We start from the raw sequence: 57305 nt of genomic DNA on the forward strand, positions 1-57305 counted from the left end.
CGCCGAGGACGATGCAATGATTGGCCAGCGGCAGTTGCGTCAGGTCATCGGTCTGGCGCAATTCGCGGATGTAATCGGTGGCGGCCAGCAGCCCCGGCGCCTCCTCATCGGCCAGCCCGAGTTGTTTGCTGGCGTTGAGGCCGAGACCAAGAAACACCGCGTCGAACTGCTGATGCAACTCGCTGAGGGTCAGGTTTTCACCGAGTTTTTGCCCGTGACGGATCTCGATGCCACCGATCTGCAGTAGAAAATCCAGCTCCTTCTGCGCGTAATCGTCCACCAGTTTGTACTTGGCGATTCCGTACTCATTGAGGCCGCCCGCCTTTTCCCGCGCTTCGAAAATCACCACGTCATGGCCGTGCATTGCACTGCGATGGGCGCAGGACAAACCGGCCGGGCCCGCGCCCACCACGGCGATACGTTTACCGGTGGCGGCGGCGCGGGAAAAGGGATGTTCGCTGAAGTGCGCGTTGTCCAAGGCGTAGCGTTGCAACAGACCGATCAGCACCGGCGCGCATTCATGGGCGTTGTTGCGCACACAGGCTTGCTGGCAGAGGATTTCTGTCGGGCAGACCCGGGCGCAACTGCCGCCGAGGATGTTCGCCGAGAGGATCTTCTGCGCCGCGCCCTGGACGTTGTCCTGATGGATATTGCGAATGAACGAGGGAATGTCGATGTCGCTCGGACAGGCATTTACGCACGGCGCGTCGTAGCAATACAGGCAGCGCGAGGCTTCCAGGTGCGCTTGACGTTCGTTGAGTGGCGGCGCCAGATCGGTGAAATGGCCGGCGAGGGCGGCCGCGTTTTCGTAGGGGTGCGGGAGGTGGTTCAAAGTATTGATCACGGTGTTGGCCTCACGGTTATTTGAGGTGCTGCCTCTGGTGGGCAGTGGTTTTTTTGTCGCCTGTGCTAGCCCTATCGCGAGCAAGCTCGCTCCCACAGGTTCTGTGAACGCCGCAGATCCCTGTGGGAGCGAGCTTGCTCGCGATAGGCCGAAGGCCGCTCTCAGCGTTTCACTGCCAGAGGCTTGTTCAACTCCGCCCGCTTGCTGAGCAAATCAAACACCGCCGGATACGCCGGCCGTTCGACATAGCGCCCGGCCCCGCGCTCAGCCCGCAGATCACCATCGGCCCACACCACACGACCCTGGCTGATGGTATGGCTCGGCACCCCGCGCACGGTCTTGCCTTCGAAGATGTTGAAGTCGACTTGCTGGTGATGGGTCTTCGCCGAAATCGTCCGTGTGCCCTCGGGGTCCCACAACACCAGGTCCGCATCCGCGCCCACGCGAATCGCGCCTTTGCGCGGGTAAAGGTTGAAAATCTTCGCGGTGTTAGTGGAGGTCAGCGCCACAAATTGCTGCATCGAAAAACGCCCGGTGTTCACGCCTTCATCCCACAACAGCGCCATGCGATCTTCGATACCGGCGGTGCCATTCGGGATCTTGCTGAAATCGTCCCGCCCCGCAGCTTTTTGCTCGGCGCAGAAACAGCAATGATCGGTCGCGGTGGTGTGCAGGTTGCCCGATTGCAAACCGTGCCAAAGCGCTTCCTGATGGCCACGAGGACGGAAGGGCGGGCTCATCACGTAACCGGCGGCGGTCTGCCAGTCCGGGTGTTGATAGACGCTGTCGTCCAGCAGCAAATGGCCGGCCAACACTTCACCGTAGACCTGTTGGCCCTTGCTGCGCGCATAGGTGATTTCGTCGAGGGCTTCCTTGGTCGACACGTGAACCAGATACAGCGGCGCGCCCAATGTCTCGGCGATCCGGATGGCCCGGCTCGCGGCTTCACCTTCTACCTGCGAGGGGCGTGACAGCGGATGCGCTTCCGGCCCGGTGATGCCCTGGGCCATCAACTTGCGTTGCAGGTGATACACCAGCTCACCGTTTTCCGCATGCACGGTCGGCACCGCACCCAATTCCAGGCAGCGTTCGAAGCTCGCCACCAGCGTGTCATCGGCGGCCATGATCGCGTTCTTGTAGGCCATGAAATGCTTGAAGCTGTTGACCCCGTGGTGGCTGACCAACTCACCCATGTCCTCGCGCACCTGTTCGCTCCACCAGGTAATCGCGACATGAAAACCGTAATCCGACGCCGACTTCTCGGCCCATCCGCGCCACTGATGAAAGGCTTCCATCAACGACTGCTGCGGATTGGGAATCACGAAATCGATGATCGACGTGGTACCACCGGCCAGACCGGCCGCCGTGCCACTGAAAAAGTCTTCACTGGCCACGGTACCCATGAAGGGCAGTTGCATGTGGGTGTGCGGGTCGATGCCGCCGGGCATCAGGTATTGCCCGCTGCCGTCGAGCACTTCGGCGCCCGCTGGAACATCAAGATTGTCGCCGATGGCTTTGATCACGCCGTCGGCGCAATAGACGTCGGCGCGATAACTTTCATCATGGGTCATTACGGTGGCGCCACGGATCAACAGAGACATTCCGAGTTCCTCGCAGGCATTGACCGACTGGTGCCGGTTCTAAATGTTTTATATGAAGCCAGCGCAAAGAGGTGTATTCCTGTCAACGCTGTCAGGAATAGAAGCTAGTATGAGTTATGAGATAGAGCAAGAATATTTTTTATAAGCTTATATCTGGTTTAACTATATGAAATATAAGAATAATAAATTCAAATCAGCACAATTAAGACTCGCCTCAATAATTTGACGCACTTGACAGTTTATAAAAATGGTCAAGGTTTCTTATGTGAAATCAGCCGCTTGAGGATGGTCTATGGTTGTTCCTGATGAGCAAAAAATAATTCAAAGAACAGTGGAGCGGCCATGCACCAGATCAGATCGCAAGTGACCGAGCGCGACGGCTTGTTCGAGCTCGAAGCCGGCAGTGACGTCCTCGACAGTCCCCGATACAACCACGACATGGCGCCGACCAAGGTGCGTGAACGAACCTGGAACAAATGGCACATCACGGCGCTGTGGGTGGGCATGTCGATCTGCGTTCCGACTTACACCCTCGGCGGCGTGCTCACCGCGTATTTCGGCCTGAGCGTCGGCGAAGCGCTGGTCGCGATTCTGTTCGCCAACATCATCGTGTTGATTCCGCTGACGCTGAATGCTTTCCCCGGCACCAAATACGGCATTCCATTCCCGGTGTTGCTGCGCTCATCCTTCGGCATTCTCGGCTCCAACATTCCCTGTTTGATTCGCGCGCTCGTGGCGTGCGGCTGGTTCGGCATCCAGACGATGTTCGGCGGATTGGCGATTCACCTGTTTCTGGGCTCGGTGTTCGAGGGCTGGAAATCCCTCGGTGGCACCGGTGAAGTGATCGGCTTCATGGTGTTCTGGGCCTTGAACCTGTGGGTGGTGATTCGTGGTGCCGAGTCGATCAAATGGCTGGAAACCTTGTCCGCGCCATTGCTGGTGCTGGTCGGCGTGGGCCTGCTGGTCTGGGCCATGCCAAACGTCTCGATGAGCGAATTGCTGGCGATCCCGGCCAAGCGTCCCGAAGGGGCGAGCGTGGTCAGTTACTTTGCCGCCGGGCTGACCGCAATGGTCGGATTCTGGGCCACGTTGTCGCTGAACATTCCCGACTTCAGCCGCTACGCCAAGAGCCAGAAAGACCAGATCGTCGGGCAGATCATCGGCCTGCCACTGACCATGTTTCTGTTCGCCTCGCTGGGCGTGGTGATGACCGCCGCCTCGGTGAAACTGGTGGGCGTGACCGTGTCCGATCCGGTGACCTTGATCGGTCATATCCAGAGCCCGGTGTGGGTGGCGCTGGCCATGGCGTTGATCATCATCGCCACGCTGTCCACTAACACTGCCGCCAACATTGTGTCCCCGACCAACGACTTCCAGAACATCGCGCCGAAGGTGATCAACCGCACCAAAGCGGTGTTGCTCACCGGCCTGGTCGGCCTGGTACTAATGGCCCACGAGCTGCTGAAAAAGCTCGGGTTGATTGTCTCGGACGTCAGCCTGGAAACGGTCTATTCAAACTGGCTGCTGGGGTATTCCAGCCTGCTCGGGCCGATTGCCGGGATCATGGTGGTGGACTATTTCCTGATCAAGAAACAGCGACTGGACCTGGCCGGGCTGTACCGGGATGACGTTTATCCGGCGTGGAACTGGTTTGGATTTATCGCGTTCGGCGTGCCGGTGGTGTTGACGCTGTTGTCGCTGGGCAGCGATGCGTTCAGCTGGTTTTACAGCTATGGCTGGTTTACCGGCTCGGCGCTGGGTGGGGTGATTTATTACGGGTTGTGCTCGATGCGGCCTGATCTGTCTGCCGCTAAATCTGCGGTGTGAATTCTGGCCTCATCGCGGGCAAGCCCGCTCCCACAGTGAATCGGGTGTACACAGCATTTGTGTATAACCTCAATCCCTGTGGGAGCGGGCTTGCCCGCGATGACGGTCTTTCAGATGGCAAAGAAATGCCTGAACAAACCTATAACAAATGCCTGAGGAGATCCCCATGAACGCAGCCACAGACGTTCTGCAATCCACCCATCAGCACATCAACCGCGACCGCCTGTGGCAGTCGCTCATGGAACTCGCCCGACTCGGCGCCACGGTCAAGGGCGGCGTCTGTCGGCTGGCCCTGACCGATCTCGACCGCCAGGCCCGGGACATCTTCGTCAAGTGGTGCGAGGAGGCTGGCTGCACCGTCAGCATCGACGCCGTCGGCAACATATTCGCCCGTCGTCCCGGTCGCAACCCGAACCTGCCGCCAGTGATGACCGGCAGCCACATCGACACCCAACCCACCGGCGGCAAGTTCGACGGCTGCTTCGGCGTACTCGCCGGCGTCGAAGTCCTGCGCACCCTCAACGACCTCGGCGTTGAGACCGAAGCGCCGCTGGAAGTGGTGGTCTGGACCAACGAAGAGGGCTCGCGCTTCGCTCCGTGCATGATGGGCTCTGGCGTGTTCGCGGAAAAATTCACCCTTGAAGAAACCCTGGCCAAAGTCGACGCCGAGGGCATCACCGTCGGCGAAGCCCTGAACGCCATCGGCTACGCCGGACCCCGCCACGTCAGCGGGCACGCTGTAGGTGCCTACTTCGAAGCCCACATCGAACAAGGCCCGATCCTCGAAGACGAACGCAAAACCATCGGCGTCGTCATGGGCGCCCTCGGCCAGAAATGGTTCGATCTGAAACTGCGCGGCGTTGAAGCCCACGCCGGCCCGACGCCAATGCACCTGCGCAAGGACGCACTGGTCGGTGCTGCGGTGATCGTCGGCGCCGTCAACCGCGCCGCCCTCGGTCATCAACCCCACGCCTGCGGCACCGTCGGTTGCCTGCAAGCCTATCCCGGCTCGCGCAACGTCATCCCCGGCGAAGTGCGCATGACCCTGGACTTCCGTCATCTGGAGCCGGCGCGCCTGGATTCGATGATCGCGGAAGTGCGCGAAGTCATCGAAACCACCTGCGAAGAACACGGCCTGACCTTCGAGCTCACGCCCACTGCCGACTTCCCGCCGCTGTACTTTGAAAAAGGTTGCGTAGAGGCCGTGCGAAACGCAGCGCAAGGGCTGGGTTTGTCGCACATGGACATCGTCAGCGGGGCAGGGCACGACGCCATTTTCCTCGCCGAACTCGGCCCCGCCGGAATGATATTCGTACCCTGCGAGGGCGGCATCAGCCACAACGAAATCGAAAACGCCGCCCCGGATGACTTGGCGGCAGGGTGTGCGGTGTTGTTGCGGGCGATGTTGGCGGCGTCGCTGGCGATTGCCGGTCGTCAGCTCGCGGCTTGAAGATCAAAAGATCAAAAGATCGCAGCCTTCGGCAGCTCCTACGCCGGTCCCGTGTAGGAGCTGCCGAAGGCTGCGATCTCTTGATCTTGATTCCTCAAACCCAAATCGCATCCCACAATGGATAATCACCCACCCGCTTAACCAATCCCGCGCGCAATGGGTTCATAACGATGTACCGTGCGGCATCCTTGAGATCTTCCTCACGGCGCAACGCCCGGTCGTAATACCCTCGCTGCCATATCGAGCCTTGGCCCGCACGCACGATATTGATTGAACGACTGCTTCGGGATTTAACCCGGCACATCAAATGCGCCAACGTGCCTTGGTTCAATTCGATCAGCCAATGCATGTGGTCGGGCATAACGACCCAAGCCAGCGAGGTCACAAGGGACGCCTCATCAGCACATCGCAGCTGATCAACCACAAGCCGCCCCAACCGCCAATTGCTGAATATCCGCTCTCGTTCATGAGCGACCGCGGTGAGTAGATAAATACGACCAGCTTCCGAAAACCGCGCCTTTCGCAGGCGACATCCATTGGCAGCTCCGGGCATTCCTTGCCCTCCTTGAACGTGTTGGCAGATGAACGATAGTCGCTAACGCGACAGGAGCGGGATTAACAAATGTCGGAATATTTCGCGGGCAGATCAAAAGATCGCAGCCTGCGGCAGCTCCTACAATGTCCCGGTACATCCGCGTATTCGCGGGCGGCCTTGGTCCCCGTAGGGGCTGCCGAAGGCTGCGATCTTTTGATCTTGTTCTGCTGCACGATCGAACCCGCCCGCGGTCGTAATCTTCACGAAGTGCCGCACGTTTGAAATTGTGGAGATCCAATGAGCCAGGACGTCCTGACCACCGACACCAATCGCCGCCAGTTACAGCAGATCATCGCCGGCCTCTCTGACGGCGTGATCCTGCTTGAGTCCGATCAAACCATTCTCTGGGCCAATGACGCGGCACTGGCGATGCACGGTGTCAGTCAAATCAGCGAACTGGGCGCCAATGCCAAGGAATACGCCAAGCGCTTCACCTTGCGCTATCGCAACAATCATCTGGTCCCGGTGGAGAATTACCCCATCAACCGCGTGGCGCGCGGCGAGGCATTCAGCGATGTGTTGGTGGACGTAACGCCGGCCAACGACGAAGAACGCAGTTGGGTCCACAACGTACGAAGCCTGGTGCTGACCAACTACGGCGGTGAGCCGGAATCGCTGGTCTTGATCATGGATGACGTCACCGAGTGGGCGAGTGCCGAGCAGCGTTTCGAGAAGACCTTCAACGCTAACCCGGCCCCGGCGGTGATCTGTCGGCTCAGTGATTTGCGCTACATCAAGGTCAATGCGGGTTTTCTGGAAATGACCGGCTACACCCGCGATCAGGTCATCGGCGTCTCGACCTATGAACTGGACATTCTCGAAGGCGCCGAAAAGAAGGAGCTGGCCATCGAGCGTTTGCGTGAGCACGCCACCATTCCGCAGATGCAGGCGGTACTGAAAGTGGCGCAGGGCGGTAGCAAACAGGTGATCGTCGCCGGGCAACCGCTTGAACTTAACGATGAAGATTGCATGCTGTTTTCCTTCGTCGACATGGAGCCCCGTTACAAGGTTGAAGTCGCGTTGCGCCAAAGCGAAGAACGTTTCGCCAAGGCTTTTCGCCTGAGCCCGGTGCCCATTCTGGTGTGCGGTGCTGGCGATCAAGTGGTGCTGGACGTTAACGAAGCCTTCCTCGACACCCTCACGTATCCCAGCGAAGAAGTGCTGGGCAAGACCCTCGCCGAAATCGATTTCATCCATGACAAGGGTGCGCGTAATCGTCTGTTCTCGGCGCTGGAAAAAGCCGGCAGCCTGGATCGCATCGATGTGCGGATTCGCAGGAAAGACGGTGAACTGATCGATTGCACGATTTCCGCCGACACCGTGAACATTCAGGACAACCCTTGCTACTTGTTGGTGTTGATGAACATCACCGAGCGCAAGCGCACCGAGCTGGAACTTGTCGCAGCGATAGAAGAGGTGATGAAAGATGCTTCGTGGTTCAGCCGCACGCTGATCGAAAAACTCGCCAATGTGAAAAGTGTCAATTCACCCAAACTGCCCAGCGTGTCCTTCACCGAGCTCACGGGTCGCGAGCGCGATGTGCTGGGTTTGATCTGCGAAGGCCTGGCCGACAAGGAAATCGCCGCGCGCCTGAAACTGGCACCGAATACCGTGCGCAATCACGTCGCAACGGTGTATTCCAAACTCGACGTGCACAGTCGCAGCGAAGCCATTGTGTGGGCGCGAGAACGCGGATTGTTCTCCAGTTCACGCCGATCGAGGGGTCAGCGTTAAGGTGCAAATGCACCAGTTCAGGTAGTGCAAATACGTGTTTTGGTCGGGCGCCATGGTTCCTAGTCTGTAAGGATGCGACACGAGTCTTCGTGTCCCTTCGAAACGAGCCAAGGAATCCTCCATGATCATGTGCGCAGAGCACTGGTTTAACCACCGCCGCCAAGGTGAATCGCAATGATTTCCCTGGCGCAATTACGCCTGCAACTGGAGCGCAGTTTTGCGCCGTTGGCCTGCGAGTGCACGCTCACGGGGGATCACTCGTTGACCGTCAAGCTTTACCACCCGGTATCCGGGCAGGTCGACCTCGTGGTCAGCGGGCTGAGTGTAACCACACTCGGAACGCCCGACGCCTTGCAGGCGCTGGTTGAAGAACTCCGCTACGAACTCGAAAGCAACACGTTGAACCGTCCAGGTGCGGTCCTGTAGGCGCTGCGGGGCGGCAATCCCACTGGCTGGCGATTGCCAATCAATCCTTTCCCATGACCCGGCAGGGTTGGGCGTTTGCTGGCATTGACGCCCGACTGAGCTATAACGAATACGAAGGTAATTCTCTGTGACCGGCCCGCAATCATGGGTTGATATCGTTCATGTCACGGAAACCTCCCACTCCCTTATCGCGGGTCAGCCTATGAACAGTCTTGGGAAACGCGTTTTATTGCCAGTGTCACTCGCTTTCTGCGCAGTCGTCCTTAACGGTTGCGCCAGCCCACCCCCGCCGCCTCCGGTCGCACCGCCACCCCCTGTTGAACGCACTTGCGAGACCGTCGACAAAACCGACGTGATGGGCGACGCGAGGGCCGAGGGGCAGGTGACAAGAGAGACCACACTGACCCGCTGCGTGACTCAGTAATTTTTCTTGCGCTCCAGGCCATTCCCAAACCGGATTGGCCTGGACGCGATTGCTTGTGTAAACGTTCTTTAATCGCGATGAGTTCAGATAGAGCTGTCGGATCTGACAGGAGTTGGTTGAGACACGGCCCTCAGGACAAAAACCCCCCATCCACATTCAACGAAACCCCAGTCGTATAACTCGACGCATCACTCGCCAGATACAAAACTGCCCCGGCCATTTCACTCGGATCCGCCACGCGCTTCAACGGAATCTGCGCCAGCGCGGTCTTCAAAATCGCATCGTTTTTCACCAGCGCCGAGGCAAACTTGGTATCAGTCAACCCCGGCAACAACGCATTGCAACGAATCCCGAATTGCGCACATTCCTTGGCGAACACTTTGGTCATGTTGATCACGGCCGCTTTGGTCACCGAGTAGATACCCTGGAAAATCCCTGGCGAGATGCCGTTGATCGAAGCGACGTTGATGATGCTGCCGCCACCGTTGTCGCGCATCAGCTTGCCGGCTTCGACGGACATGAAGAAGTAGCCGCGGATGTTGACGTCGACGGTTTTCTGGAAGGCGCCGAGGTCGGTGTCGAGGACGTTGCAGAATTGCGGGTTGGTTGCGGCGTTGTTGACCAGGATGTCGAGGCGGCCGAATTGTTCGCGGATGCCGGCGAAGACCTGGCTGATCTGCTCCATTTCGCCGATGTGGCAGGCAACGGCAGTGGCTTTGCCGCCGGCGGCGATGATGGCGTCGGCGACGTGCTGGCAGCCTTCGAGTTTGCGGCTCGAGACGATGACGTGGGCGCCTTGCTGGGCCAGCAGTTTGGCGATGGCTTCACCGATGCCGCGGCTGGCGCCGGAGACGAAAGCGATCTTGCCGTCGAGGTCGAACAACTGAGTCTTGGACATGGGGTTTCCTTATTGTTGGAGGCCAATCAGGGCGCGATCAGAGCGTGGATTTCTGGATGACCTGCAAGCTCATCTGCTCCAGCAGTTTGTTCATGTGGATGAACTGCGCGAAGCGTTTGTCCTGGGTCTGGCCATGGAAAAAGCGGTAGTAGATCTGCTGCACGATACCGGCGAGGCGGAACAGGCCGTAGGTGTAGTAGAAGTCGAAGTTGTCGATCTGGATGCCCGAGCGTTCGGCGTAGTAGTCGACGAATTCGCGGCGGGTGAGCATGCCCGGCGCGTGGCTCGGCTGGCGGCGCATCAATTGCACCGGCGCCGGGTCGTTGGCTTCGATCCAGTAGGCGAGGGTGTTGCCCAGGTCCATCAGCGGGTCGCCGAGGGTGGTGAGTTCCCAGTCGAGCACGCCGATGATTTGCATCGGGTTGTCCGCGTCGAGGATCACGTTGTCGAAGCGGTAGTCGTTGTGCACGATGCTCGATGTCGGGTGATCGGCGGGCATTTTGTCGTTGAGCCAGGCTTTCACGGCTTCCCACTGCGGCGCATCGGGGGTCAGGGCTTTCTCGTAGCGCTCGCTCCAGCCTTTGATCTGCCGCGCGACGTAGCCTTCGGGCTTGCCGAGGTCACCGAGGCCGTAGGCTTGGTAGTCAACCCGGTGCAGCTCAACGAACTTGTCGATAAAGCTTTTGCACAGGGCTTCGGTTTTCTCTGAATCGAGGCCCAGTTCCGCTGGCAGTTCCGAGCGCAGGATGATCCCGTTGACCCGTTCCATCACATAGAACTCGGCGCCGATCACCGACTCGTCGGTGCAATGCACGTAGGCTTTCGGGCAATACGGAAAACCGTCGCGCAATTGATTGAGAATGCGAAATTCACGGCCCATGTCGTGGGCAGACTTGGCCTTGTGACCGAACGGCGGCCGGCGCAGGACGAATTCCTGTTCGGGGTATTCCAGCAGGTAGGTGAGGTTCGACGCACCGCCAGGGAACTGGCTGATCTGCGGTAAGCCACTCAGGCCCGGTATGTGCGCCTTGAGGTAGGGATCGATCAGGCTGGCATCGAGTTCTTCGCCGGAGCGGATACGGGTGGATTGGTCAGTAAGCGCCATGCTTATCCCTTCTACTTATTCTGGAGGCCTGAAACTATTGGCTAATCTAATGCGCGCATCCGGCACCCACAACCGCGATCAGCTCTTATAGGCGTGCGTGTTGCCGGGCAATCATTGCTTTTGATACAGCCGTTTGAATTGTCCTACAGCGCTTTGTCCAGGGAGGCTGGCAGGTTGACCGGGGTGAGCACCGGTTCGCCGGTGAAGAACGCCATCAGGTTGCGACCGACCAGTTCGACGGTGCCTTGGGTCGCTTCCGGCGACAGGCCGGCGACATGCGGTGTGAGAAGGACGTTGCTCAAGGCTTTCAGGCCTTCGGGCACCTGGGGTTCGTGATCGAACACATCCAGCGCCGCGCCGGCAATGCGTCGTTGCTCCAGAGCGCTGATCAGATCAACGGTCGAAACCACGCTGGCCCGGGCGATGTTGACGAGAAATCCATTGGGGCCCAGCGCATCCAGCACCGCTCGGTTGATCAGGCTCCGGGTGCCCAGTCCGCCGGGTGTCGCCACCACCAGGAAATCCGATGTACGCGCGAGTTCGGTCGGTGTCGAGCAGAAGCTGTATGGCACGTCGCTGCGGTGCTGACGGTTGTGGTAGTTGATCGACATGTCGAAGCCGTTGGCCGCGCGTTTGGCGATGGCCATGCCGACGGCACCGAGACCGAGGATGCCCAGGCGTTTGCCGGCGAGGGAAGGGCGCATGATCTTCGGCCACTCGCCGCGGCGGACGGCGGCGTCGCAGCGAGGAATGTCCCGCACCAGCGAGAGCAACATGGCCATGGCGTGGTCGGCGACCGAAGACGCATTGACCCCGGCGCCGTTGGTCACCGTCAGGCCCCGGTCAGCGGCGGCTTGCAGGTCGACGTGTTCATAGCCGGCGCCGATCACGCAAATGATCTTCAGCGCCGGCAGTGCCGCGATTTCGTCAGCGTATAAACCCAGCGGGCCGCGCGTCAGTACCGCGTCGATCCGTGCGCCATGGGTGGCAATGGCCTCGGCGCGCTCGGCCGGGGTGGGGGCCAGAATCAGGTGAAAGCCCTGATGTTCGAGAATCGGAAGGTAATCATTGATGGTTTCAACCAGAACAAGAACAGTTGCGGGCATGCTGAGCTCCTGTGGCACGAATATCCCTAGAGATTGCTGGCTTCAAAACGCGTTGGCGGTTAGCGAAAATAGCAGCGCTGCCAGATGATCATAGCGGAACACTGGGCAGAGGTTATTCAGCTTTCAGAAAGGTTTGCGCGGCCTGAAGAATCTCGTCCGACAGCGGGTCCCCACGGGTGGCGCGTGCCAGTGTCAGAGCGCCGACCATCAGCGAATACTGCACCAGCGCCTGCTGACGGTCGCGGGCCTCATCGCCGGTGTCCATCAGGGGCGCGAGCGTGTCTATCAGGGCACCGAGGCCGTCCATGAAGGTTTGACGCAGGGCGCTGTCGGCGGCTTCGTGGCACATGTCCCCGGCAAACGCCACCACCGGGCAGCTGTCGCCCGGATTGTCGCGGCTGACGGCCGACAGGTAGGGTTCGATCACGGCCAGGCGAGCGGCATTCTTGTCCTCGTTGGCGGCAATCCAGGCGTTCCAGCGCTCTGTCGATTGGGCGAACGCACGACCGCTGGCCTCCCGGGCCAACGCTTCCCTGGACTCGAAATGCCCGTAGAAGCCGCCATGAGTCAGGCCCGCCGCCGCCATGACGTCAATGACGCTGATGCCGTGCAGGCCCCGTTCGCGAAACAGCCGCGTGGCTGCCTCGACGATGATTTCGCGGTTGAGGTCGGCTTGTTTACGCGATACACGGGGCATGGGGCGGCTCACACAGGTAAGGATGGAAAAGTCAGAGGGCGTACTGGGCAATGCCGTGGCCGAACGACCAGTTTTCTTTTTTCACTTCAACGAGGTTGATAAACACATCCTCCAGCCGGATCGCCAGTTCTGCATTCAGGCTCTCGGCGATGGTTGTGTAGAGCAGTTTCTTCTGATCGACGGTTCGGCCTTCGCTAAGGGTGATTTGAATCACCACCAGATTGTCGGTGCGGCTGATCCCGAGGTAGTGCGGGTCAAAGATGAAGTGGTGTTCGTCGTGTTCGGCGAGGATCTGGAAATTATCGTTCTCGGGTACGCCAATGGCGCTGCGCAGGGCGGCGTAGATCAGCTGGCCGACGCGTTTGGCGTGGGTGGGGTCCTGATGCTTTTTGATGTCGATGCGAACCAGTGGCATGGCGAAGTTCTCTCGATGAATGAAGATGACTCCAAAATACATGACGGCAGACCTTTATCAAGCTGAAGCTGCCGTTGGCGATGAAGCGTGTGTACCGCAATTTCAATGAACGCTTATCCCCTGTAGGAGCGAGCTTGCTCGCGATGGTGTGTCAGGCACATTGGTCTCGACTGACACACCATCGCGAGCAAGCTCGCTCCTACAGGGGGGGGCGGGGCTGCTGCCCATCATCTGATCTGCACAACCGCTCCTCAGCTAAGTCTTTGCTTCTGCTCGTTAATCCCGGACAATCGCGCCCCTGTTTCGGCCAGGGCGCTGCCTGTCGGATTTTTCTGACTCGTCCTGGCCGGGTAGCAACTGACCGGAATGCGGAGATCCCACCGGATGAATGATCAGGCCAATAGCGTCGACGAACGCTATGTAGCGGCGACACCAGCGACCCTCGAGCGCTGGAATCGTCATGACACCACCTGGATGCTGGGCCTATTTGGCACGGCCATCGGCGCCGGCACCCTGTTTTTGCCGATCAACGCTGGATTGGGCGGCTTCTGGCCGTTGATGGTTCTGGCGATGCTGGCGTTTCCCATGACGTTTTACGCGCACCGTGGCCTGACCCGCTTCGTGTTGTCTGGCCGTGAAGGCGCGGACATCACCGAAGTGGTGGAAGAACACTTCGGCATCAAGGCCGGTGCGCTGATCACCTTGCTGTACTTCTTCGCGATTTTTCCGATCCTGCTGATTTACAGCGTGGCCCTGACCAACACCGTGGGCAGTTTCCTCGAGCATCAGCTGCACATCATGCCGCCCCCGCGCGCGGTGCTGTCGCTGGTACTGATCCTGGGTCTGCTGGCGGTGGTGCGTTGCGGCGAGCAAGCGATCGTCAAGGCCATGAGCCTGATGGTGTACCCGTTTATCGTGGCATTGCTGTTTTTGGCGGTGTTTCTGATTCCACACTGGAACGGCGGCATCCTCACCACCGCATCGACCCTGCCGGAGCCGTCAGCGCTGCTGCACACCTTGTGGCTGGCGATTCCGGTGATGGTGTTCTCGTTCAACCATTCACCGATCATCTCCGCGTTCGCCGTGGACCAGAAGCGTCGCTACGGTGAACACGCCGAAGAGCGCAGTTCGCAGATCCTGTCGCGCGCTCACGTGTTGATGGTGGTGATGGTGCTGTTCTTCGTGTTCAGCTGCGTGCTGACGCTGTCGCCGGCGCAACTGGCGGAAGCGAAGGCGCAGAACCTGTCGATCCTGTCGTACCTGGCCAACCATTTCAGCAACCCGACCATTGCGTTCGCGGCGCCGTTGATTGCATTCGTGGCGATTTCCAAGTCGTTCCTCGGGCATTACATCGGTGCCAGTGAAGGCTTGAAAGGCTTGATCGTGAAAAGCGGCAAACGTCCGGCGCCGAAGACGCTGGATCGTATGACAGCGGTGTTCATGTTGGTGGTGTGCTGGATTGTGGCGACGCTGAACCCGAGCATTCTGGGGATGATCGAAACCCTCGGCGGCCCGATTATCGCGGCGATCCTGTTTTTGATGCCGATGTATGCGATTCGCAAGGTGCCAGCGATGGCGCGCTTCCGGGGCCAGGCTTCCAACGTGTTTGTGACGGCGGTGGGTCTGGTGGCGATCTCGGCGTTGATTTATTCGTTGAGTGCCTGATACGCGATAATCCCTGTGGGAGCGAGCCTGCTCGCGAAGGCGTCGGCACATCCGGCATTGATGTGTCAGACACACTGCTTTCGCGAGCAGGCTCGCTCCCACATTTGATAGTTGCAAGGCATAAAAAAACGCCGCTCATCTCACGATGGGCGGCGTTTTTTTATAGCTGTGTAACGTTAAGCCTGAACCACCGGGATATTGGCGTTCGCAGCGGCTTCACGGAACTCGGCGATCTGGTCGAAGGACAGGTAGCGGTAAACATCAGCCGCCATGCTGTCGATCTTGCCAGCGTATTCCATGTACTCCTCGACGGTCGGCAGGCGACCCAGGATCGACGCAACGGACGCCAACTCGGCCGAAGCCAGGTAAACGTTCGCGCCGTCACCCAGACGGTTCGGGAAGTTACGGGTCGACGTCGACACCACGGTCGAGTTCGGTTCTACACGTGCCTGGTTACCCATGCACAGCGAGCAGCCCGGCATTTCCATGCGCGCGCCAGCCTTGCCGTAGATGCCGTAGTAGCCTTCCTCGGTCAACTGGTGAGCGTCCATTTTGGTCGGCGGCGACAGCCACAGACGGGTTGGAAGCTGACCCTTGACCTGATCCAGCAATTTACCGGCAGCGCGGAAGTGACCGATGTTGGTCATGCACGAACCGATGAACACTTCGTCGATCTTCTCGCCAGCAACGCTGGACAGCAGACGGGCGTCGTCCGGATCGTTCGGCGCGCAGAGCACAGGCTCCTTGATGTCGGCCAGGTCGATTTCGATGATTTCAGCGTATTCGGCGTCAGCATCGGCAACCATCAGCTCAGGATTGGCGACCCAGGCTTCCATCGCTTGGGCGCGACGTTCCAGCGTACGTGCATCGCCGTAGCCTTCGCCGATCATCCAGCGCAGCAGGGTGATGTTGGAGTTCAGGTACTCGGTGATCGAGTCTTTCGACAGCTTGATGGTGCAACCGGCAGCCGAACGTTCGGCCGAGGCGTCGGACAGCTCGAAAGCCTGCTCGATGCTCAGGTTGTCCAGGCCTTCGATTTCCAGGATGCGACCCGAGAAGGCGTTCTTCTTGCCTTTCTTTTCAACGGTCAACAGGCCAGCCTGAATCGCGAAGTAAGGAATGGCGTGAACCAGGTCACGCAGGGTGACGCCCGGTTGCATTTTGCCTTTGAAGCGCACCAGGATCGATTCCGGCATGTCCAGCGGCATGACGCCGGTGGCTGCGGCGAACGCTACCAGACCGGAACCGGCCGGGAACGAGATGCCCATCGGGAAACGGGTGTGCGAGTCACCACCAGTACCGACGGTGTCAGGCAGCAGCATGCGGTTCAGCCAGCTGTGGATGATGCCGTCGCCCGGACGCAGGGAAACGCCGCCGCGGGTCATGATGAAGTCTGGCAGGGTGTGGTGGGTGGTCACGTCGATCGGCTTTGGATAGGCCGCGGTGTGGCAGAAAGACTGCATCACCAGATCGGTCGAGAAGCCCAGGCACGCCAGGTCTTTCAGTTCGTCACGGGTCATCGGACCGGTGGTGTCCTGAGAGCCGACGGTGGTCATTTTCGGTTCGCAGTAGGTGCCAGGACGCACACCTTTGCCTTCCGGCAGACCGCACGCCTTGCCGACCATTTTCTGTGCCAGGGTGAAGCCCTTGCCGGTGTCGACCGGTGCTTCTGGCAGTTTGAACAGGTCGGTAGGGCCCAGGCCCAGCTCGGCACGCGCCTTCTCGGTCAGGCCGCGACCGATGATCAGCGGGATACGGCCACCGGCACGCACTTCGTCCAACAGGACCGGAGTCTTCATTTCGAAGGTGGTCAGGACTTCGTCAGTGCCGTGTTTGCAGACTTTGCCAGCATGCGGGTACAGGTCGATCACGTCGCCCATGTTCATGTTGGTGACGTCGAATTCGATCGGCAGTGCGCCGGCATCTTCCATGGTGTTGTAGAAGATCGGAGCGATCTTGCTGCCGAAGCAGAAACCGCCAGCACGCTTGTTCGGCACGTAAGGTACGTCGTCGCCGAAGAACCACAGCACCGAGTTGGTGGCGGATTTACGCGAAGAACCGGTACCGACCACGTCGCCGACGTAGGCGATCGGGAAGCCTTGACCGCGCATTTCTTCGATCTGCTTCATCGGGCCAGTGACGCCCTGGACGTCAGGCACGATGCCTTCGCGGGCCATTTTCAGCATGGCGAGGGCGTGCAGCGGGATGTCCGGGCGGGACCAGGCGTCCGGAGCAGGGGACAGGTCGTCGGTGTTGGTTTCGCCGGTGACCTTGAACACGCGCAGGCTGATCTTGTCGGCCAGGACAGGGCGGTTGCGGAACCACTCGCCGTCAGCCCAGGACTGGATCACGCCTTTGGCGTGTTCGTTGCCGTTTTTGGCTTTTTCAGCGACGTCGTGGAACGCATCGAACATCAGCAGGGTGTGCTTGAGCTGAGCGGCAGCGACAGGGGCCAGTTCGGCGCTGTCGAGCAGGTCGACCAGGGTCACGATGTTGTAGCCGCCCTGCATGGTGCCGAGCAGTTCAACAGCGCGTTTCTTGTCGATCAGAGGGGAAGTGGCTTCGCCTTTGGCCAGGGCAGACAGGAAACCGGCCTTTACATAGGCCGCTTCGTCCACGCCAGGCGGAATGCGATTGGTGATCAGGTCAACGAGGAAAGCTTCTTCGCCAGCCGGGGGATTCTTCAGCAGCTCGACCAGGCCTGCAGTTTGTTCGGCGTTAAGCGGCTGGGGAACGATACCCAGTGCTGCACGCTCTTCGATATGTTTGCGGTAGGCTTCAAGCACAGTTATTACCCTCATCAGTGGTCCCAAATGGGTGTCCGGGACGCTCATCCCGAAATTGCCGTACTCATGCGCTGCGTGGCGTTGTGGGCCACTTAGCCAGAATTACCGACAATTCCTTACAGAAGCTGCTTTCAAAGTTTTACGCCTGCAGAACGGGGAGCTGATGAGGGTTGGCGTTGGGCTTTTCCCCGCTGGAAAAACCCTTCGCCAACACCGCTCTGAAGGAACGACTGTGCTCGTGACGCTTTGAAAACAGCTTCTAACGGACATTGGCGCCTTAAAAGGCTGGCTGATTCTACGGCAAAAAAAAATTTAAGGTAAGTTCGCCGCGGAACTTTGAGGGGTGATGAATGTTAGACAAAGGGCTAACATGCCGGCCTGTTCTGCTTTCCCGTGCTGTGTTGACCTATGCCCAATCAGACCATCAAGACCCCCTGCGTCGGCCTTTGCTCCACTGTTTACGGTGATCTGGTCTGCCGTGGCTGCAAGCGTTTCCACCATGAAGTGATCAACTGGAACGGTTACAACGAGGAGGAGAAGCGCGCGGTGTGGCTGCGTCTTGAGCAGTTGCTGTCCCAGGTGATGGCCAGCAAGCTGGAGGTTTTCGATCCGCAGCGCCTGCGTCTGCAACTGGAGCAGCGCAAGATCCGCTTCGTGCCCCATCAGTCGGAATATTGCTGGGCCTATCAGCTGATTGCTCGCGGAGCACGGGTGATCAACAACCTGGAGGCTTACGGGATGGTGCTGATGCCGGAGTTTCGCGACTGGAATTTACCGGAATTGCGCGATGCCATTGATCGGGAGTTCTTTTTGCTGTCCGAGGCGCATTATCAGCGCTATATCGCCCCTGGGTTCCTCAAGGACGCCTTCGGCGGCTAATTTAAAAAGCTTCGCGAGCAGGCTCGCTCCCACAGGGGATTTGTATACGCCACAGATCCAATGTGGGAGCGAGCCTGCTCGCGAAAGCGGTCTGACCGGCACCGAAAATCTCAATGCTGGGTAACGATCTCCTCCAGATGATCCATGATCGTATCCGGCTTCAACACCAGCACATCGCTCTCCACCGCATCCAGCACCACTTCTGCCGTGTTCCCGATCAACGCCCCGGACAACCCCGACCGCGCCACGGTCCCGATCACCGTCACTGCCGCGCCCAGCTTGTGGACCTGATACGGAATCAACACATCCGCCGGGCCTTCGGCGATATGCAGGTGCTCGTCATCAATATCGAATTCCGCCTGAAACGCCTTGCACTGTTCGCGATAGCGCGCCTCGATGGTTTCGCTGAGCTGCAGCGTCGGATCAGCCGCCGACAGCATGGGCGACGGATGGGCGCTGATCACGTGCAAGTGCGCCTTGGCCAGGCTGGCGATGTCATAGCCGTGATCGACAATGGTGGCGTGCAACGTGCGGTGCTCGCCATCGGTATTGCCGACGTCGATGGCCGCCAGAATGACCCCGCCCGTCCAGGGTTTTGAGGTCTTGACCAGCAACACTGGCGTCGGGCAGGAGCGCAACAGCTTCCAGTCCGCGGGGGTCAGCAGGGCTTTTTTCAGCGGGCTGTCGGGGAAATGCTGCTTGATCACCAGCCCGCAGCCTTCCGCTTGCTGCACATCGACGATGGTCTCGTGCAGGCTTTCGTTCCAGGCCTGCTCGGTGGTGACGCTGTAGCCATCTTCCAGCAGCGCGGCCTTGAGCACGCCGAGCATGCCGCTGTGGTCATGCTTGCGGTCACAGACCAACAGGTGCAGATGCGCCTGCGTGACGCCGGCTATCAGCTTGGCCCGTTTCAGCGCCAGGCTTTCCGAATGTTCGGGTTCGATGACCACCAGAATGCTGCGAATGGCTTGCATGAGCGGGATCTCCAGAGCGTAAAAAAGCGTGGCGTTGCACAACTATAGTTGCTGCCCGGCAACCGGGGAGTTGATGCATATCAACGGTCGCGACTGGTGGTCTGGCGGTGGGCCGGTATAATCGGCGCCCTTCGTTTTAACCTATCTGTCCGTGAGCCCCATGATCCTTCCCGAAATTCACGAGTTCCTCGGTTGCCGCACCCCCGATGGCTGGGTCCAGGCTGCGCTGGCCGATCAGGACACTTTGCTGATCGACCACAAGAACTGCGAATTCAAGGCGGCCAGCACGGCATTGAGCCTGATCGCCAAGTACCACTCCCACGTCGACCTGATCAACCTGATGTCGCGCCTGGCCCGGGAAGAGCTGGTGCACCACGAGCAAGTCATGCGCCTGATGAAAAAGCGCAAGATCGAACTGCGGCAGCTGTCCGCCGGGCGCTACGCCTCGGGCCTGCGCAAAGTGGTGCGCAGCCACGAACCGGTGAAACTGGTGGATACGCTGGTGGTCGGCGCGTTCATCGAGGCCCGCAGTTGCGAGCGTTTCGAGGCGCTGGTGCCGCACCTGGACGAAGAACTGGGCAAGTTCTATTTCGGCCTGCTGAAAAGCGAGGCGCGGCATTTCCAGGGTTACCTGAAGCTGGCCTATCAGTATGGGGACGCCAAGGACATTGCCCAGGTGATTGACCGGGTCCGCGCTGCAGAGCAGGAGCTGATCGAGTCGCCGGATGTGGAATTTCGTTTTCACAGCGGCGTGCCAGCGGCGGCGTGAAGATCAAAGGATCGCAGCCTCGTTTCACTCGGCAGCTCCTACGGGTGCACACCGTTCCACTGTAGGAGCTGCCGAAGGCTGCGATCTTTTCCGTCTGAATTGTTAAAAACTCTTAAGAGTATGAAACATCGCTGAAAACCGGCCCAAGTGGCCGGTTTTTGCTGTCTGCGATAGCCGTCCCTTGACCGATTGGCGCCATAATGCCGCCCACTTCACGCAAGGGCTGGCAGACGTTCGTAATGGATAACCTGGGTTTTGGCAAAGTATTGCTGGTGGAAGACGACGAAAAGCTCGCCGGGCTGATCGCGCACTTCCTGTCTCAACATGGTTTTGAGGTGTTGCAGGTGCATCGCGGCGACCTCGCGTTGGCCGCGTTTCTGGATTTCAAACCGAAAGTCGTCGTGCTCGACCTGATGTTGCCGGGTCAGAGCGGCCTGCACGTGTGCCGCGAGATCCGCAGCGTGTCCGACACGCCCATCGTCATTCTCACGGCCAAGGAAGACGACCTCGATCACATCCTCGGCCTGGAATCCGGCGCCGATGACTATGTGATCAAGCCGATCAAGCCGCCAGTGCTGCTCGCTCGCCTGCGCGCCTTGCAACGCCGTCAGGTGCCGGACAGCAGCGTGTGCAGCGCCCTTGAATTCGGCCAGTTGAGCATTGACCGCAGTTGCCGCGAAGTGCGGCTGGCGGGCGAGGGCATTGAGTTGACCACCATGGAGTTTGAATTGCTGTGGTTGCTGGCCAGCGCAGCGGGCAAGATTTTGTCCCGCGACGACATCCTCAACCGCATGCGCGGCATCGCGTTCGACGGGCTCAACCGCAGTGTCGATGTCTACATCAGCAAATTGCGCAGCAAGCTCAACGATAACCCGCGCGAACCGGTGTGCATCAAGACCATCTGGGGCAAGGGTTACCTGTTCAATCCGTTCGCGTGGGAGCTGTAGATGCTGCGGTTATTTCTCGGGCTGTTTCTGATGATGACGGTTGGCCTGGTCTTGGGTCTGCAAACGGTCGAGCGCGCTTTCGATGCGCTTCTCGCCGGTCAGATGCAGAGTTACAACCGCGAGGCGGTGCGCGGGCAGGCGTGGTCGCTGGTGGAGCAGTTGCGCGGCCTGGACGGCGCGGCCCGGGAACGGCAATTGGCCGCCGTGCGTCCCCACTATGGCCTGGGTCTCAGCCTGGTCGAGTCCGATCAACTGTCGCTGACTGATCAGGAGAACGCCGAGTTGGCCCAGGGCCTGCTGGTGCTTCGCGATAAATACACGCAATTCATCTCGCGCATCGACGACGGTTCGCAGTTACTCAGTATCAAACTGCCGGCCGAGCCGAGCCTGATGCCGTTCTACATTGCGGCGGCCTACCTGACGATTGCGTTGATGATGGGGCTGGTATTGATTTTCTGGGTGCGCCCGCACTGGCGGGATCTGGAGAAGCTGCGCCTGGCCGCCGAGCGTTTCGGCGACAACGACCTGTCGTCGCGTATCCAGCTGTCCAAACGCTCGAACATCCGCGACCTGTCCGGGCACTTCAACCTGATGGCCGCGCGCATCGAAGGCCTGATCGCCAATCAGCGCGAGCTGACCAACGCGGTGTCCCATGAATTGCGCACACCGATTGCGCGGCTGTCGTTCGAGCTGGACCAGCTCAAGCAACACCCCGATCCGGCCCAGCGCCGTGAACTGATTGCCGACATGTACGCCGACCTCGGTGAATTGGAGGAGATGGTCTCGGAGTTGTTGACTTACGCCAGCCTCGAACGCGGCGCCACGGTGATCACCCGCGAGAATATTCAGGCCACCAGTTGGCTGGACAGCGTGGTCGGCAGTGTGGCGCTGGAAGCCGAGGCGGCCGGCGTGCAGCTGCTGATTGTCGAGTGCCGGGTTGATGAAGTGCGCATCGAACCGCGATTCATGGCGCGGGCGGTGATCAACCTGCTGCGCAATGCCATCCGTTATGCCGATCAGCGGGTCGAAGTGTCGTTGGTGCGAGCCGGTGATCAGTACGAAGTGCAGGTCAACGACGATGGGCCGGGTGTGCCGGTGGCCGGGCGGGAGAAGATCTTCGAGCCGTTCTCGCGCCTGGACGCCAGCCGCGACCGCCGCACGGGTGGTTTCGGCTTGGGGTTGGCGTTGGTGCGGCGGGTGTCGCAGTCCCATGGCGGGCAAGTCGAAGTCACGGATTCGCCGTGGGGCGGGGCCTCGTTTCGCATGACTTGGGCGCATCAGGATTAGATCGGTGTTGTTCATGTGGACGCCATCGCGGGCAAGCCCGCTCCCACAGGATTCGCGAATACCCTGTGGGAGCGGGCTTGCCCGCGATGGCGCCATGTGCGTCACCGCAGACTAAAAGTTGTAAACCACCTGCCCAGCCACCGACGTCTGCATCCGCTGCTCGACTATCGGGCTGTCCGCCGCTTCTTTGCCCAGGTACTGCACCGCCAGCACCGTCGACACGCTCCAGTGATCATTGATCGGCAACGACCAGGTCAGGTCAGCGCCCCGACTGACCAGCCCACCCTTAGTGTCATAGGCGCGGAACTGACTGCGCGACGCCTGCCCGGCACTGACGCCATACCAGGTGCGCATGTAGTTGCTGTCGCCGAACTGACTGTTGAGGCCGCCGACGACCTTGCCATAGTCACCCTCGTAAAAGGGCGCGCTGATACTCAGCTTCAAGCGATTCCATGCTGAGCCGGTGTCGTGAGCTTCATCGTCCTCTTCCAGTGCGTGTTCATAACTCGCACCGAGAATGATCGGCCCCATGTGATACGTGCCGTCGAGCCCCAGCACCGGCCGCGATTTGATCGAGCCCATGCCGTTCAGGTCGTCCGAGCCTTTGAAACCGGTCTTGCGATCCTTGCGCGTGTCACTTGCGCCGATGTACACGCTGAGGCCGAAGTCGTCCTCGTCGAATGCCCAGCCCAGACCCTTTTCGCTGTCGAGGAAAAAGCCGTAGGGGCTGACGATTTCGCCGTCCAGCAGCGGCGCCACCACGCGCTCATCGCTGCCGCTGTAACGCGGCACACTGGCCGCACCAGCCCGCAGGCTGTAGCGCCAGTCTTCGGCATGCACGGAATCGGAAGGGAGGAACAGACAGCAGGAAGTCAACGACAGACACAGCGAACGAAGCATGAGAGCACCCGAGGGGATAATGGATGCGCCCATGCTAGGCGGGTGGCGGCGGGCAATCTTTGAAAGCTTTGTCGGGAAACTGTCAAAGACTGTGAATGGGGTGGACTGAGCAGTGATTACCCTGCGGCCAGGGATTTTCAGTGGCCAAGGGATTCACAGTGGACAAGGGATTCACAGTGGACAAGGGATTTAATGTGGCCAAGGGATTTAATGTGGTGAGGGGATTTATCCCCGTTGGGCTGCGCAGCAGACCCTTTTTTGGGGGCCGCTGCGCGACCCAACGGGGATAAATCCCCTCACCACAGGCACCCCCTTGCCACAGTAACTCCACTCGCCATAGGCATGTGTCACATCAACTCAAAAATCCCACTTGGTGGTCAGCATCAAGTTGCGCGGTTCGCCGTAGAACGTGGTGCCGAAGTTGCCCAGCCCCGTCAGGTATTTCTTGTCGAAGACGTTGTTGGCGTTGGCGGTGAAGCTCAGGTGTTCGTTGTACTGATAACGGGTCATCAGGTCGACGAGGGTGTAGCCGCCTTGCTTGAGCGAGGTGCTGCCTTCGACCGGGCTGAAGCTCTGGCCGTAGAACGCGCTCTGCCAGCTGACGCCGCCGCCGACGGTGACTTTGTCCAGCGCGCCGGGCAGGCGGTAGGTGGTGAACGTGCGCACGACGTGTTCCGGTTTGGTCGTGGCCAGCGGGAAACCGTAGATCCGCTGCTCGTCCTTGTCGCGAGTGCGCGCATAGGTGTAGCCGGCCGACAGGTTCCAGCCTTCGGACAGTTCACCCGCCAGCTCCAGTTCCACGCCTTTGGTGGTCGCGCCCGGGATGGCGTCGTACACGTCCTGCCCGGTGGCATCGGTGGTCAGGTATTGCGCAACGTTGTCCTGCTCGACGCGGAAGAAGGCCAGGCTGGCGTTGAGTTTGCCGTCCAGGTACGCCGCTTTCAGGCCGGTCTCGTAGCTGTCGCCTTCAACCGGCTTGAGGGTCGAACCCGACGCATCCTTGTAGATCTGTGGCTGGTAGATGTTGGTGTAGCTGGCATACACCGAGTAGGTGTCGTTCAGGTCATACACCACACCGGCGTAAGGGGTGACGACACCGTGTTCCTTGTAACTGGCGTGGGTGTCGCCCAGCCCGGCACCAGGGTAATAACTGTAATCCTCGTTGTACTTGAAGGTGCTCACGCGGGTGCCGAGGATGATCGACAGGTCATCGGTCGGCCGCAGACGCGTGGCCAGATACGCGCCGTTCTGGCTGGTGGTGCGTTCATACTTGCCGTTTTTCGGGAAGTCCTGCTCCGGCAGATCGCCGTTCCAGTCGTAAATGCTGCCCGGCACACCGCCCGCGCCAGGGATCACGCTATCGAACGTCGCCCCGGTCTGGCGTGCATGGGACGTCATGAAACCGGCCACCAGTTCATGCTCGCGACCACCGAGGGAGAACGGCCCGGAGACGTTAACGTCGGCGGTGTTCTGCACGCGATGGCCTTCCCAGCGACCCCAGTAAAGGAACATGCCTTCACCGGTGGCCCGGTCCGGTGCGCCGCCGCTGGCCGAGGCCAGGCGCGTATCGTGATCGGTGGTTTTCTGGTCGAGATTGACCTTGAGTTTCCAGTCATTGGCCAGCGCCTGCTCCAGCGATGTGAAGTAGGTGACCGAGTCGAAATCGCGACGGCTCCAGTCGGCGCCCGGGTTGAAACTGCGCGAGAAATCGGTGCGGCCGCCATCGGCAAAGTACACGGCGTTGCCGGTCCAGGAGCTGCCGCGCGGGGTGGCACTGGACTTGTCGATGCCGAACGTCAGCAACGTGTCGTCGCTCAGGTCGGCTTCGAGGATGCCGTAGAACAGGTCTTTTTTCTGGCTGTAGTGATCGATGTACGAGTTTTTGTCCTGGTACGAGCCCACAAAGCGACCGCGGACGCTGCCGGTGTCATTCAGCGAACCGGAAATGTCGCCGGTGGTGCGGTAGCTGTCCCACGAACCGACGGTGCCGCTGATCGATGCCTTGAATTCCTTGGTCGGTTTCTTGCGGATCAGGTTGACGGTGGCGGAGGGGTCGCCCGAACCGGTCATCAGGCCGGTCGCGCCCTTGATCACCTCGATGCGGTCGAGGCTGGCGGCGTCGTCGCTGTTGTTCGGGTTTTCACCGTAAACACCGTCGTAGGGCTGGTTAACTCCGTCGTACTGGAAGTTGGTAATGGCAAAGCCACGGGCGGAAAACTCGGTACGGTCACTGTCGTACTTTTGCGTCGAGACGCCGGGGGTATTGCGCAACGCATCGCTGACGCTCTGCACGCCCCGATCGTCCATCTGCTGACGCGTCACCACGGTGACCGATTGCGGGGTTTCACGGGGAGACAAGGCCAGGCCGGTGGCCGAAGACGTGGTGCCGGTGGTGTAGGAATGGGTGTCCTCGGTGGTTTCGCCCAAGGCCTGGGTAGAAATGTTGGTCGCATCCAGTTGCAGCACGTCAGTGTTCTTCGAGACGGGTTTGCTGCCGGCCGTTTCAGCGGCCTGGGCGGTGGAGGCAAAACTCAGCAGCGCGGCCGGAAGGGCCAGTGCCAAGGGACGCAGAGCAAAACGGAAACGCGCGGCAAGTGGGTGCGACATGGAGATCCCTTTGTTTCGAATCGTTCGGTAAATGAAAGGCTTCTGAGGGTTAACCGAACGAAAAACGCAAAAGGGAACTGCGTGGTGAAAAAGAAACGATGCCGGTGTTTTTTTGCCATTGAGAGCCGAACAGCCACTGTACCTGTGGGAGCGAGCCTGCTCGCGATGAAGGCGACGCGGTCTACCGGCTGGGCACCCGCCACAAATACCAGGACGCGACGGTCCGATACGGACTCCACGCCAACCCGATCTCCGCCATCTGCCTGCGCGTCGGCTGCACCTCCAACCCCTTCAGTCGCCGATAGCCCTCGCGCACCCCGAAGTCATCGGCCGGCAGAATATCCGGCCGCTCCAGGCTGTAAATCAGCAACATCTCCACGGTCCAGCGACCGACTCCGCGCAAGGTAATCAATCGCTCGATCAACGCCTCATCGTCCATCGCCAGCGCCGTCGCGTAATCCGGGACCACGCCATCCAGCGTCGCCTGGGCAATGCCCTGAAGGGTCGCGATCTTGCTGCCGGAAAAACCGCAGCTGCGCAATTGATCAAACCCGGTTGCCACCATCTGCTCGGGCCGGGGAAACGCCTGCGATGGAAACAACGCCAGCAGCCGCCCGATAATCGCGTCCCCGGCCTTGGCGTGCAGTTGTTGATAGGCAATCGCCCGCACCAGCGACTCATAGGGATCGCGAGCCGCGTGCGGTTGATGCAGGCAGGGGCCGATGGCGGCGATGTGGCGCTGCCAGTCGTCGTCGATGGACGATAGAAATTCGCTGGCAGTGCGGTAGGTGTCGGGCATCGTGTTCAAAAGGGCAGGGGCTCGGTGAGTTGAACCGCGGCTTTTTCCAGTCGGAGCAAAAACGCCTTGCGCGGCTGCCCTCCGCCATAGCCGGTCAACGAACCGTCCGCGCCGATCACCCGATGGCAGGGCACCACGATTGAAATCCGGTTATGCCCGTTGGCCAGCCCCACCGCACGACTGGCGCCGGGCTTGCCCAGCAGGGCGGCAATGGAGCCGTAGGTGCAGGTCTGGCCATAGGGGATTTTCGCCAGCTCGGCCCAGACTTGCCGGGAGAACTCGCTGCCGGGCATATACAGCGGCACGTTGAATTCAGTCAGTTTGCCGGCGAAATACTGCGCCAGCTCTTGTTCAATTTGCCGCAAATGCGCGTTGTGGCCTGGCGCGACCGCATAGCCATGACGGCTCTGCAGGGCTTCAACTTCACGGGTCAGCGCCGGCCGGTCAAGAAACTCCAGCAGCACCAGCCCGCGCCGTTCGGCCATGGCAATCATCGGCCCCAGCGGCGTGGTCAGGCGCGTGAACAGCAAGGGCTCGCTGTTGGCCGCGCGGCCGGGGGTAATGTGGAAGGATTTTTGAAAGGCATCGCGAAAACCGCTGAGGGATTCGTAACCCGAATCGAACGCGGCGTCGTCGATGGAATCGCCCTGCCTGATCCCGCCCAGCGCCATGCCCAGGCGTCGGGTGCGCAGCCACGCGTGGAAGGTCATGCCGAAATGCTGTTTGAACCAGCGTCGCAGTGTCAGCGGTTCGATGCCCGCGGCCAGCAAATCGGCGTCGGTCCAGCGCCGTTCGGGATCGGCGTCGACCGATGTGAGCAGCGTCTGCACCCAGTCCGGCGCGATGGCGGCGGCGTCCAGCGGTTTGCAACGCAGGCAGGCGCGGTATCCGGCCGACATGCATTCATCGGCGTGGGCGAAAAACTCGACGTTCTCCGGTTTCGGCTTGCGCGCCGTGCAACTCGGACGGCAGAAAATGCCGGTAGTCTTGACCGCAGTAAAAAACACCCCCTCGTAGGCGGTGTCGCGTTCGAGCATGGCGCGAACCATCTCGGCGTGGGGCGGAAGCATCGTGTTTTGTAGGTTCATGGCTTGAGCATAGGGCGCGTTGCTTCACGCCTCCACCGAAAAATCGACAGGGAACTCGTAGGAGCTGCCGAAGGCTGCGATCTTTTGACTTTGATCCTTTGGGGCAATCAAGATCAAAAGATCGCAGCCTTCGGCAGCTCCTACGACGATCCGGTCAACGGCGGCATAATCCTCAGGCACGCCGCGCCATCAGTAACACCGACGCCGCCGCCGACAACAACCCCGCGCAGCACCGGTTGAAAATCCGCTTGCCCCGAGGTTGGCTGAACCAGCGGCGCATGTGCAGGCCCATGTAGGCGTAAGCGCCGATGGCGATCCATTCCAGCATCAGGAACAGCGCGCCCAGCACCGCGAACTGTGGCGTCACGGGATGGCCCGGATCAATGAACTGCGGCAGAAACGCGGTGAAAACCAGGATCGCTTTCGGATTGCCGGCAGCTACCAGGAACTCTTGTCGCGCCAGGGTCAGGATCCCCGCGGGCGCGCCAGTCACAGTGCTCTCTGTCCCCGGATCCGCACGCCACAATTGCCACGCGAGGTAGAACAGGTACGCCGCGCCGACAATTTTTATTCCATAGAACAACCACTCCGACGTTTGCAGCACCACCGCCAGCCCTGCCGAGGCGAGGGCGATCATCCCCGCGAACGCCAGCAGCCGACCGATCCCCGCCACGCAGGCGGTGCGATAGCCATAGCGCGTCGAGTTGCTGACCGACAGCAAATTGTTCGGACCGGGGGCCATGTTCAGGGCGAAGCAGGCCGGGAGGAAGAGGCTGAGGGTGGCGAGGTCCATGATCGGCTCCAGTGACGAGAGCGATATTTCTATCACAGGTGCCGTGCGGCTTGACCCGTACAGTCGGCGCCGAATACTGACCCGGTACCGGGCCATGACATTGCTCAACGGTAGGAGCCGGCTTGCTGGCGATGGCGTCCGTTCAGGCTATAACCGATGGACGGACCCACCGCTATCGCCAGCAAGCCGGCTCCTACAGGATTGAGGGAGTGTCGATCTTTTGTAAACACCGCAGATCTGTCATCAACTATTTTGAAAACTTCCTCGCACCCGCCACGCACAGAATCACCGCCACCGTCACCGCCAGCATCCCAAGGCTGACCTGCTCATGCAGCAACCCCGCCGCCAGCGCCAAGCCGAAAAACGGTTGCAGCAGTTGCAGTTGCCCAACCGCTGCAATACCGCCCTGCGCCAGTCCGCGATACCAGAACACAAACCCGATCAACATGCTGAACAGCGAGACATAGCCCAGGCTGAACCACGCCGGTGTGCTGATCCCGGCGAACGAAACGGGTGCGCGCCACGCGCTCAGCAGCGCCATCACCGGCAGAGCTAGCACTAACGCCCAGGAAATCACCTGCCAGCCGCCCAGTGTCCGCGACAGTTTCGCCCCTTCGGCATAACCGAGCCCGCACGCCAGAACGGCCAGCAACATCAGCATGTCGCCTTGCGGCGAAGCCGTCAGGCCCTGGGAAACGGCATAGCCTGACACCAGCAAACTGCCCAGCACCGAGAACAACCAGAACGCCGGGCGCGGACGTTCGCCGCCGCGCACCACGCCGAACACCGCCGTGGCCAGCGGCAGCAGACCGATGAAGACAATGGAATGCGCCGAGGTCACGTACTGCAGGGCCAGCGCCGTCAGCAGCGGGAACCCGACCACCACGCCCATGGCGACGATGATCAGTGGCAGCAGTTGATGGCGCGTCGGGCGTTTTTCCTTGAACAGCACCAGCAAGCACAGCGCCAGCACCCCGGCGATGCTTGCGCGCGCGACGGTCAGGAACACCGGGTCGAATTCCATGACCGCCACCCGCGTGGCCGGCAGCGAGCCGCTGAAGATCAGCACGCCGATCAGCCCGTTGATCCAGCCGCTGGTGGCTTTTTCCCGGGGCTGGCTGTGCAGGTTCGATACGTCTTCCATGCGGGTTACTCGACTGAGGGTTGATGCGGCGGGTTGCCTTGAGCGCATCCTATGACCGACTATTGTGACAATCAAAAAATTGTCATGGATACATCGCCCGATGCCTCGTTTGCGCTACAAAACGCTGGTCGATACCTTCGCCGCCGACATTCGCTCGGGACGTTTAGCGCCCGGTACGCGCCTGCCGACTCATCGTCAGCTCGCCGCTGAGCAGGGGTTGGCGCTGGTCACCGCCAGCCGGGTGTACGCCGAGCTTGAAGCGATGGGCCTGGTCAGTGGCGAAACCGGGCGCGGCACGTTCGTCCGCGAGACGTCGCTGCCACCCGGCCAGGGCGTCAGTCAGCACGTGGTCGCCGTGGGCATGACCGACCTCAACTTCAACTACCCGTCGCTGCCCGGTCAGGCCGATCTGTTGCGAACCGCTTTGCGCCAGCTGGCATTGTCCGGCGACCTCGAATCCCATCTGCGCTACCAGCCCCATGCCGGCCGCCTGCATGAGCGGGCATCGATTGCCAACCATCTGCTTTCACGCGGCTTAAGCGTGCAGGCCGAGCAGCTGTTGATCGTCAGCGGTGCTCAGCATGGCTTGGCGGTGACGATGATGGCCTTGCTGAATCCCGGCGATGTGATCGCGGCGGATGCGCTGACCTACACCGGGTTCAAGGTGCTGGCCGAATCGCTGCACCTGGAAATCGTGCCGATTCCCGTCACGGACACCGGGCCGGATCTCGATGCGTTCGACGCGCTTTGCCGGCGCCGCTCGGTGCGGGCCGTTTACACCATGCCGACCCTGCATAACCCGTTGGGCTGGGTGATGGACGCGCCATGGCGTCAGCGGTTGGTAGCGATTGCGCGCCAGCATGACCTGCTGATCATTGAAGACGCCGCCTACGCGTTCCTCGTTGAAAACGCCCCGGCCCCGTTGGCCGACATGGCGCCGGAACGAACCGTCTACGTGTCGGGGTTCTCCAAGAACATCGCCACGGGACTGCGCGTCGGCTTCGTCGCCGCCCCGGTCGAGAAGGTGCCCGCCCTCGAACGGGCGATTCGCGCCACCACCTGGAACACCCCGGGAATCATGACCGCCATCGCCTGCGCCTGGCTCGACGACGGCACCGTCAGCCAGCTCGAAGCGCAAAAACGCGCCGACGCCCAGGCTCGACAATCCATGGCCGCCGAACTGTTGAAAGGACTGCGCTGCATGACTCACCCTTCTTCGTACTTTTTGTGGCTGCCGCTGGCGGAAGACGCCCGGGCGGACCAGATCGCCATTGCGTTGATGCACGAACAGGTGGCCGTTTCCACTGCCGAACCTTTTGCCACGTCAACCCACGTACCGCACGCGATCCGCTTGGCGCTGGGGTCGGTGGACATGGCTTCGCTGAAAGACGCATTGATCAAAGTGAAGCGGGTGGTCGGCGCGTATTCCTGAGGCAACCACGACCCCTGTAGGAGCGAGCTTGTGGTGAGGGGATTTATCCCCGTTCGATTGCGATGCAGTCGCATTCGATGACCGTGGCTTATAGGTTTAGGGGCCGCTTCGCGACCCAACGGGGATAAATCCCCTCACCACAGGCCCGCTCCCACAGGGGTAAGTGTTTAACAGGGCAGTTTTCTTCAATACGGGGAGCGGACGGCGCCTTAACGTGACCCCTGGTTCAACTGAATTGAAGAAGGTCTGCGATGAGTCTGATTATTTCGATGGCGGCGTTTGCGTTGGTAGCGTCAATCACCCCGGGGCCGGTGAACATTGTGGCGCTGAGTGCTGGCGCGCAGTTCGGCTTTCGCGCCAGTCAGCGGCATGTGGCCGGGGCGACGCTGGGTTTTGTGTTGTTGCTGGTGTTGATGGGGCTGGGCTTGCATGAGGTGTTGCAGGTGTGGCCGGCGCTGACGCGCGTGGTGCAACTGGCCGGGGTGGCGTTTTTGTTGTTCATGGCGTGGAAACTGGCGGCGGATAACGGTCAGCTTGATGCCAGGGATTCAGCACGCGCACCGTCGATGCTTTACGGTGCGGTGATGCAATGGCTCAACCCGAAAGCCTGGCTGGCCTGCGTCGCCGGCATGGGTGCGTTTGTCGCCGATGGCGAGGCGCGGTTGGTCTGGCAGTTTGCGGCGGTGTATCTGGTGATCTGCTACCTGTCGGTTGGCTGCTGGGCGTACGCCGGGACGTTTTTGCGGGGGTATTTGAACAACCCGGCGGGTATGCGATTGTTTAACCGGGTGATGGCGGGGTTGTTGGCGTTGAGCGCGGTTTATTTATTAATGCCTTAACCGCGAATCACACCGCTTTTGTGGTGAGGGGATTTATCCCCGTTGGGCTGCGAAGCGGCCCCCAGCATGTTTCAGGTAAACCGCACACTCAGGTTTTGCGACGGCTTCGCCGCCGAACGGGGATAAATCCCCTCACCACAGTATGTGCAAACCGGCGAGGGGCAGTCGGCCTCAACCCCGATACTGCCCCGGCGTCGCCGCCAGATGCTGTTTAAACGCCCGTTGAAAATGCGCCTGATCGGCAAACCCTGCCTCCAGCGCCACATCAGCGATCAGTTTGCCGCTGCGCAGGCGCTCCCGGGCGAACTGGATGCGCCGGTTGACCAGAAAAGCGTGGGGCGTCATGCCGTAATGCTGTTTGAAGGCGCGGATCAGGTACGACGGCGACAGCTGCGCGGCCTCGCATATGTCTTCCAGTTTGAGCTGTTGCGTGCAGTTGTCGCGGATGTACTCCGCCGCGCGTTCCAGTTTGAAGTTGGGTTCGCGCAGCGGCTGATCGCCGGGGTTGAGCCGTTGTTGCACCTCGGTGAAAAACTCCACCGCCGCGCTGTGTTTACGCAGGACGTCTTGCTCGCCGTCGACGAGTATTTCGTACAACGCCGTCAGCCCGGCGAACAGGCTGGCGTCTTGGTTGTGGGTGACGCAGAACCGCCGAAACGCCAGATCACTGCCAAACCCGAGCTGATGCTGCAGATCAGTCAGCCACGGCGTTTCGACGTACAACATCAGGTACGACCACGGCTGATCATCGATGGGATTGCAGGCATGAACGTCGCCCGGATTCATCAACACCACCGTCCCGGCGCTGACTTCGAATTCTGATTGTTCATGGATATAGGTACTGCGCCCGGCAGTGATCGCACCGATGGAAAAGTGCTCATGCGCGTGCCGGGTGTAGCAGACTTCGCGGCCGTCGGCGATGGCGCGGGCCTCGATGAAGGGCAGGGCGTCGTCGCGCCAGAAGCGCGGGGCCTTGTCCGGGTCTTTGGCAGCGGTGGGCTTCATCGTCGATTCCTCGGCTGGTCAGCGTTGGAGTGTATTAGCTCCGGGGCGAATTGCCGATCAGAAATCCCAGCGCGTGGTCAGTTGCAGGCTGCGCGGTTCGCCGTAGAACCCGGTGCCGAAGTTGCCAAGCCCGGTGTAGTAGGTCTTGTCGAACAGGTTTTTCACGTTGAGCGTGGTGCTCAGGTGATCGTTGAAGCGGTACCGCGCCATGACGTCGATCAGGGCGTAACTGTCCTGGGTGATCTTCGAGTCGTGGCCGAAATTGACCCGGTCATTCGGGTCGGGCTGGAACACGTTGCCGAAGAATTCGCTCTGCCAGTTCACGCCGCCGCCGACGGTGAGTTTTTCCAAGGCTCCAGACAGTCGATAAGTGCTGAACACGCGTACAACCTGTTCCGGCGCCGTCGTTTGCAGGATCGAGCCGTAGACATATTCACCCGCGCCGTCGCGGGTGCGGTTGTAGGTGTAACCGGCGGACAGATTCCAGCCGTCCAGCACTTCGCCGGCCAGTTCGAACTCAAAACCCTGGGTGGTCGCGCCCTGGACGGGGCGGTACACCGACTCGCTCTCGACGCCGCTGACGTACTCGGCGACGTTGTCCTGCTCGATGCGGAACACGGCGACACTGGCGTTCAGGCGTCCACCGAAGTATTCGGCCTTGAGCCCGGCTTCGTAGCTGTCGCCTTGCACCGGGTCGAGCAGTTTGCGTTGGGCGTCCTTGCTCATTTGCGGCTGATAGATGCTGGTGTAACTGGTGTACAGCGACCAGGTGTCGTCGAGGTCGTAGACCACTCCGGCATAGGGCGTGACGACGCCGGTCTGACGGTAGCTGTCGCGCACATCCAAGGTGTTCGGGTCGCTGTAGTCGAGGTCGTCATGGGCCTTGAATTGACTGACCCGGGCACCGAGGATCACCGACAAATCGTCGGTCGGCTTGAATCGTGCGGCCAGGTAGGCACCTGTCTGCCGCTGGGCGATGTCGTTGTCGCCGACCTTGGGAATCTGCGGCTTCGCGAACTCGCCGCGCCAGTCGTAAATACTGCCGTCCAGCGGCGGGTAGATCGAGCCGTGCACCGGGATGTCCTGGCGGGTGTTCATCGCCATGAAGCCCGCGATCAACTCATGCTCGCGTCCCAGCAAGTTGAACGGGCCGCTGAGGTTGACGTCGAGGTTGTCCTGCACCTGATCGCCCTTGAACTGGCCCATGTACATGAACATGCCGTTGCCGGTGATCGGGTCCGGATGGCCGCCGCTGGCCGAGGCGAGAAAGGTGTCGTGCTGGCGGTGCTTGCGGTCATAGCTGATTTTCAGCGCCCAACCATCGGCCAGTTGTTGTTCTACCGCAGCGAAAAGCGTCTGGTTGGTGAAATCCCGCCGGCTCCAGTCGGTGGCCGGGTTGAATGAGCGGGAAAAACGCGTACGAGAACCGTCGTTGTTGTACATCGGGAAACCGGTCCAACTGGCGCCCCGGGAACGGGTGTTTTGCTGGTCGATGCCTACGGTCATTAACGTGTCCGGCGTCAAGTCGGCTTCAAGGATGCCGTAGGCGATGTCGCGGGTGTTGCGGTAGTTGTCCATGACGGCGCTGCGGTCTTGCCAGGCGCCGACAAACCGCCCGCGCACGTTGCCGCTCCCGGTCAGCGGCCCGGCGATGTCGGCCGTGCTGCGATAGTTGTCCCAGGAGCCGACGGCGCCAGTGATGGAGGCTTTGAACGCCGGCGTCGGGCGCTTGCGGATCAGGTTGACGGCGGCCGAAGGGTCGCCCGAGTCGCTCATCAACCCGGTGGCACCCTTGATGATTTCGACGCGGTCGAAGGTCACCATGTCGGTGCTGGTGGTGCCGTAATCGTAGACGCCGTCGTAATCGGTGTTGACGCCGTCGTATTGGAAGTTGGTGATGGGCAGGCCGCGACTGGAAAACTCCCAGCGTTCGCTGTCGTAGTTCTGCACGCTGACACCGGGCACGCGGCGCAGGGCATCGGCGATGCTGGTGGAGCCCTGGTCGTCGAGTTGCTGGCGGGTGATGACGGACACCGATTGCGGCGTTTCGCGTAGTGTCAGCGCAAGGCCGGTGGCCGAAGCCGTTGACCCGGTGGTGTAAGAATGGGTGTCTTCGCTGATCGCGCCCAGTGCCTGGCCGGAAACAGTCGTGGCACCCAGTTCCAGCGGACCTTGCGAGGCAACTTTGAGCACATAACCGCGGTTACCGATGGATTGCGCTTGCAAGCCGCTGCCTTGCAGCAAGCGTTGCAGACCCTGTTGTTCGGTGAACTCGCCATTCAGGCCCGGGCTGCGCTTGTCACTCGCCAGATCGTTGTGGCCGGCGAGGAAAATCCCTGTCTGTTCGGCGAAGCGGTTGAGTGCGCTGACCAGCGAACCGGCGGGGATGGCGTAGGCGCGTGACGCGGCGGTCTCGGCATGGGCGAGCATCGGCGCCAGACTCAGCGCCGCGAACGGCAGGAGACAGGCACAAGCGAACGACGGCATCCCACGTGGGCTCACCCTTTCGGGCCGACGTTGACCCACCACGCCAGGGTTTTTTCGACACGGATCGGCAGCGCGGCTTCCAGCAGGCGCAGGGCCTGGTCGGTGTCCTTGAGCGGGAACGAACCCATGACCGGCAGCCCGGCAATCTTCGGATCGCAGGCCAGATGCCCGGCGCGATAGCGGCTCAATTCTTCGATCAACTGCCCCAGCGGCAGGTTGTCCGCCAGCAGCACACCGCGTCGCCAGGCTTCGCGTCCCGCTGCGGCCTCGGTGGAGGGCGACAGCTGGCTTGAGGTGAACGCGAGCTGGCGGCCGGCCTCGACCACTTCAACCTGGCCCTCGGCAATTTGCACCTCAACCGCGCCTTGGTAGACATTGAGCAAGGTATGTTGCGCTTCCTGGCGCACGCTGAAACGGGTGCCGAGTGCGCGCATCGTGCCTTGGGCGGTCTGCACCCGAAACGGTCGGCTGCGGTCTTTGGCGGTGTCGATCAACACTTCCCCGGCGCTTAGCAGCAACAAGCGCTGGGTGGTGTCGAACCGCACGTTCAGCGCACTCAAGGCGTTGAGCCAGATCCGGCTGCCATCGCTGAGCAGGCTCTCGCGGGTTTCGCCGGTGCCGGTCGCGAGGTCGGCGGTCCACCGGCCAATGGCGTCCGGCAGGGCCGTTTCACGCCAGGCATTCCAGCCCAGCAGACCGCCCGAGGCCAGAATGAGCAGGCTCTTGACGGTCTGACGCCGAGTGATCGGCGCGCGCGCCGTGTTGCGCAGCACCAGGCCGGCGGCGTGCGGATGATCGTCCTGCAACGCCGCGAAGCGTTGGCCCACGCGCTCGACGTAACGCCAGGCGGCCTGATGCTCGCCACTTTGCGCAAGCCATGCTTGCCAGTGCTGACGTTCTTGCTCGCCGACTTGCTGGTCGTTGAGCTGCACGTACCATTGCGCCGCCTGTTCGAGGCTGGCGTGGCTGATGCTGTTGGCGGCGACGGAGGTCATGCGCTTACTCGATCAACAGGCCGTCGAGTTCGGCCTCAAGCAGGGCGCAATGCATCAGCGCTTGCGCCAGGTACTTTTTCACCATCCGTTCGCAGACACCGATTTCTTCGGCGATGGTGCGGTAGGGCAGGCCGTGTAACTGGGCGAGGATGAACGCATCGCGCACCCGCTTGGGCAGGCGCAGCAACATGGCGTCCACTTCGTACAGGGTTTCGACGATGATCGCCCGCTGCTCCGGCGACGGTTGCACGGCCTGCGGGCGTGCGGCGAGGGTCTCTAGCCAGGCCTGTTCGAGTTGGCGACGGCGCCAGTGATCGATGCACAAGCCCCGGGCAATGGTCGCCAGATAGGAGCGCTCACGGGTTTCGCAGTCGAACACTTGCGGGCGCTTGAGCACCCGCATGAAGGTGTCATGGGCCAGGTCGGCGGCATCGAACGCATTGCTCAAGCGCCGGCGCAGCAGCTCATGCAGCCAGCGATGATGCGTGATGTAGAGGTTCTGAACGCTGGAGGAATCGGCGACCATCATCGTGAGCACGTGTCCATGGGCGGCGAGCGCCTTCGGTGCAAATAAGAATTGGTCGCGATTAAAACAAAAGGCTCCGTAGTGTGCAAATGATATTGGTTTGCTTTTGGGAATTGTTCGCTTGTAATGGGTCGATATGACATCGAATAGAGTCATAACGACCATAACCTATGTGAGTCAAATTGACTTGATGTGGCGTAACTAATTGATTTTAAATAAGAATCAATCTGGCACGAAACCTGAAGTAAACAACGCATTACTAGTCTGATTCAGGAGTACGAAAAAATGTTCGCTTACTTCAGCAACCCTCAGAACGTACTGCACTTGTCGAGCAAAGTACTGGGTGTCGGCCTGGCGCTGCTGCTGGCCGGAATCTACGGCGCTTATCTGTACGCCGGACATTTGCCGATCGCCTTGCTGGTGTCGATGCACGCCATGACCATCATCGGCCCGACCCTGATCAAGATCGGCTACGTCATGCGCCTGCTGGCCCAGCACCGGCTGGGCGCCGGTCTGGACCGCGTTGCGGCCTGAGGCGTCGGCGGGCGCCCCTCGCCACAACTGTCATTTGAAGGCCGCCCATTGAGGCGGCCTTTTTGTGACTCTGCATTCCCGAAAACCGGGAGGACCTTGTCCGTTGGCGGGCACTTGACCGGCGGTCCGGTCGTGGGGAGTCATCCGGGGTGTGCATGACTCTAAAGACTATCCCCGCCACTGGAGTGACGAATGCAGATCTCAGGCAAACCGGACAAACACGGCGTCAGCGCAACCCCCGCGCGCTCGCCTCGACAGGCCCGCGAAGTACTGCGTGATCTGGCTCGCCAGGCCGAGCAGGAAGTCATGGGCGTGACCATGGCCAGCATGGACGAGCTGACACTGCTCTCCAATCGCCACGGCTTTACCACCCTGGCCCAATTGGCGCTCGACGCCTGTCAGCGTCTGGAAGTGCCAGCGACGCTGCTGTTTTTCGACCTCGATGACTTCAAACACATCAACTATCTGTACGGCCGCGCCGAGGGCGACAATGCGCTGAAAACCTTTGCCGATGTGTTGCGCATTGCCTTTCGCGAGAGCGATGTGATTGGTCGGCTGGGTGGCGATGAGTTTGTGGCGTTGTTGACGGGCTCGAACGCAGTGGACCTGAACGCGATCAAGGCCCGGCTGTTAGAGATTCTGGATGAGCGCAACGCCACGATGCGGCGGGGGTATGACATTCGGTTCAGTATTGGGCAGATTGAGTTTGATGCTGTGGCACACCGCACCGTGGAGGAATTGCTGGAGAATGCGAAGCTGTAAGGCCAGATCAAGAGATCGCAGCCTTCGGCAGCTCCTACAGCGATCGGCGTAGGAGCTGCCGAAGGCTGCGATCTTTTGATCCACGGTAATCCGGGCACAAAAAAACCCGCCGGGTGAGGCGGGTTTTTTTATGGCTAGTCGAAGATTACTCTTCGAGGCTGCCCATGGCCGTGGTGTTGAAGCCACCGTCCACGTACATGATTTCGCCGCTGATGCCGGACGCCAGGTCCGAGCACAGGAAGGCGCCGGCGTTGCCGACTTCGTCGATGGTGACGTTACGACGCAGCGGGGTTTGCGCTTCGTTGGCGGCCAGCATTTTACGGAAGTTCTTGATGCCGGAAGCCGCGAGGGTACGGATCGGGCCGGCCGATACGCAGTTGACGCGGGTGCCGTCCGGGCCCAGGGAACCGGCCAGGTAACGCACGCCGGCTTCCAGCGAAGCCTTGGCCATGCCCATTACGTTGTAGTTCGGCATGGTGCGCTCGGCGCCCAGGTACGACAGGGTCAGCAGGCTGCCGTTGCGGCCTTTCATCATTTCGCGACCGGCTTTGGCCAGGGCCACGAAGCTGTAGGCGCTGATGTCGTGAGCGATGCGGAAACCTTCACGGGTGGTGGCTTCGGTGAAGTCGCCGTCCAGTTGGTCGCCCGGAGCGAAGCCGACGGAGTGCACGATGCAGTCCAGGCCGTCCCACTTCTTGCCCAGTTCAACGAAAACCTTGGCGATTTCTTCATCGCTGGCCACGTCGCACGGGAAGCACAGGTCCGGGTTGGAACCCCAGCTCTGTGCGAACTCTTCGACACGACCCTTGAGTTTGTCGTTCTGATAAGTGAAGGCAAGCTCAGCGCCCTCGCGATGCATGGCGGCAGCGATGCCGGATGCGATGGACAGCTTGCTGGCGACACCGACGATCAGTACGCGCTTACCGGCGAGAAAACCCATGTGTTGCTCCTCTCTTTCAGGTTATTGCGCAGTGGCTGGTGCCAGAAAAGCGGCTTCCAGCAACTGCTGTGTATACGGATGTTGGGGGGCGGCAAAAATACTTTGCGCGTCTCCCTGTTCGACCACTTGGCCATGCTTGACCACCATCAGCTGGTGGCTCAGCGCTTTGACGACAGCCAGGTCATGGCTGATAAACAGATACGTCAGGTTGTACTTCGCTTGCAGTGAACGCAGCAGCTCCACCACTTGGCGCTGCACTGTCCGGTCGAGGGCCGAGGTCGGCTCGTCCAGCAGAATCAGCGCCGGTTTTAGCACTAATGCCCGGGCAATGGCGATTCTCTGCCGCTGCCCACCGGAAAATTCGTGGGGGTAGCGGTTCCGGGTTTCCGGGTCCAGGCCTACCTCCTGCAATGCCGCAATTATCGCTTGTTCCTGTTCCGCTTCGGTGCCCATCTTGTGGATCCGCAGGCCTTCGCCAACGATCTGGCTGACACACATTCGCGGGCTCAGGCTGCCAAACGGGTCCTGAAACACCACTTGCATCTCCCGCCGCAGCGGTCGAACCTGTTGCTGCGTCAGGCAGTCTAGCTGCTTGCCTTCAAAACGGATCCCTCCCTGACTACCGATCAGCCGTAAAATCGCCAGACCCAGTGTCGATTTGCCGGAACCGCTTTCTCCGACAATCCCGAGCGTCTGGCCCTGCGGCAGGCTGAAATTGATCCCGTCCACCGCCTTGATGTGATCGACGGTCTTTTTCAGCAAGCCTTTCTTGATCGGAAACCAGACTTTCAAGTCCTCGACCTGCAGCAATGGCGGGCCGATGACATTGGTCGCCGGCTTGCCGCTGGGCTCCGCCGCCAGCAGTTCCCGAGTGTACGGATGCTGCGGCGCGCGGAACAACTCTTCGCACGATGCCTGTTCGACGATGCAACCGCGCTGCATGACACATACGCGATGCGCAATTCTTCGCACAAGGTTCAAATCGTGACTGATCAGTAGCAGCGCCATGCCCAGACGGGACTGCAATTCCTTGAGCAATTCGAGGATTTTCAGCTGAACGGTCACGTCCAGCGCGGTGGTCGGTTCGTCCGCAATCAGCAGTTCCGGCTCATTGGCCAGGGCCATGGCGATCATCACCCGCTGGCGCTGGCCGCCGGACAATTCATGGGGCAACGCCTTGAGGCGCTTGTGCGGCTCGGGAATGCCGACCATCTCGAGCAATTCCAGGGTGCGTTTGGTCGCGACTTTGCCGAGCAGGCCTTTGTGGATGCCCAGTATTTCGTTGATCTGCTTCTCGATCGAGTGCAGCGGGTTGAGCGACGTCATCGGCTCCTGAAAGATCATCGCGATCCGGTTACCGCGGATGTGGCGAATGGTTTTCTCTTTCAGGCTCAACAGGTCGCGCCCGGCATACTCAATGGTGCCGGACGGATGCCGGGCGAGCGGGTAGGGCAGCAGGCGCAGGATCGAGTGCGCGGTCACCGACTTGCCGGAACCGCTCTCACCCACCAGCGCCAGGGTTTCGCCGCGCTTGATGTCGAAACTGACGCCTTCGACCACGCGCTGGCAGCGCTCGCCGACGACGAATTCCACGGAGAGGTCGCGCACTTCGATCAGATTGTCCTGATTCATTTCACTTCCTCGGGTCGAAGGCATCGCGAGCGGACTCGCCGATAAATACCAGCAAACTCAACATCAACGCCAGCACGGCAAACGCGCTCATGCCCAGCCATGGCGCTTGCAGGTTGGATTTGCCTTGGGCCACCAGCTCACCCAGCGATGGCGCGCCCGGCGGCAAACCGAAACCGAGGAAATCCAGGGCAGTCAGCGTACCGATGGCACCCGTCAGGATGAACGGCATGAAGGTCATGGTCGAGACCATGGCGTTGGGCAAAATGTGGCGGAACATGATCGCACCGTTCTGCATCCCCAGCGCCCGCGCCGCGCGCACGTATTCCAGGTTACGCCCGCGCAGGAACTCGGCGCGGACCACGTCCACCAGGCTCATCCAAGAGAACAGCAGCATGATCCCCAGCAGCCACCAGAAATTCGGCTGCACGAAGCTGGCGAGAATGATCAGCAGGTACAGCACCGGCAGCCCGGACCAGATCTCCAGGAAACGCTGCCCGGCCAAATCCACCCAGCCGCCGTAGAAACCCTGCAACGCCCCGGCAATCACACCGATGATCGAGCTGAGAATGGTCAGGGTCAGGGCAAACAGCACAGAGATCCGGAAGCCGTAAATCACCCGCGCCAGCACATCGCGACCCTGATCGTCAGTGCCCAGCAGGTTGTCGACGGAGGGCGGCGCCGGGGCCGGGACTTTCAGGTCGTAATTGATGCTTTGGTAGCTGTAGGGAATCGGCGCCCACAATACCCATGCATCCTTGGCCTTGAGCAGTTCACGGATGTACGGGCTCTTGTAGTTGGCTTCCAGCGGGAATTCGCCGCCGAAGGTGGTTTCCGGATAACGCTTGAGCGCCGGGAAATACCAGCCATCGTCGTAATGCACCACCAACGGTTTGTCGTTGGCGATCAGTTCGGCACCGAGGCTCAGGCCGAACAGCACGAGAAACAGCCATAGCGACCACCAGCCACGCTTGTTGGCCTTGAACAGTTCGAAACGTCGTCGATTCAGCGGGGACAGGTTCATCTCAATGCTCCCGGCTTTCGAAGTCGATGCGCGGATCGACAAAGGTGTACGTCAGGTCGCCAATCAGCTTCACCACCAGCCCGAGCAACGTGAAGATAAACAGGGTGCCGAACACCACCGGGTAATCGCGGTTGATCGCCGCTTCGAAACTCATCAGGCCGAGGCCGTCGAGGGAGAAGATCACTTCGACCAACAAGGAGCCGGTAAAGAAAATCCCGATAAACGCCGAGGGGAACCCGGCGATTACCAGCAACATGGCGTTGCGGAACACGTGGCCATACAGCACCCGGTGATTGGTCAGGCCCTTGGCTTTTGCAGTCACCACGTACTGTTTGTTGATTTCATCGAGAAAGCTGTTTTTGGTCAGCAGGGTCATGGTCGCGAAGTTGCCGATCACCAGCGCGGTCACCGGCAACGCCAGGTGCCAGAAGTAATCGAGCACCTTGCCGCCCATGCTCAGCTCATCGAAGTTGTTCGAAGTCAGCCCCCGGAGCGGGAACCAGTCGAAATAGCTGCCCCCGGCGAACACCACGATCAGCAGAATGGCGAACAGAAACGCCGGGATCGCGTAGCCGACGATGATCAACGAGCTGGTCCAGACATCGAAGTGACTGCCGTGCCGCGTGGCCTTGGCGATCCCCAGCGGGATCGACACCAGGTACATGATCAGCGTGCTCCACAGCCCGAGGGAGATCGACACCGGCATCTTTTCCTTGATCAGGTCGATGACCTTGGCGTCGCGGAAGAAGCTGTCGCCGAAATCCAGCGTCGCGTAGTTCTTGATCATGATCCACAAGCGTTCCGGTGCCGATTTGTCGAAGCCGTACATGTGCTCGATTTCTTTCACCAGCGCCGGGTCCAGGCCTTGCGCGCCGCGATAGGCGGAACCGGCCACCGACACCTCGGCGCCGCCGCCGGCAATGCGGCTGGTGGCGCCTTCGAAACCTTCGAGCTTGGCGATCATCTGTTCCACCGGCCCGCCGGGGGCGGCCTGGATGATGACGAAGTTGATCAGCAAAATGCCCAGCAATGTCGGGATGATCAGCAGCAGTCGCCGAAAAATATACGCCAGCATCTATTACTCCGTGCCCGCAGGGTCGGCTTGCAGTGTGGTTTCGATTTCTTTTGCCGGTGCAACGTTCGGCTTGATCCACCAGGTGGCCGTGCCGATGTCGTATTTGGGTGAGATTTTCGGGTGGCCGATATGGTTCCAGTACGCCACGCGCGAGGTTTTGATGTGCCAGTTGGGGATCACGTAATAGCCCCATTGCAGCACACGGTCGAGCGCGCGGGCATGGGCTACCAGACTTTTGCGCGAGTCGGCGTTGATCAGTTGCTCGACCAGCTGGTCGACCACCGGATCTCTGAGGCCCATGGAGTTGCGGCTGCCGGGCTTGTCGGCGGCGGCAGACATCCAGAACTCGCGCTGCTCGTTACCCGGTGAATTCGATTGCGGGAAACTGCCGACAATCATGTCGAAGTCCCGCGAGCGCACCCGGTTGATGTACTGCGAGACGTCGACCCGGCGAATCACCAGGTCGATGCCGAGGTCGCTGAGGTTGCGCTTGAACGGCAGCAGCACCCGTTCGAATTCGGTCTGGGCCAGCAGGAATTCGATGGTCACCGGTTTGCCAGTGGCGTCGACCATCTTGTCGTCGACGATCCGCCAGCCCGCTTCTTGCAACAATTGGTAGGCCTGGCGCTGCTGCGTGCGGATCATACCGCTGGCGTCGGTGACCGGGTTCTGGAAAGCCTCGGTGAACACCTGCTCGGGGATTTTGCCGCGGAACGGATCGAGAATCGCCAGTTGTTCGGCGTCCGGCAGGCCGGTGGCGGCCATTTCCGAGTTTTCGAAAAAGCTGCGAGTGCGCACGTAGGCCCCGTTGAACAGCTGCTTGTTGGTCCATTCGAAGTCCAGCAGCAGTGTCAGGGCCTGACGCACGCGCACGTCCTGAAACACTGGACGGCGCAGGTTGAAGACGAAACCCTGCATGCCGGTCGGGTTGCCGTTGGGGATCTGTTCCTTGATCAAACGGCCTTCGGTGACCGCCGGGGTGTTGTAGGCATTGGCCCAGTTCTTCGCGCTCATCTCGAGCCAGTAATCGAACTGCCCGGCCTTGAGTGCTTCCAGCGCCACGGTGTTGTCGCGGTAATAATCGGTGGTCATCACGTCGAAGTTGTAGAAGCCGCGGTTGGCCGGCAGGTCCTTGCCCCAGTAATCCTTGACCCGTTCGTAACGCACCGAACGCCCGGCCTTCACTTCAGCGACCTTGTACGGGCCGCTGCCCAACGGCAGTTCCAGGTTGCCCTTGTTGAAATCGCGCGTCGCCCACCAGTGTTTGGGCAGCACCGGCAACTGCCCGAGGATTAACGGCAGCTCGCGATTATTGTTGTGCTTGAACTTGAACAGCACGGTCAGCGGGTCTTCGGCGACCGCTTCGGCGACATCGCTGTAATAACCGCGAAAGAGTGGCGCGCCGTCCTTGATCAAGGTTTCGAAGCTGAACACCACGTCTTCGGCGCGGATTGGATGCCCGTCATGAAAGCGCGCTTCCGGGCGCAGGTAGAACCGCACCCAGCTGTTGTCCGGGGCTTTTTCGATCTTGCCGGCAATCAGTCCGTATTCGGTGAACGGTTCATCAAGACCCTGTTTGGCCAGGGTGTCGTAGATGATGCCGATGTCGTCGGCCGGCACGCCTTTGCTGATGAACGGGTTGAGGCTGTCGAAACCGCCGAAACCGGCCTGGCGGAAAACCCCGCCCTTGGGCGCGTCCGGGTTGACGAAATCGAAGTGTTTGAAGTCTGCCGGGTATTTCGGCGCCTCGTTGTACAGGGTCACGGCGTGTTGCGGGGCGGCGCAGGCCAGCCCGGCGAACAACAGGCCGCTGGCGTGCAAGAGCAGGGCACGTACGGGTTTCATCGATCTTTCTCCGAAGATTTCAGCCACCACGCGCTCAGGCCCAAAGTGTAGGGCGGCGTGGTGACGAAGGCGAACCGGTTGCGGTAGGCCAGGCGGTGATAATTGAGGTACCAGTTGGGAATGATGTAGTGCTGCCACAGCAGCACCCGGTCCAGGGCTTTGCCGGCGGCAACTTGTTCATCGCGGGTCTGGGCCGAGAGCAATCGCTCGAGCAAGTGGTCGACCACCGGATTGGCGATGCCCGCGTAGTTTTTGCTGCCCTTGACCCCGACCTGACTGGAATGGAAGTACTGCCATTGCTCCAGACCGGGACTGAGGGTCTGGTTGAGCGTCATCAGGATCATGTCGAAATCGAACTGGTCGAGGCGCTGTTTGTACTGCGCGCGATCCACCGTGCGCAGTCGCGCGTCGATGCCGATGCTGGCGAGGTTTTCGACGTAGGGCTGGAGGATGCGTTCAAGATTCGGGTTGACCAGCAGGATCTCCAGGCGCAACGGTTGTCCGCTGGCGTTTTGCAGACGCTGGCCGGCAAGCTTCCAGCCCGCTTGCGCCAGCAGGTTCAAAGCCTCGCGCATGGTGTCGCGCGGAATGCCGCGCCCTTGGGTCTGAGGCAGGCTGAACGGCTCGGTGAACAGTTTGGCCGGCAACTGCTCGCGATAGGGCTTGAGCATCAGCCATTCATGACCGACCGGCAGGCCGGTGGCGGAAAATTCGCTGTTGGGGTAGTAACTCATGGCGCGTTTGTAGGCGCCGCTGAACAGCGTGCGGTTAGTCCACTCGAAGTCGAACATCAACCCCAGCGCCTCACGAACCTTCGGGTCGGAGAGCGCCAGGCGCCGGGTGTTCATGAACAGGCCCTGGCTCTGGGTCGGGATCTGATGCGCGATTTGTGCCTTGATCACGTCGCCGCGATTGACTGCCGGGAAGCGGTAGCCGTTGGCCCAGTTCTTGGCCTGGTGTTCGATGTAGATGTCGAACTCGCCGGCCTTGAAGGCTTCGAACGCCACGTCGCTGTCGCGGTAGAACTCGACTTCCATGCGGTCGACGTTGTACTTGCCGCGATTCACCGGCAGGTCCTTGCCCCAGTAATCCTTGATCCGCTCGAACACCAGTTGGCGACCGGGCGTGACCGAGGTGATGCGATACGGCCCGCTGCCCAGTGGCGGTTCGAAGGTGGTGGCCTTGAAGTCGCGACCTTTCCAGTAATGCTGCGGCAGCACCGGTAGCTCGCCGAGGCGCAGGATCAACAGCGGATTGCCGGCGCGCTTGAACACGAACCGGATGCGCTGCGGGCTGAGCACGTCAACCCGCAACACTTCCTGAAGATTGGTGCGGTATTGCGGATGACCTTCCTTGAGCAGCAACCGGTAGGAGAACGCCACGTCGTAGGCGGTAATCGGCGCGCCGTCGTGGAAACGCGCTTCGGGGCGCAGGTTGAATACCACCCAACTGCGGTCTTCGCTGTATTCCACCGACTGGGCGATCAGGCCATAGCTGGAGGTGGGCTCGTCGCCGGACGGTGCGTATTGCCCGGTGCCGACCATCAGCGGCTCATTCAGCTCGTTGATGCCGTACTGAAGGAAATTCGGTGTGGAGACCGGGCTCGAACCCTTGAAGGTATAAGGATTGAGCGTATCGAAGGTGCCAAACGCCATCACCCGCAACGTACCGCCCTTGGGCGCTTGCGGGTTGACCCAGTCGAAGTGGGTAAATCTGGCCGGGTACTTGAGCGTGCCGAACTGCGCATAACCGTGGCTTTCGCTGATCGTCGCGCTTGCGGAGGAGCTCAAGGCCAGGCTGATGAGGAGCAGGAGGAGGGGACGCTTCAAGTCAGAGATCCGATCCAGGCGGCTTGGGCTTTGTGGACCGTACAGTAACAGCTTGTATGGACAGGAAAAAGACGGGGTTTGAAAGCGGCGTCAGGGCATAAAAAAAGATCGCAGCCTGCGGCAGCTCCTACGTTGACCGCGTCCATCCGAGGGGACGCCTGCCTGTAGGAGCTGCCGAAGGCTGCGATCTTTTAATGCGGCGAAGCAACCGTCAGCATCTGCCCGGGCTTGAGCGCCTGGCCGACACGCGGGTTCCAGCGTTTGAGGTGCTGCATTTCAACGTTGAAACGCTTGGCCACCATGTACAGCGAGTCACCTTGCTGGACCTTGTAGCGGGTCTGTGACTTCTGGGACTTGGTCTTGCTGTTCGCCGCCACGACGGTGTTGACGCGTCCACCACTGCGCTTGGTCTTGTCCTGCATCACCAGCGTCTGGCCAACCTTCAAGTCCTTGCCCGTCAGTTTGTTCCAGCGTTGCAGGTCCTTGACCTCGACCTTGTTGGCCTTTGCAATGGTGCCAAGGTTGTCCCCGCGTTTGACCCGGTAGGCGCGTTTAAGTGTCGCCAACTGGGCGTCATCGGCGCCTTCGAAAACCGGCTTGAGTGGCTTCTTGCTCATCAACTCTTCGGGACGCATGGTCGACAGGCTGGCCGTCAGCAACTGCGCCTTGGACGTCGGCACCAGCAAATGCTGGGGGCCGTCGAGGGTGGTGGTGCGCTGCTTGAAGGCTGGATTGAGCTGGAACAGCTCGTCTTCGTCGATGTTGGCCACCGCGGCCACCTTGGACAGGTCCATGCGCTGGTTGATTTCGACGACCTGGAAGTACGGTTCGTTGGCGATCGGATTGAGGTTCACGCCGTAGGCTTCCGGCGCCAATACCACTTGCGACAAGGCCAGCAACTTCGGCACATAGGCCTGGGTTTCGGCCGGCAGCGGCAGGTTCCAGTAATCAGTTGGCAAGCCGAGCTTTTCATTGCGCTCGATTGCCCGGCTGACCGTGCCTTCACCGGCGTTATAAGCCGCCAGGGCCAGCAGCCAGTCGCCGTTGAACATGTCGTGCAGGCGGGTCAGGTAATCCATGGCCGCCGTGGTCGAGGCCGTAATGTCGCGACGACCGTCATAGAGGTTGGTCTGGCGCAGGTTGAAGTAACGGCCAGTGGACGGAATGAATTGCCACAAGCCAACCGCATTCGCCCGGGAGTAGGCCATCGGGTTGTAGGCACTTTCAATCACTGGCAGCAGCGCCAGCTCCAGCGGCATGTTGCGCTCTTCAAGGCGTTCGACGATGTAATGAATGTAGAGGCTGCCGCGTTCGCCGGCGTTTTCGAGGAAAGAGGGGTTGCTGGCGAACCACAGGCGCTGTTGCTCGATGCGCGGGTTGACGCCCAGGCCTTCCTGCAACTGGAAGCCTTGGCGCATGCGCTCCCAGACGTCCTGTGGAATTTGCGGAGTTGGCTTTTCGCTGAGCCAGACAGGCTTCTGTTTGGCGCGTGCGGCGATATTCGGGGTGTGTGTCGCTTCGGTCTGCGGCACATGGCTTGAACAGCCCGCCAGAGTGGCGGACACAGCCACAGCAATGGCTTGAGCCAAGCGGGTCAATGCGTCTGAATTGATGGATTTACGAATAGATGACGACATTGGCTGGAAGTAAGTTCCGGGCAAAAATGTCGGGCGATTCTAGAAAGCGCACCCCCTGCGGTCAACCATTCAGATTTTCCGCAGGCGCAGCGAGCCCTGTCAGAACGTATCTTTCCACGCCCTCAAGGCAGCAAAAACCGCACTCGGAGCCCGGTTATCGAGGCCATTCCGTTCGTCCACTTTTTCTTTAACGGATGTTTCGTCCGTGCGCAAAAACGGGTTGGTCTGCTTTTCGAGGCCCAGCGTAGAGGGCAGCGTGATGATTCCCGCTTGCCGTTGTTCGGTGACTTTGGCCAGGCGTTCGACCGTGTGCGGGTTGCCGGGCTCGACCGCGACGGCAAAGCGCAGATTGCTCAAGGTGTATTCATGCGTGCAATAGACCCGCGTATCCTCGGGGAAAGCGGCGAGGCGCGTCAGCGAGCCGTGCATTTGCTCGGGCGTGCCCTCGAACAGGCGCCCGCAACCGGCGGCGAACAGGGTGTCGCCGCAAAAAAGCGTCCCCTGGTGATAGAAGGCAATGTGCCCCAGCGTGTGGCCGGGAACGGCGATAACGTCGAAGTCCCAACCCAGTACGCTGATGCGGTCGCCATCGTTGAGGGCGACGTCCCGGGCGGGGATGTTTTCACTGGCTGGGCCGTAGACCTTCGCGTCTGTCGCTTTTTTAAGCTGCGCGACGCCGCCGACATGGTCGTGATGGTGGTGAGTGATCAAAATATCACTCAGTACCCAGCCCGGATTGACCGCGAGCCAAGCCTGCACTGGCGCGGCATCGCCCGGATCGACCACCGCGCAGCGCCGGGTGTCGGGGTCTTGTAACAACCAGATGTAGTTGTCGGTGAAGGCGGGCAGGGCTGTGATCTGTATCATCGTCGGATTCGCCAAGCGGAAAACAATGGCGCATCTTAGAACTTCCTGGCGCGTTGGAGAATGCAATGATTGATGAAGCGTTCGCTCAGGCTGATCCCGATTGGCTGGCCTTGATCAGCGCGGCCCGTGAATGGCTGTCCGGCCCCCTTGGGCAATTTCTGCTGAACGAAGAACGGCGCATGCTCGAAGACGAGTTGGGGCGCTTCTTCGGCGGCTATCTGGTGCATTACGGTCCATCGGCCGAGGCGCCGCCATCGGCGCCGCAAGTTCAGCGCAACGTGCGGCTCGGCGCGCCTTTGCCGGGCGTCGAGATCGTCTGTGACGAGCAGGCCTGGCCATTGAGCGAGCATGCCGCCGACGTGGTGGTGTTGCAGCACGGGCTGGATTTTTGCCTGTCGCCCCATGGTTTGCTGCGCGAAGCGGCGAGCAGCGTGCGCCCCGGTGGGCATCTGTTGATTGTCGGGATCAACCCCTGGAGCACCTGGGGATTGCGCCACGTATTTGCCCATGACGCGTTGAGCAAGGCGCGCTGTATTTCGCCATCGCGCGTCGCGGACTGGCTTAACCTGCTGGGCTTTGCGCTGGAGAAACGCCGCTTCGGATGCTATCGTCCGCCGCTTGCGTCCCCCGCGTGGCAGGCCCGTCTGGCTGGTTGGGAACGCAAGGCCGGTGACTGGCAACTCTCGGGTGGCGGCTTCTATTTATTGGTTGCGCGCAAGATCGTGGTGGGCTTGCGGCCGGTTCGGCAGGAACGCCGCGAGCCGATGGGCAAACTGATTCCCTTGCCGATGGCCAAGGTCAACCGGCGCAATATCAAACCGTAACAACTTTTTTACTCCCGGCCGGGTTTGCCCGGCCTCGGGCATCGTCGATCGCGGATCGGCGAGCCACCGCATTTTCTGGATAGATTGGCATGAGCGATAGCGTAGAACTCTTCACCGACGGCGCCTGCAAAGGCAACCCTGGCCCTGGTGGCTGGGGCGCGTTGCTGGTCTGCAAGGGTGTTGAAAAAGAACTCTGGGGCGGCGAAGCCAACACCACCAACAACCGCATGGAGCTGATGGGCGCCATCCGCGGCCTGGAAGAACTCAAGCGTTCCTGTGACGTGCTGTTGGTGACCGACTCGCAGTACGTGATGAAAGGCATCAACGAGTGGATGGACAACTGGAAGAAGCGTGGCTGGAAAACGGCGGCGAAAGAACCGGTGAAAAACGCTGACCTGTGGAAGCTGCTGGACGAGCAGGTCAATCGGCACAATGTCACCTGGAAATGGGTGCGCGGGCACATCGGGCATCACGGCAACGAACGGGCCGACCAGTTGGCCAACCGTGGCGTAGATGAAGTGCGCGGCTACAAGCAAGCCTGACTCGGTCCCTCGTAGGAGCTGCCGAAGGCTGCGATCTTTTGATCTTGATCTTTTTAAATCGTTGAAAATCAAAAGATCGCAGCCTTCGGCAGCTCCTACAGTGACCGTGTATACAGCGTGTCGCGACGCAAACCGTGGGCGTGTTAAGATCGCCGCTTTTGCACGATTGACCCGTTGAGAGCTGAGCACTGATGGCCACCAGATCCGTTGTACTCGATACCGAAACCACCGGCATGCCGGTGACCGACGGCCACCGGATTATCGAAATCGGTTGTGTCGAGTTGATCGGTCGGCGCCTGACGGGCCGGCACTTTCACGTTTACCTGCAACCGGACCGCGAGAGTGACGAAGGCGCCATCGGCGTCCACGGCATCACCACCGAATTCCTGGTGGGCAAACCGCGCTTCGCAGAAGTGGCCGATGAGTTTTTCGACTTCATCAAGGGCGCGCAGCTGATCATCCATAACGCGGCGTTCGACGTTGGCTTCATCAACAACGAATTCGCCCTGATGGGCCAGCGCGATCGCGCCGACATCACGCAACACTGCTCGATCCTCGATACCTTGATGATGGCTCGGGAGCGTCACCCGGGGCAGCGCAACAGCCTCGACGCCTTGTGCAAGCGGTATGGCGTCGACAACTCCGGCCGTGAACTGCACGGCGCCTTGCTCGACTCCGAGATCCTTGCCGACGTCTACCTGACCATGACCGGCGGCCAGACCAGCCTGTCGCTGGCCGGTAATGCGTCCGACGGCAACGGCTCCGGTGAAGGCGCAGACAACTCCGCCACGGAAATTCGCCGCCTGCCGGCAGACCGCCAGCGTGCCCGGATCATCCGTGCGAGCGAAGATGACCTGGCCCGGCACGTGGCGCGTCTGGAAGCGATTGCCAAGTCCGCGGGTGCGCCATCGTTGTGGCAGCAATTGGCTGAGGCTAAAGCTCAGGCGTAGAACAGATCGCAGCCTCGTTACACTCGACAGCTCCTACACCGCAAAACCGTAGGAGCTGTCGAGTGCAACGAGGCTGCGATCTCTTGATCTTGAAACGCCACCAATGACCCATTTCGGGGCATCGCACTCGCCACATCCGCCTCAACCCTCTACCCTGAGGATATTGGCAGGCCAAGGTCTGCTGCCTCAGGACACTGAGCCTCATGTATAAAGATTTGAAATTTCCGGTGCTGATTGTGCATCGCGACATCAAGGCCGACACGGTTGCCGGTGATCGCGTGCGCGGCATCGCCCGGGAGCTGGAGCAGGAAGGCTTCAGCATTGTCTCGGCGGTGGATTACACCGAGGGGCGGCTGGTCGCGTCGACCCATCACGGCCTCTCGTGCATGCTGATCGCCGCCGAAGACCCCAGCGCCAATTCCCATTTGCTGCAGAACATGGCCGAGCTGATCGGTCTGGCGCGGGTGCGTGCACCTGAGCTGCCGATCTTCGCCCTGGGCGAACAAGTGACCCTGGAGAATGCTCCGGCCGATGCCATGGACGAGCTCAATCAGCTGCGTGGCATTCTCTATCTGTTCGAAGACACCGTGCCCTTTCTGGCGCGGCAGGTTGCGCGAGCGGCGCGCAAATACCTGGATGGCTTGCTGCCGCCGTTTTTCAAGGCGCTGGTGCAACACACTGCCGACTCCAACTATTCCTGGCATACGCCCGGTCATGGCGGCGGCGTGGCTTATCACAAAAGCCCGGTGGGGCAGGCGTTTCACCAGTTTTTCGGGGAAAACACCCTGCGTTCGGACTTGTCGGTGTCGGTGCCGGAGCTCGGTTCGCTGCTCGATCACACCGGCCCGCTGGCCGAGGCTGAAGCGCGCGCGGCGCGCAACTTCGGCGCCGATCACACCTTTTTCGTGATCAATGGCACCTCGACCGCCAACAAGATCGTCTGGCATTCCATGGTCGCGCGCGATGACCTGGTGCTGGTGGACCGCAACTGCCACAAGTCGGTGCTGCATTCGATCATCATGACCGGTGCGATTCCGCTGTACTTGTGCCCGGAGCGCAATGAGCTGGGGATCATCGGCCCGATTCCGCTGAGTGAATTCAGCCGCGAATCGATTCAGGCCAAGATCGACGCCAGCCCGTTGACCAAGGGGCGCGAGCCCAAGGTCAAACTGGCCGTCGTGACCAATTCGACCTATGACGGCCTCTGTTACAACGCCGAACTGATCAAGCAAAGCCTGGGCAATAGCGTCGAAGTGCTGCATTTCGATGAGGCCTGGTACGCCTATGCGGCGTTTCACGAGTTTTTCGCCGGGCGCTACGGCATGGGCACTTCGCGCAGTGCCGACAGCCCGCTGGTGTTCACCACTCATTCCACGCACAAACTGTTGGCGGCGTTCAGTCAGGCGTCAATGATTCATGTGCAGGACGGTGGCGCGCGGCAGCTGGATCGCGATCGTTTCAATGAAGCCTTCATGATGCACATCTCCACATCGCCGCAGTACAGCATCATTGCGTCGCTGGACGTGGCGTCGGCCATGATGGAAGGGCCGGCCGGTCGTTCCTTGTTACAGGAAATGTTCGACGAAGCCTTGAGTTTTCGGCGGGCGCTGGCCACCCTCAGGCAGCACATCGCGGCGGATGACTGGTGGTTTTCCATCTGGCAGCCACCGTCGGTGGAAGGCATTGACCGGGTCGTCACCGCAGACTGGCTGCTGCAACCCGATGCCGACTGGCACGGTTTCGGCGGGGTGACGGACGACTACGTACTGCTCGATCCGATCAAGGTCACTCTGGTGATGCCGGGTCTGACGGCGGGCGGCGCGTTGAGCGAGCGCGGGATTCCGGCGGCGGTGGTCAGTAAGTTCCTCTGGGAGCGTGGCCTGGTGGTCGAGAAGACCGGTTTGTATTCTTTTCTGGTGTTGTTCTCGATGGGCATCACCAAGGGTAAATGGAGCACGCTGCTGACCGAGTTACTGGAGTTCAAGCGCAGCTACGACGCCAATGTCAGCCTCGCGACCTGTCTGCCGTGCGTGGCGCTGCAGGATGGCCCGCGTTACAAAGGCATGGGCCTGCGTGACCTGTGCGATCAACTGCACGCCTGCTATCGCAGCAATGCCACGGCCAAACACCTCAAACGCATGTACACCGTGCTGCCGCAAATCGCCATGAAACCGGCCGACGCTTACGATCACCTGGTGCGCGGCGAGGTGGAGGCGGTCTCGATTGATGCCCTGGACGGACGCATCGCCGCCGTGATGCTGGTGCCGTATCCGCCGGGTATCCCGTTGATCATGCCCGGTGAGCGCTTCACCGAATCGACCCGGTCGATCATTGATTACCTGGCGTTTGCCCGAACGTTCGACAGCAGCTTCCCGGGGTTTGTCGCCGATGTGCATGGCTTGCAACACGAAGATGAGGGCAATGGGCGGGATTACACCGTCGATTGCATCAAGGAGTGAGGACCTTTCCCAGTATGCAACCGGTCATGAATCCGAAATACCCAGGGTTGTCGGTGCGGGTTGCCGACGACGGTTTCGCCGCTTATATCTGGGGCAGTGATTTCAGTTTTGAAGTCGCCGCCTACGGCGCCGCCGAAATCGGCAAGCCGGTGGAGCAGTGGCGGGTGACGCCGATCACGCCTTACCGCAAGTGCTATGGCATCGACCCTGAGGAATTCAGCAGTTTTCGCGATGCCGCCGACAGTGCGATTTTCATGGCTTATCTCGATGATGAGCCGGTGGGCCATCTGGTGATCAGCACCAACTGGAACGGCTTTGCCCACATCGATGAGTTGGCGGTGCATGCGCCGGCCCGGCGGCATGGCGTGGCCAAGGCACTGCTGGACGTGGCGCAGTTCTGGAGTCGCAAGAAAAAACTGCCGGGCATCATGCTCGAAACCCAGAACAACAATCTGGGCGCTTGTCGCCTCTATGAGCGTTGCGGTTACGTGATTGGCGGTGTCGATCATCTGCGCTATCGCGGCATCGACCCGAACACGGCCGAAATTGCACTGTTCTGGTACCGATTGTTCGATAACCCGCTGGAAGGCCTGATCAGCTCGCCAGCATCGCCGCGGCTTGTTCCGTGACGATTTCCAGCAAGGCCTGAACCGCCGGCGAAGACTCAGCGCTTTTCAGGGTCAGCGCGTAGACACTGATGAGCACGGCGGGCGCCAGCGGGCAGGCATCCAGCCCGGCGGATCGGGCGCCGAGGGCGGTAAACGGATCGACAATGGCCAGGCCTTCGCCGGCCTCGACCATGCTGCGCATCATCTGGTGCGTCTGTACCCGGGTGTGAATGACCGGGGCCGGGCGCAAGGCGTGCAATTTGGTATCGAGCGCCGGGTTCAATGGATCATGACCTTCAAGGCCGACCATCGACTGCCCGGCCAGATCCTGCAGCGAAATGTATTTTTGCTTCGGTTGCAGCCAGCCATGGGGCGCCAGCAGCTGGAGTTTGCCCTGCGCGATGACCTGGCAATCTATATCGGCATGATCGGGATCGTGCAGGCTCAAACCGAGATCGCTTTCGCGCAACAACAGGCTGCGGACGATGTCACGAGTGGGGTGGCTTAAGAGGCTGCAAGGGACGTCGGGCAGGCGTCGGCGCAACGCGGCGATGCTCTGCGGCAACAACTGTTGCGCCAGAGGCGGCGTACCCATGATTCGAAGGGGTGGGGCCTGATAGTGCTTCAAACTGCTGGCCAATCGCTGGACCGGCTCGAGCGCCGCGTAGACATGGGCGATTTCGACCTGTAATTCCCGCGCCTCGCGCGTGGCCTGCAAGCGCCCGCGCACGCTGGAAAACAGCATGAAACCCAACTGACTCTCGGCGTCGCGCAGAATGCTTTCGACCTCGGCCACTGGCAGCTGCAGCCATTCGGCGGCGGTGCCCAGGTGACCGGTCTGCAAGAGCGCCTGGATCACTTCGATATGACGTAAACGCATGCGTGAAGTCCATGTTCAGCAGGAGGGGGAGTCAGTGGCTGAATCCTAACCCAAGTCCGCGCATATGACTTCTGCTCATAACGCGAGGTTATGAGGCGACGTTGGTTTCCGGCAGGCTGCCGACGTAGGTGTCGGGTTCACGCACAATGGTCACATCCGATTGCACCAGCAAAAACTGGTTGTCATCGAGCTTGCGCACGCGGTCGCCAATGGCCAGCTTGTAAGTGGTGACAGGTGTGGCGCCAGGGCCATCTGCCGACGGGGTGGATTCCTGGAACTCATGCACCGAATAGACACGGCCTTCCGCGTCTCTTGCATGGAACTGACCGACGAGTACTGCTGCCATCTGCTTAGAACCTCTGGAGATAAATCACTCAATTTGCGGTTCTGTAGACCGTTGTTGGGCGAGGTAAGTTTTCCTACAGGAAAAAAATAGTCAGGGGCATCGATTTAGGTCGCCCGGCTGATTGAATCGTCATCTATAACTACTAGCTCTTTCCATCGCACAGTCGAGAATCTTCCATGAGCAACGTCTACACGATCGCCGTTCTGGTCGGCAGCTTGAGAAAGGAATCGATCAACCGCAAGGTGGCCTTGGCCCTGGCCGATCTCGCGCCTGCGAATCTCAAGCTCAACATCGTCGAAATTGGCGATCTGCCGCTGTACAACGAAGACATCGATGGTGCTTCACCGCCGGCAGCCTACAGCACTTTCAGACAACAGGTGAGCTCATCCGACGCGTTGCTGTTCGTCACTCCGGAATACAACCGCTCGGTGCCCGCGCCACTGAAAAATGCAATCGACGTCGGCTCTCGTCCTTATGGCAAAAGCGCCTGGAGCGGCAAGCCAGGTGCGGTGATCAGCGTTTCACCCGGTGCGATTGGCGGGTTTGGTGCCAATCATCATTTGCGCCAGTCCATGGTGTTTCTGGATGTGCCTTGCATGCAGCAGCCAGAAGCCTATCTGAGTGGTGCCGGTACCGCGTTCGATGAGGCGGGCAAACTGTCCGAGTCGGTAAAGCCGTTCCTGCAAAAATTCATCAACGCTTATGGGCAGTGGGTCGAGCAGCACAAAAAAGTCTGAAGATTGCATTGAGGGCGGCGCTACACCGGCGTGGTGAATTGGGTTATTTTGGCCGCCCTTATATGAAGGCTGCCTCTGCATGCTTACCGCGTCGCTGATTTTCCTGTTGACCATTACGCTGGTGATCTGGCAACCCAAAGGCCTCGGTGTCGGTTGGAGCGCGGTGTTCGGCGCCGTGCTCGCGCTGATATTCGGCGTGGCGCACCTCAGTGACATTGCGCTGGTGTGGCAGATCATCTGGAACGCCACCGGGACTTTTGTCGCGCTGATCATCATCAGTCTGCTGCTCGATGAAGCGGGATTCTTTGCCTGGGCAGCGCTGCACGTTGCGCGGTGGGGCCGGGGCAGTGGGCGCAAGTTATTTGCGTACATGGTGCTGCTCGGCGCACTGGTCTCGGCGTTATTCGCCAATGACGGCGCGGCGTTGATCCTCACGCCGATCGTGATTTCCATGCTGCTGGCGCTGCGCTTTTCCCCGGCCGCCACCCTGGCCTTCGTGATGGGCGCCGGTTTTATCGCCGACACCGCGAGCCTGCCGCTGGTGGTGTCGAACCTGGTGAACATCGTTTCCGCCGACTTCTTCGACATCGGCTTCAACCGCTATGCGGCGGTGATGATCCCGGTGAACCTGGTCAGTGTCGCGGCGACGTTGGCGGTATTGATGTGGTACTTCCGTCGCGATATCCCGAACAATTACGACCCTGAACAGCTGGAAGATCCGGCCAGCGCCATCCACGACAAGGCGACTTTTTTCGCCGGCTGGGCGGTGTTGC

The 57305-nt window shown here is 60.5% G+C and carries 51 protein-coding genes (2 of these 51 cut by a window edge); 20 read left to right on the forward strand and 31 right to left on the reverse strand.

Annotated elements, in window-relative coordinates; all coding sequences use genetic code 11:
• Positions 1–844, reverse strand: the 5' portion of a protein-coding gene (locus F8N62_RS09160) for an NAD(P)-dependent oxidoreductase (RefSeq protein WP_150710661.1). 524 nt of this gene lie to the left of the window's left edge; the window shows 844 of its 1368 coding nt (coding positions 1–844); its start codon is at positions 842–844; its stop codon lies off the left edge, out of view.
• A gap of 161 nt (positions 845–1005) precedes the next feature.
• Positions 1006–2445: a dihydropyrimidinase gene (gene hydA / locus F8N62_RS09165; protein WP_150710662.1), complete on the reverse strand. Its 1440-nt coding sequence runs from the start codon at positions 2443–2445 to the stop codon at positions 1006–1008.
• 342 nt (positions 2446–2787) lie between these two features.
• On the opposite strand from hydA, the gene F8N62_RS09170 reads away from it, so the two are divergent.
• A complete protein-coding gene (locus tag F8N62_RS09170) occupies positions 2788–4272 on the forward strand; it encodes an NCS1 family nucleobase:cation symporter-1 (RefSeq protein ID WP_150710663.1) in 1485 nt (494 codons plus the stop codon).
• A 166-nt stretch (positions 4273–4438) separates the two neighbouring features.
• On the forward strand, positions 4439–5722 hold the full coding sequence (locus tag F8N62_RS09175; protein ID WP_150710664.1) for a Zn-dependent hydrolase: 1284 nt from the start codon (positions 4439–4441) through the stop codon (positions 5720–5722).
• Positions 5723–5816: 94 nt separating this feature from the next.
• Here F8N62_RS09175 and F8N62_RS09180 read toward each other — a convergent pair whose 3' ends face one another.
• Positions 5817–6275, reverse strand: a complete 459-nt coding sequence (locus F8N62_RS09180; RefSeq protein WP_150710665.1) for an REP-associated tyrosine transposase — start codon at positions 6273–6275, stop codon at positions 5817–5819.
• Positions 6276–6554: 279 nt separating this feature from the next.
• Between F8N62_RS09180 and F8N62_RS09185 the strand changes: the two genes are divergently transcribed.
• Both F8N62_RS09185 and F8N62_RS09190 read left to right on the forward strand, forming a co-directional pair.
• The gene (locus tag F8N62_RS09185) at positions 6555–8051 is read left to right on the forward strand and encodes a helix-turn-helix transcriptional regulator (protein WP_150710666.1); all 1497 of its coding nucleotides are present in this window, start codon (positions 6555–6557) and stop codon (positions 8049–8051) included.
• Between the two features lie 174 nt (positions 8052–8225).
• Positions 8226–8477 carry a DUF1652 domain-containing protein gene (locus tag F8N62_RS09190; protein ID WP_150710667.1) on the forward strand — a complete coding sequence of 84 codons (252 nt, stop codon included), beginning with the start codon at positions 8226–8228 and terminating at the stop codon, positions 8475–8477.
• A gap of 554 nt (positions 8478–9031) precedes the next feature.
• Here the strand turns inward: F8N62_RS09190 and F8N62_RS09195 are convergent.
• The 5 genes from F8N62_RS09195 to F8N62_RS09215 form a co-directional block, all read right to left on the reverse strand.
• Positions 9032–9799, reverse strand: coding sequence for an SDR family oxidoreductase (locus F8N62_RS09195; RefSeq protein WP_150710668.1), 768 nt, complete (start codon positions 9797–9799; stop codon positions 9032–9034).
• Between the two features lie 37 nt (positions 9800–9836).
• A complete protein-coding gene (locus F8N62_RS09200; RefSeq protein ID WP_150710669.1) occupies positions 9837–10904 on the reverse strand; it encodes a phosphotransferase family protein in 1068 nt (355 codons plus the stop codon).
• A gap of 143 nt (positions 10905–11047) precedes the next feature.
• Positions 11048–12010 (reverse strand): 2-hydroxyacid dehydrogenase, encoded by a 963-nt coding sequence (locus tag F8N62_RS09205; RefSeq protein WP_150710670.1) that lies wholly within the window; start codon positions 12008–12010, stop codon positions 11048–11050.
• A gap of 112 nt (positions 12011–12122) precedes the next feature.
• On the reverse strand, positions 12123–12707 hold the full coding sequence (locus tag F8N62_RS09210) for a TetR/AcrR family transcriptional regulator (protein WP_150710671.1): 585 nt from the start codon (positions 12705–12707) through the stop codon (positions 12123–12125).
• Positions 12708–12738: 31 nt separating this feature from the next.
• Positions 12739–13122, reverse strand: coding sequence for a tautomerase family protein (locus F8N62_RS09215; RefSeq protein ID WP_150710837.1), 384 nt, complete (start codon positions 13120–13122; stop codon positions 12739–12741).
• Between the two features lie 384 nt (positions 13123–13506).
• Here F8N62_RS09215 and F8N62_RS09220 point away from each other — a divergent pair, with 384 nt between their 5' ends.
• Positions 13507–14787, forward strand: a complete 1281-nt coding sequence (locus F8N62_RS09220; RefSeq protein WP_150710672.1) for a serine/threonine transporter — start codon at positions 13507–13509, stop codon at positions 14785–14787.
• A 176-nt stretch (positions 14788–14963) separates the two neighbouring features.
• On the opposite strand, the gene acnB is transcribed toward F8N62_RS09220, so the two are convergent.
• A complete protein-coding gene (gene acnB / locus F8N62_RS09225) occupies positions 14964–17573 on the reverse strand; it encodes a bifunctional aconitate hydratase 2/2-methylisocitrate dehydratase (RefSeq protein ID WP_150710838.1) in 2610 nt (869 codons plus the stop codon).
• A 408-nt stretch (positions 17574–17981) separates the two neighbouring features.
• On the opposite strand from acnB, the gene F8N62_RS09230 reads away from it, so the two are divergent.
• Positions 17982–18452: a DUF1289 domain-containing protein gene (locus tag F8N62_RS09230; RefSeq protein ID WP_008028699.1), complete on the forward strand. Its 471-nt coding sequence runs from the start codon at positions 17982–17984 to the stop codon at positions 18450–18452.
• Positions 18453–18562: 110 nt separating this feature from the next.
• On the opposite strand, the gene F8N62_RS09240 is transcribed toward F8N62_RS09230, so the two are convergent.
• Complete coding sequence (locus F8N62_RS09240) at positions 18563–19426, reverse strand: universal stress protein (protein WP_150710674.1); 864 nt, start codon at positions 19424–19426, stop codon at positions 18563–18565.
• Positions 19427–19586: 160 nt separating this feature from the next.
• Here F8N62_RS09240 and F8N62_RS09245 point away from each other — a divergent pair, with 160 nt between their 5' ends.
• The 3 genes from F8N62_RS09245 to F8N62_RS09255 all read left to right on the forward strand — a co-directional run bounded on the left by F8N62_RS09245 (position 19587) and on the right by F8N62_RS09255 (position 22429).
• Positions 19587–20195: a tRNA-(ms[2]io[6]A)-hydroxylase gene (locus tag F8N62_RS09245; protein ID WP_150710675.1), complete on the forward strand. Its 609-nt coding sequence runs from the start codon at positions 19587–19589 to the stop codon at positions 20193–20195.
• Between the two features lie 239 nt (positions 20196–20434).
• A complete protein-coding gene (locus tag F8N62_RS09250) occupies positions 20435–21142 on the forward strand; it encodes a winged helix-turn-helix domain-containing protein (RefSeq protein ID WP_150710839.1) in 708 nt (235 codons plus the stop codon).
• On the forward strand, positions 21143–22429 hold the full coding sequence (locus F8N62_RS09255) for an ATP-binding protein (protein WP_150710676.1): 1287 nt from the start codon (positions 21143–21145) through the stop codon (positions 22427–22429).
• Positions 22430–22540: 111 nt separating this feature from the next.
• On the opposite strand, the gene F8N62_RS09260 is transcribed toward F8N62_RS09255, so the two are convergent.
• The 7 genes from F8N62_RS09260 to F8N62_RS09285 form a co-directional block, all read right to left on the reverse strand.
• Positions 22541–23329 carry a MipA/OmpV family protein gene (locus tag F8N62_RS09260; RefSeq protein WP_150710677.1) on the reverse strand — a complete coding sequence of 263 codons (789 nt, stop codon included), beginning with the start codon at positions 23327–23329 and terminating at the stop codon, positions 22541–22543.
• A gap of 357 nt (positions 23330–23686) precedes the next feature.
• Complete coding sequence (locus tag F8N62_RS09265) at positions 23687–25936, reverse strand: TonB-dependent siderophore receptor (protein WP_150710678.1); 2250 nt, start codon at positions 25934–25936, stop codon at positions 23687–23689.
• A gap of 181 nt (positions 25937–26117) precedes the next feature.
• Entirely contained in the window at positions 26118–26735 is a 618-nt protein-coding gene (locus F8N62_RS09270) for a DNA-3-methyladenine glycosylase family protein (protein WP_150710679.1), read from the reverse strand.
• Between the two features lie 5 nt (positions 26736–26740).
• Complete coding sequence (locus F8N62_RS32145) at positions 26741–27823, reverse strand: bifunctional transcriptional activator/DNA repair enzyme AdaA (RefSeq protein WP_150710680.1); 1083 nt, start codon at positions 27821–27823, stop codon at positions 26741–26743.
• A gap of 24 nt (positions 27824–27847) precedes the next feature.
• Entirely contained in the window at positions 27848–28003 is a 156-nt protein-coding gene (locus tag F8N62_RS31500) for a hypothetical protein (protein ID WP_191632365.1), read from the reverse strand.
• Complete coding sequence (locus F8N62_RS09280) at positions 27996–28616, reverse strand: LysE family translocator (RefSeq protein ID WP_150710681.1); 621 nt, start codon at positions 28614–28616, stop codon at positions 27996–27998. The genes F8N62_RS31500 and F8N62_RS09280 overlap by 8 nt, the downstream gene beginning before the upstream one ends.
• 247 nt (positions 28617–28863) lie before the next feature.
• Complete coding sequence (locus F8N62_RS09285) at positions 28864–29760, reverse strand: DMT family transporter (protein WP_150710682.1); 897 nt, start codon at positions 29758–29760, stop codon at positions 28864–28866.
• A gap of 100 nt (positions 29761–29860) precedes the next feature.
• Here F8N62_RS09285 and F8N62_RS09290 point away from each other — a divergent pair, with 100 nt between their 5' ends.
• Together F8N62_RS09290 and F8N62_RS09295 are read left to right on the forward strand one after the other, a co-directional pair.
• Positions 29861–31192: a PLP-dependent aminotransferase family protein gene (locus F8N62_RS09290; RefSeq protein WP_150710683.1), complete on the forward strand. Its 1332-nt coding sequence runs from the start codon at positions 29861–29863 to the stop codon at positions 31190–31192.
• Positions 31193–31443: 251 nt separating this feature from the next.
• A complete protein-coding gene (locus F8N62_RS09295) occupies positions 31444–32031 on the forward strand; it encodes a LysE family translocator (protein WP_150710684.1) in 588 nt (195 codons plus the stop codon).
• Positions 32032–32202: 171 nt separating this feature from the next.
• Here the strand turns inward: F8N62_RS09295 and F8N62_RS09300 are convergent, their stop codons facing one another.
• From F8N62_RS09300 to F8N62_RS09315, 4 genes are read right to left on the reverse strand one after another with little or no spacing between them, the layout of a single operon-like run.
• The gene (locus F8N62_RS09300) at positions 32203–33036 is read right to left on the reverse strand and encodes a helix-turn-helix transcriptional regulator (protein ID WP_150710685.1); all 834 of its coding nucleotides are present in this window, start codon (positions 33034–33036) and stop codon (positions 32203–32205) included.
• A 57-nt stretch (positions 33037–33093) separates the two neighbouring features.
• The gene (locus F8N62_RS09305; RefSeq protein ID WP_150710686.1) at positions 33094–35523 is read right to left on the reverse strand and encodes a TonB-dependent siderophore receptor; all 2430 of its coding nucleotides are present in this window, start codon (positions 35521–35523) and stop codon (positions 33094–33096) included.
• 11 nt (positions 35524–35534) lie between these two features.
• Positions 35535–36518 (reverse strand): FecR domain-containing protein, encoded by a 984-nt coding sequence (locus F8N62_RS09310; RefSeq protein ID WP_150710687.1) that lies wholly within the window; start codon positions 36516–36518, stop codon positions 35535–35537.
• Between the two features lie 4 nt (positions 36519–36522).
• Complete coding sequence (locus F8N62_RS09315) at positions 36523–37047, reverse strand: sigma-70 family RNA polymerase sigma factor (RefSeq protein WP_150710688.1); 525 nt, start codon at positions 37045–37047, stop codon at positions 36523–36525.
• A gap of 282 nt (positions 37048–37329) precedes the next feature.
• On the opposite strand from F8N62_RS09315, the gene F8N62_RS09320 reads away from it, so the two are divergent.
• Entirely contained in the window at positions 37330–37578 is a 249-nt protein-coding gene (locus F8N62_RS09320; RefSeq protein ID WP_150710689.1) for a transmembrane sensor/regulator PpyR, read from the forward strand.
• A 192-nt stretch (positions 37579–37770) separates the two neighbouring features.
• Positions 37771–38340, forward strand: coding sequence for a GGDEF domain-containing protein (locus F8N62_RS09325; protein WP_150710690.1), 570 nt, complete (start codon positions 37771–37773; stop codon positions 38338–38340).
• A 145-nt stretch (positions 38341–38485) separates the two neighbouring features.
• On the opposite strand, the gene fabI is transcribed toward F8N62_RS09325, so the two are convergent.
• From fabI to gloB, 8 genes are all read right to left on the reverse strand, one after another.
• Positions 38486–39280 carry an enoyl-ACP reductase FabI gene (fabI, locus tag F8N62_RS09330; RefSeq protein WP_008152082.1) on the reverse strand — a complete coding sequence of 265 codons (795 nt, stop codon included), beginning with the start codon at positions 39278–39280 and terminating at the stop codon, positions 38486–38488.
• 21 nt (positions 39281–39301) lie between these two features.
• Positions 39302–40912 carry an ABC transporter ATP-binding protein gene (locus F8N62_RS09335; RefSeq protein WP_150710691.1) on the reverse strand — a complete coding sequence of 537 codons (1611 nt, stop codon included), beginning with the start codon at positions 40910–40912 and terminating at the stop codon, positions 39302–39304.
• Position 40913: 1 nt separating this feature from the next.
• Positions 40914–41933, reverse strand: coding sequence for an ABC transporter permease (locus F8N62_RS09340; protein ID WP_150710692.1), 1020 nt, complete (start codon positions 41931–41933; stop codon positions 40914–40916).
• Between the two features lies 1 nt (position 41934).
• On the reverse strand, positions 41935–43008 hold the full coding sequence (locus tag F8N62_RS09345) for a microcin C ABC transporter permease YejB (RefSeq protein ID WP_150710693.1): 1074 nt from the start codon (positions 43006–43008) through the stop codon (positions 41935–41937).
• A gap of 3 nt (positions 43009–43011) precedes the next feature.
• Positions 43012–44853 carry an extracellular solute-binding protein gene (locus F8N62_RS09350; protein ID WP_150710694.1) on the reverse strand — a complete coding sequence of 614 codons (1842 nt, stop codon included), beginning with the start codon at positions 44851–44853 and terminating at the stop codon, positions 43012–43014.
• Complete coding sequence (locus F8N62_RS09355; RefSeq protein WP_412071972.1) at positions 44850–46664, reverse strand: extracellular solute-binding protein; 1815 nt, start codon at positions 46662–46664, stop codon at positions 44850–44852. The genes F8N62_RS09350 and F8N62_RS09355 overlap by 4 nt, the downstream gene beginning before the upstream one ends.
• Before the next feature lie 209 nt (positions 46665–46873).
• On the reverse strand, positions 46874–48319 hold the full coding sequence (locus F8N62_RS09360) for a transglycosylase SLT domain-containing protein (RefSeq protein ID WP_150710696.1): 1446 nt from the start codon (positions 48317–48319) through the stop codon (positions 46874–46876).
• Positions 48320–48418: 99 nt separating this feature from the next.
• The gene (gloB, locus tag F8N62_RS09365; protein WP_150710697.1) at positions 48419–49186 is read right to left on the reverse strand and encodes a hydroxyacylglutathione hydrolase; all 768 of its coding nucleotides are present in this window, start codon (positions 49184–49186) and stop codon (positions 48419–48421) included.
• A gap of 65 nt (positions 49187–49251) precedes the next feature.
• On the opposite strand from gloB, the gene F8N62_RS09370 reads away from it, so the two are divergent.
• The 5 genes from F8N62_RS09370 to F8N62_RS09390 all read left to right on the forward strand — a co-directional run bounded on the left by F8N62_RS09370 (position 49252) and on the right by F8N62_RS09390 (position 54590).
• Positions 49252–50010 carry a class I SAM-dependent methyltransferase gene (locus F8N62_RS09370; RefSeq protein WP_150710698.1) on the forward strand — a complete coding sequence of 253 codons (759 nt, stop codon included), beginning with the start codon at positions 49252–49254 and terminating at the stop codon, positions 50008–50010.
• Between the two features lie 89 nt (positions 50011–50099).
• Positions 50100–50552 carry a ribonuclease HI gene (gene rnhA / locus F8N62_RS09375; protein WP_008028618.1) on the forward strand — a complete coding sequence of 151 codons (453 nt, stop codon included), beginning with the start codon at positions 50100–50102 and terminating at the stop codon, positions 50550–50552.
• A gap of 191 nt (positions 50553–50743) precedes the next feature.
• A complete protein-coding gene (gene dnaQ / locus F8N62_RS09380) occupies positions 50744–51502 on the forward strand; it encodes a DNA polymerase III subunit epsilon (RefSeq protein ID WP_150710699.1) in 759 nt (252 codons plus the stop codon).
• Between the two features lie 203 nt (positions 51503–51705).
• A complete protein-coding gene (locus tag F8N62_RS09385) occupies positions 51706–53961 on the forward strand; it encodes an Orn/Lys/Arg decarboxylase N-terminal domain-containing protein (protein ID WP_150710700.1) in 2256 nt (751 codons plus the stop codon).
• 14 nt (positions 53962–53975) lie between these two features.
• Positions 53976–54590 (forward strand): GNAT family N-acetyltransferase, encoded by a 615-nt coding sequence (locus F8N62_RS09390; RefSeq protein WP_150710701.1) that lies wholly within the window; start codon positions 53976–53978, stop codon positions 54588–54590.
• Here F8N62_RS09390 and F8N62_RS09395 read toward each other — a convergent pair.
• Positions 54556–55449 (reverse strand): LysR substrate-binding domain-containing protein, encoded by an 894-nt coding sequence (locus F8N62_RS09395; RefSeq protein WP_150710702.1) that lies wholly within the window; start codon positions 55447–55449, stop codon positions 54556–54558. The two genes, F8N62_RS09390 and F8N62_RS09395, sit on opposite strands and share 35 nt — an antisense overlap.
• A gap of 88 nt (positions 55450–55537) precedes the next feature.
• Positions 55538–55795 carry a hypothetical protein gene (locus F8N62_RS09400; RefSeq protein WP_150710703.1) on the reverse strand — a complete coding sequence of 86 codons (258 nt, stop codon included), beginning with the start codon at positions 55793–55795 and terminating at the stop codon, positions 55538–55540.
• A 176-nt stretch (positions 55796–55971) separates the two neighbouring features.
• On the opposite strand from F8N62_RS09400, the gene F8N62_RS09405 reads away from it, so the two are divergent.
• Both F8N62_RS09405 and F8N62_RS09410 read left to right on the forward strand, forming a co-directional pair.
• A complete protein-coding gene (locus F8N62_RS09405; RefSeq protein WP_150710704.1) occupies positions 55972–56532 on the forward strand; it encodes an NADPH-dependent FMN reductase in 561 nt (186 codons plus the stop codon).
• A 79-nt stretch (positions 56533–56611) separates the two neighbouring features.
• Positions 56612–57305, forward strand: partial view of an arsenic transporter gene (locus F8N62_RS09410; protein WP_150710705.1) — the 5' portion only. Its footprint extends 590 nt past the window's final position; the window shows 694 of its 1284 coding nt (coding positions 1–694); it begins with the start codon at positions 56612–56614; the stop codon falls past the right edge of the window.

The organism is Pseudomonas fluorescens (genome assembly GCF_902497785.1).
Taxonomy (GTDB): Bacteria; Pseudomonadota; Gammaproteobacteria; order Pseudomonadales; family Pseudomonadaceae; genus Aquipseudomonas; species Aquipseudomonas fluorescens_BO.

Coding starts and splice junctions, on each gene's coding strand:
- hydA (WP_150710662.1), bottom strand. CDS start 2,445: ATGTCTCTGTTGATCCGTGGCGCCACCGTAATGACCCATGATGAAAGT.
- F8N62_RS09170 (WP_150710663.1), top strand. CDS start 2,788: ATGCACCAGATCAGATCGCAAGTGACCGAGCGCGACGGCTTGTTCGAG.
- F8N62_RS09175 (WP_150710664.1), top strand. CDS start 4,439: ATGAACGCAGCCACAGACGTTCTGCAATCCACCCATCAGCACATCAAC.
- F8N62_RS09180 (WP_150710665.1), bottom strand. CDS start 6,275: ATGCCCGGAGCTGCCAATGGATGTCGCCTGCGAAAGGCGCGGTTTTCG.
- F8N62_RS09185 (WP_150710666.1), top strand. CDS start 6,555: ATGAGCCAGGACGTCCTGACCACCGACACCAATCGCCGCCAGTTACAG.
- F8N62_RS09190 (WP_150710667.1), top strand. CDS start 8,226: ATGATTTCCCTGGCGCAATTACGCCTGCAACTGGAGCGCAGTTTTGCG.
- F8N62_RS09195 (WP_150710668.1), bottom strand. CDS start 9,799: ATGTCCAAGACTCAGTTGTTCGACCTCGACGGCAAGATCGCTTTCGTC.
- F8N62_RS09200 (WP_150710669.1), bottom strand. CDS start 10,904: ATGGCGCTTACTGACCAATCCACCCGTATCCGCTCCGGCGAAGAACTC.
- F8N62_RS09205 (WP_150710670.1), bottom strand. CDS start 12,010: ATGCCCGCAACTGTTCTTGTTCTGGTTGAAACCATCAATGATTACCTT.
- F8N62_RS09210 (WP_150710671.1), bottom strand. CDS start 12,707: ATGCCCCGTGTATCGCGTAAACAAGCCGACCTCAACCGCGAAATCATC.
- F8N62_RS09215 (WP_150710837.1), bottom strand. CDS start 13,122: ATGCCACTGGTTCGCATCGACATCAAAAAGCATCAGGACCCCACCCAC.
- F8N62_RS09220 (WP_150710672.1), top strand. CDS start 13,507: ATGAATGATCAGGCCAATAGCGTCGACGAACGCTATGTAGCGGCGACA.
- F8N62_RS09230 (WP_008028699.1), top strand. CDS start 17,982: ATGCCCAATCAGACCATCAAGACCCCCTGCGTCGGCCTTTGCTCCACT.
- F8N62_RS09240 (WP_150710674.1), bottom strand. CDS start 19,426: ATGCAAGCCATTCGCAGCATTCTGGTGGTCATCGAACCCGAACATTCG.
- F8N62_RS09245 (WP_150710675.1), top strand. CDS start 19,587: ATGATCCTTCCCGAAATTCACGAGTTCCTCGGTTGCCGCACCCCCGAT.
- F8N62_RS09250 (WP_150710839.1), top strand. CDS start 20,435: ATGGATAACCTGGGTTTTGGCAAAGTATTGCTGGTGGAAGACGACGAA.
- F8N62_RS09255 (WP_150710676.1), top strand. CDS start 21,143: ATGCTGCGGTTATTTCTCGGGCTGTTTCTGATGATGACGGTTGGCCTG.
- F8N62_RS09260 (WP_150710677.1), bottom strand. CDS start 23,329: ATGCTTCGTTCGCTGTGTCTGTCGTTGACTTCCTGCTGTCTGTTCCTC.
- F8N62_RS09265 (WP_150710678.1), bottom strand. CDS start 25,936: ATGTCGCACCCACTTGCCGCGCGTTTCCGTTTTGCTCTGCGTCCCTTG.
- F8N62_RS09270 (WP_150710679.1), bottom strand. CDS start 26,735: ATGCCCGACACCTACCGCACTGCCAGCGAATTTCTATCGTCCATCGAC.
- F8N62_RS32145 (WP_150710680.1), bottom strand. CDS start 27,823: ATGAACCTACAAAACACGATGCTTCCGCCCCACGCCGAGATGGTTCGC.
- F8N62_RS09280 (WP_150710681.1), bottom strand. CDS start 28,616: ATGGACCTCGCCACCCTCAGCCTCTTCCTCCCGGCCTGCTTCGCCCTG.
- F8N62_RS09285 (WP_150710682.1), bottom strand. CDS start 29,760: ATGGAAGACGTATCGAACCTGCACAGCCAGCCCCGGGAAAAAGCCACC.
- F8N62_RS09290 (WP_150710683.1), top strand. CDS start 29,861: ATGCCTCGTTTGCGCTACAAAACGCTGGTCGATACCTTCGCCGCCGAC.
- F8N62_RS09295 (WP_150710684.1), top strand. CDS start 31,444: ATGAGTCTGATTATTTCGATGGCGGCGTTTGCGTTGGTAGCGTCAATC.
- F8N62_RS09300 (WP_150710685.1), bottom strand. CDS start 33,036: ATGAAGCCCACCGCTGCCAAAGACCCGGACAAGGCCCCGCGCTTCTGG.
- F8N62_RS09305 (WP_150710686.1), bottom strand. CDS start 35,523: ATGCCGTCGTTCGCTTGTGCCTGTCTCCTGCCGTTCGCGGCGCTGAGT.
- F8N62_RS09310 (WP_150710687.1), bottom strand. CDS start 36,518: ATGACCTCCGTCGCCGCCAACAGCATCAGCCACGCCAGCCTCGAACAG.
- F8N62_RS09315 (WP_150710688.1), bottom strand. CDS start 37,047: ATGATGGTCGCCGATTCCTCCAGCGTTCAGAACCTCTACATCACGCAT.
- F8N62_RS09320 (WP_150710689.1), top strand. CDS start 37,330: ATGTTCGCTTACTTCAGCAACCCTCAGAACGTACTGCACTTGTCGAGC.
- F8N62_RS09325 (WP_150710690.1), top strand. CDS start 37,771: ATGCAGATCTCAGGCAAACCGGACAAACACGGCGTCAGCGCAACCCCC.
- fabI (WP_008152082.1), bottom strand. CDS start 39,280: ATGGGTTTTCTCGCCGGTAAGCGCGTACTGATCGTCGGTGTCGCCAGC.
- F8N62_RS09335 (WP_150710691.1), bottom strand. CDS start 40,912: ATGAATCAGGACAATCTGATCGAAGTGCGCGACCTCTCCGTGGAATTC.
- F8N62_RS09340 (WP_150710692.1), bottom strand. CDS start 41,933: ATGAACCTGTCCCCGCTGAATCGACGACGTTTCGAACTGTTCAAGGCC.
- F8N62_RS09345 (WP_150710693.1), bottom strand. CDS start 43,008: ATGCTGGCGTATATTTTTCGGCGACTGCTGCTGATCATCCCGACATTG.
- F8N62_RS09350 (WP_150710694.1), bottom strand. CDS start 44,853: ATGAAACCCGTACGTGCCCTGCTCTTGCACGCCAGCGGCCTGTTGTTC.
- F8N62_RS09360 (WP_150710696.1), bottom strand. CDS start 48,319: ATGTCGTCATCTATTCGTAAATCCATCAATTCAGACGCATTGACCCGC.
- gloB (WP_150710697.1), bottom strand. CDS start 49,186: ATGATACAGATCACAGCCCTGCCCGCCTTCACCGACAACTACATCTGG.
- F8N62_RS09370 (WP_150710698.1), top strand. CDS start 49,252: ATGATTGATGAAGCGTTCGCTCAGGCTGATCCCGATTGGCTGGCCTTG.
- rnhA (WP_008028618.1), top strand. CDS start 50,100: ATGAGCGATAGCGTAGAACTCTTCACCGACGGCGCCTGCAAAGGCAAC.
- dnaQ (WP_150710699.1), top strand. CDS start 50,744: ATGGCCACCAGATCCGTTGTACTCGATACCGAAACCACCGGCATGCCG.
- F8N62_RS09385 (WP_150710700.1), top strand. CDS start 51,706: ATGTATAAAGATTTGAAATTTCCGGTGCTGATTGTGCATCGCGACATC.
- F8N62_RS09390 (WP_150710701.1), top strand. CDS start 53,976: ATGCAACCGGTCATGAATCCGAAATACCCAGGGTTGTCGGTGCGGGTT.
- F8N62_RS09395 (WP_150710702.1), bottom strand. CDS start 55,449: ATGCGTTTACGTCATATCGAAGTGATCCAGGCGCTCTTGCAGACCGGT.
- F8N62_RS09400 (WP_150710703.1), bottom strand. CDS start 55,795: ATGGCAGCAGTACTCGTCGGTCAGTTCCATGCAAGAGACGCGGAAGGC.
- F8N62_RS09405 (WP_150710704.1), top strand. CDS start 55,972: ATGAGCAACGTCTACACGATCGCCGTTCTGGTCGGCAGCTTGAGAAAG.